Here is a 53626-nt window from a genome sequence, read left to right as displayed (position 1 = left end):
CCGCTTGCCGTACATCAGGTGGTAGACGACCAGGTCGCGCCCGGGCCCGGTGAACAGCTCGCCCAGGCGCACGGTCCGCGCCGGCGCGTCGCCGGCCTCCAGATCGGCGGGGCCCTCCTCGAACGCGTAGTCGTCGACGACCGGGCCCGGCGGCAGCCGGCGGCGCAGGTCGGCGACGCGCTCACGATGGCGCATCAGCTCGATCTCGGCCTGTCGCAGCTCCTCGCGGGCGCCGAGGTACTCGGCCGACTCCCCGGTGAGTTGGGTGAGGCGCATCGCTACTCCCGGTCTGGCCGCTGTCCGGTGGTCATGGTCGCCATCCGCTCCGGCCGACCACCGTATGCCCGCGCAGCAGGGCTCGTCGGGGAGCGAACCGACCGGCACGTGATCAGTGCACTCCGATGGATCAGCCGGGAGCCACCGTTGCCGTCCCGGGGGCGGGTATGCGGCCACCGAGGTGGCAGGCGTGGCGCGGTCGCGTGATCGCGAACGTTGATGACGGTCGGTCAGGGAATCGCCACTTAGTGTGCACTTGGCGGTGATCGCCCCTCATGTGATCGGCCGCCCCTCCGGGCTCCGCCGGGAGCCACCATGTTCAGAAGGGATGACGCATGATCACCGATGCGCTGCGCACGGAGTACGAGCACCGTTTCTCCCTGTACGACACCGACGGCGACGGCTACCTGACCGCGCAGGACTTCACCGAGCGGGCGCGCCGTATGGCCGACGCCGCGGGCGAGTCGCCGGAGTCCCCCAAGGCGCAGGCGGTGCACGCCGGGATGCGCAACATCTTCGAGCGGCTCGCCGCCCTGACGAACGTCGACGCCGAGGGGCGACTGGACCGGGAGCAGTTCATCGCCGCGTTCGTCCGCGCCGGCGAGTCGGGGGAGATCGGCCGGATGGTGTGGCCGTCGATCGCCGCGACGGTCGCACTGGCCGACACCGACGACGACGGCGTGGTGAGCCGTGCGGAGTTCACCGCCCTGCAGCGGGCGACCGGCTTCTCGGACGCCCAGGCGGAGCAGGCCTTCGCGGCGCTGGACCGGGACGGCGACGGCCAGTTGAAGGTCGCGGAGTACCAGGCCGCCCTGCACGACGCTATGTGAAAATAGATCCCATTACCAAGTTCGCGATATGCCCTGCCGTCCCCTCTGGGGTGCCCCCTCACATCGCCACGATCACCGCATAGGCGATGAAGAACACCGCGCAGAGCACGACGAGGATGGCGAGGATGATGACCGGGCCCTTGGCCCAGCCCTTCGTCTGTATGTCGCGGGGGCCGGTTTCCGCTCCCGTGCTGCCCTCGCCCGGCGGGGTCTCCCCGGGTGGTACCCCGCCGACAGGGCCGAGGCCGGAAGTGCGGTCCGGGTCCGAATTCTGAATGCCCATACCTCAAGACTGCCCGATATCGGAGGAAACGGCCGCTCCAGTCGTGTGGCGGGTCGCCCGGGAGCCATGCTGATGCTTCCGGGCGACCGTATGATGGGATTCTGCGCTGGATACGAGCTTTCCAGACGGGATCCGAAGGCGGATCCCGGTCCTCTCGGAGCTCTGCTGCCACCATCCGAATGACCCTCTAGGAGTACGGCATGGGCATCGGAAAGAAAGCCAGGAGCATCGGCCAAATTGCCGAGGGAAAGGCCAAGGAAACGGTCGGCAAGGCAGTGGGCAACGCAAGCCTGGCGAGAAAAGGCAAGGCCGAAAGGGTCAAGGGGAGAGTGAATTACGCGATGGAGCGGGGCAAGGACAAATTCCGGCACTGAGCAACCCGCTCACGCGCCGACGATCACGGCCCGCCGGCGCACCCCGCGCCACGGCGGGCCGACCGCCCGCCCCGCGCCGCTCCCGGAGCCGCGGCCGCACTCCACGGCCGCGGCCCGTCCCATGCCCCCGCTCCCCGCTCCCTGCTCCCCGACTATGGCCGCGGCCCGACGACGTCCTCCCCGTGCCGGACGGTGATCGCCATGGCCGGGCACACGTCGGCGGCGTCCAGCGCGCGCTCGTCCTCCTCGATCCGGTCGTTCACCGGCCGGGCATGGGCACCGTCGAGGACGAAGAGGTCCGGTGCGATGGCGGCGCAGGAGCCCGACGCCAGGCACTGGTGCGGGTCGATGTCCACTTTCCATGTCATCGGCGCACTCACCACCCCACCGGCATGACCCGCGGGCCGCGTACCAGCATCTGGCTCTTCCACTCCGGATCGCCGGCCAGATGCAGTTTCGGGAACCGGGTGATCAGGGCGCTGAGCGCCTCCTGGAGTTCCAGGCGGGCCAGCGGGGCGCCCAGGCAGTGATGGGCGCCATGGCCGAAGCCGAGGTGCTGGTTCCCCGCCCGCGAGATGTCCAGCGTGCCGGGCGCGTCGAAGCGCAGCGCATCGCGGTTGGCCGCGCCCACCGCCACCAGTACGGGGGTGCCGGCCCGCACCAGGGTGCCGCCGACCTCGATGTCCTCCTTGGCGTAGCGGGCCTGGCCCGCACCGCTGCCCAGCGGGACGAAGCGGAGCAGCTCCTCCACCGCGCCGCCGATCAGACCGGGCTGCTCGCGCAGGAGGGCGAGCTGGTCCGGGTGGTCGAGCAGGGCGAGGACGAAGTTGGGGATCTGGGTGGCGGTGGTCTCGTGCCCGGCGACGAGGATGCCGACGCACAGGTCGACGAGTTCGAGCTCGGACAGGCGGTCGTCGACGTCCCGGGCCTCGATGAGCGCGGTCATCAGGTCGTCCTGCGGGGCCCGCCGGTGCTCCTCGATCAACCTGCCCATATAGCCGCGGAGTTCTTCGAGGTTGGCGTCGAACTCCTCGGCGGTCAGCGAGCTGGTCGACAGGGCGGCGTCGCTCCACACCCGGAACCGCGGCCGGTCCTCGGTCGGGACGCCGAGCAGCCGGCAGATCACGGCGACGGGGATGGGCAGCGCGTAGCGGTCCACCAGATCGGCCGGCGGTCCGGCGTTCTCCAGCTCGTCGAGGAGTTCGTTCGTCAGCCGCTTCACCTGCGGCCTGAGCTTTTCGACCTGGCGGACGGTGAATGCCTTGGCCACCAGCGCCCGCAGCCGGGTGTGGTCGGGCGGGTCCATGCCCAGGATGCCGCTGTCGCGACGGCCCTCGGACTGCCGGGGCTCGTCGTGCCGCGCGCCCTCGGCGCGGCTGAAGCGCTGATCGCCGAGCACGAAGCGGGCCTCGGCGTAACGGGTGACGAGCCAGGCCGGCTCGCCGTAGGGCATCCGTACCTTCAGCAGTCCCGGACGATTGCGCGCGCGCTCGTACTCGTCGGACAACTCAAGGCTCTCGGCGATATTGAAGGGGTAGGAGAGGGGTGCTGTGTCTGCTGTGGTCACGGCGACCTCCCTTGTGTAAGCACCTGCTTACAAAGGTAGGCCGCTCCCTCGGGGCGGTCAACGACGTGATGTGGCCGTCATGCTGACGGTCCGACAGAGAGGAGTGTGACGAGACGATGGGGGAGACCCCGCAGCACGGCACGGCCGGCGCACACCGCAGGGATGCGCAGGGCACCCGGCTGCGTCTGCTCGAAGCGGCGTCGGAACTGTTCGCGGAGCGCGGCTACGAACGGGCGACGGTACGGGACATCGCGGACCGGGCCGGGGCCAACCAGGCCCTGCTGTTCCGCTACTTCGGCTCGAAGAAGGCCCTGTTCGGAGAGGTAATGGCACGCGGCGGGCAGGAGCAGCTGCGGACCACCCCGGCCGACCGGCTGTTCGAGACCGCACTGCGCGGCATGCTGGCCGGCGGCGCGGAATCCGATCGTTCGCTGGAGGTCTGCCTGCGCTCGATCGGCGGCAGCGACGAGATCGGGGACGCGCTGCGGGGGCTGGGGGAGGAGTACGCGGACGTGCTCGCCACGCTCTCCCGCTCCGAAAACGGCGGACTTCGCGCCGATCTGGCGCTGTCCTGGCTGCTGGGAATTGGCTTGATGCGTGTGGTGGTCGCCAAGGAACCGCTGGCGAGCGCCGACCCCGACACGGTCTGCGCGCTCGTCACGGGCGCGCTGGGAAGCCTGCTGGAAAACCTGCCGGATGGCGGGGAGGAGGCGGACGTGCTGCGTTCCAGTGACTCCGCGGCGGGGCACCACCGTCGGGGTGAAACCCCACCCTAACGTCGCGTTTGCAGAGGATATTCCTTTTCTGCAGATTCGAGTGAAGGTGGGAACATGCTCCGTTCGATCCCTCGTGGCCTCGCAGTGGCCGGGTTGACCGCGGCCGTCCTGGTCGTGCCGGCAGCGGGCGCCGCCACCGCGTCCCCCAGCGGCATGCAGCGCGCCATGTGCGATATGCACTGCGGCAAGGACCACACCGCCGGCAAGGGCCACAGCAAGAGCAAGGACCACAAGGGCAAGAAGGGCAAGGGGAACAAGAGGGAGGGCGAAGAGTACGGACGCCAGCTCTTCCACCCGCACGGCTTCCCCTACGGCCTGGGCAGAGACGGCCTGCTCGGCCTCGGGCTGCTCGGGGTCATCTGACACCCACCAGGTAGTCCACCCAGTGGGCCCGGGAACTCCCCTCCCGGGCCCACTGCCGCGTGGCCAGGGCGTGTCGGAGCCGACCGCCGGGGCACATCGGATGCGACGCGGCGTCCTCTCCCGCCCTGATGTCCCGCCCCTCGTTCCCGCATCCGGCGACCACCCCCGGCGGCCGCCGGCCGGCGGGGGCGTCGCGCGCGATCCGTCCTCGTGGAGTCCCTATGTCACCATCCGTCGCGTGCAGGAGGAACCGCCGGCGCACCGTGCGCGCCCTGGCCCTCCTGGTGGCCGTCGGCGCCGTCCTCACCGGCCTCGTCCAGGCGGCCCCGCCCACCCCCACGGACCACGAGACCCTCGATCCGCGCATCACCGCGGTCCTGCGCAAGCCCGCCTACCGGCACGCCGAGTGGGGCCTGTTCCAGCAGAACCAGCAGACCGGAAAGGTGACCCGGTCCCGCAACGCCGATCAGTTCTTCCTCCCCGGGTCCACGGCCAAACTGTTCGGCGTCAGCGGCACCTGGCACACCCTGGGCGGCGGCCACCGCTTCGTCACGCCGGTCCACGCCGTCGGCAAGCGCCGCAACGCGACGCTCCGGGGCGATCTCGACCTGGTCGCGCAGGGGGATCTGACGCTCGGCGGCCGGACGCGCAAGAACGGCACCGTCGCCTTCACCACCATCGACCACACCTACGCCAACGACATCCCCGGCGCCACCCTCACCCCGCAGAACCCGCTGGCCGGCGTCGACCAGCTCGCCCGGCAGGTGCGGGCCGCGGGCATCCGCCGGGTCGAGGGCGATGTGGTCATCGACGCGAGGCTGTTCCGCCCGGACCCGACGCTCGATCCGACGCCCACCCCACTGATCATCAACGACAACGTCATCGATCTGCTGACCTCCCCCGGCAGCGGAGCGGGCGCACCGGCCGGCCTGGAGGTGCGCCCGAAGGTCGCGCCGTACCGGGTCACGTCCTCGGTCCGCACCGTCGCCGCCGGCCAGCCGACCGATATCACCGTCAGGGCCTCCGCCGACGGCACCCGGATCCAGCTGTCCGGCACCATCGCCGCCGGCTCCGCCCCCGTCCTGCGGGTGTCCCCCGTCAAGGACCCGAACGCCTTCGGCCGGACGGCGATGATCGAGGCGCTGAAGCGCGCCGGGGTCGAGGTCACCGCCCCCGCCGTCGGCCCCAACCCCGCCACCCGGTTGCCGCGCTCCTACCAGGGCGCGCCCACCGTGGCCCGGTACACCTCCCCGCCGTACGCCGAGTACGCCGAGCTGATCTTCAAGGTGAGCCACAACCTCGGCGCGAACCTGGGGATCTGCCTGATGGCCGTGAGCCGGGGGAAGGCCGACTGCCAGGACGGATTCCCCGTGCTCGCCGCCTTCCTGGACGGTGCGAAGGTGGACCGCCGGGCCGTCCAGCTCGCGGACGGCCGGGGCGGCAACCCGGTCGACCGGACCACGCCACGGGCCGTGGCCCAGCTCCTGACGTACTGGCAGCGCACCGCCGACGCGGAGCGCTTCCGCACCGCGCTGCCGATCCTGGGCGTCGACGGGACCCTGGCCGACTCCTGCCGTGACTGCCCGTCACGCGGCAAGGTCTTCGCCAAGACCGGTACTGTGGCGGGCGGGGACGCGCTCAACGGCCGGCTGGCCGTGGGCGCCGAGACCACGGCCGGCTATCTGGAGACGGGCCCGGACCGCTTCGACGTGTTCTTCGCCGGCGTCAACGGCGCCTCGACCGCGGGCGCGAACATCGGCGGCGTCCTGGCGATCGGGAACGATGTGGCCGATGTCGCGGCCTATTTGCAGCAGACGAGCGGAGCCGACACGCCCTGAGGGCTCACCCCGCCTGGCCGCTGTCCTTCAGGCTGCCCCAGCCGTGCCAGCGGTCGATCTCGATCCAGGCACTGACCCGGCGGCGGTCGCGCTGCGGGTACGGCCGCCGGAGGTACTGCCGGGCCAGCCGGTCGATGTCGGCCAGCTCCTGGTCGTCCCGGAGTTCCCCGACCCGGCCGATGAGGCTGAGGTGGGTGTACCAGTTGCCCTCGTCCAGCACCGTGAGCGTGACCCGGGGATCGCGGCGGACATGCGCCAGCCGCTTGCGGCCCTCGTCCATGTTGACCAGCACCCGGCCGTCGTCCCAGAGGTACCAGGTGGCGGTGGAGACCGGCTGGCCGTCCGGCCGCAGTGTGGTGATGACGGCGGGATTGGGCTTGGCCAGCATGGCGACGGCGGCTTCGGGGAGCGGTGGTCTCGACATCTCGGGCACTTTCGGTTCGCTGCGGTAGGGGGACGGTGGCTGCGTTCGGGTACGTCGCCGCGTCCGAGCACGTCGCCGCACTCGGTGCGCCGCTGTGGGCATCTTCGCGCCTGCGGCCCCTCACCTTCTGGGAGGCGCGACCGGCTGCGGGAGGGAACCGTCCCCGTCGGCCATCGGGGGAGTGCCGGCGGACGGGGCGGCGGCGGGCGCCGCGGCGGGCCCCTGCTTCAGGGTGTCGAGGATGGCCAGGCCCTGGCCGACGACGGCGGAGGCGATCTCGTTGATGCCGTCGGTGCCGTTGAGGACGGTCAGCCGGGAGCCGGCGATGCCCTCGGCGGCGGCCTGGGCCAGCGCCGGGAGGTTCTCGACGGTGCGGTTGGCGGCGATCAGCTCCTGGTTGCCGTCCCGGAGCGAGCCGGCGAGCGCGGTGTTGGCGTCGGCGCGTGCCTGGGCGAGGGTGCGTTCGGTGTAGGCACGGGCGTCCGCCTCGAAGCGGACCTGGTCGCGCCGTGCCTCCGCCAGGGTGCGCAGCCGGTAGGCCTCGGCGTCCGCGGGGCGGCGCACCTCGGCCTCCAGGCGCTGGGCGGCCAGCGCGGCCTGCCGCTCGGCCAGGGCGGTCTGCTCCTCGATGACCTGCTGCGAGGCCCTGGCCTGGGACAGCGGGCCGGACTGGGCGGCACTGGCGTTGTACTGCTCGGTCTCGGCGAGGAACCCGGCCCGCTTGATCGCGGTGTCCCGTTCGTACTTCGCCTTGAGCGCCGCCGCCTCCTGCTCCCGCTCGGTCGCCTCCTGGTCGGCCTTCGCCTCCGCGATCCGCGCGGCGCTGGCGACCGCCGCGGCGTGCGGGGCGGCCAGGTTCGTGATGTAGCCGGAGGTGTCGCCGATCTCCTGGATCTGCAGGGCGTCGACGACGATGCCGAGCTTCTCCATCTCGGAGTGGCTGCCGTCCTTGACCTCCTGGGCGACCCGGTCCCGCTCCCGGATGATCTGCTCGACGGTCAGCCCGCCGACGATCGAGCGCAGATGGCCGGCGAAGATCCGCCCCACCAGCTCCTCCATGGTGTCCTGCTCGCTCAGGAAGCGCCGTGCAGCGTTGGCGATCGACGTGGAGTCGTCGCCGACCTTGAAGACCGCGACCGCCCGGACGGCGAGCCGGATGCCCTGCTGGGTGACGCAGTCCTCGGAGATCTCCGCCTCCCGCAGCGACAGCGACAGCACGCTCGCCTTCTGCTTGACGGGCATGACCCAGCAGCCATGGCCCGTGACGATACGGAATTGCGCGTCCCCCGCACGGCGCTTCGAGCCGGAGATCAACAGCGCCTCGTTCGGCGCGGGAACATGCCAGAACAACATCACAAGGCTCCTGGTCCGGTGCGGCCGGCCTCGGGCGCTCCGGGCGGTGACGGTGCGGCGCGCGGCAGGCACCCCTCGGCTCGGCCGTAGGCTCCGGTCCGGGTCAGGCGGCCGGCAGCGGCGCGACGATCACCGACCGCGCCGAGGTGTGGTCCACCACGACGACCTGCGTATGGCGGGCGATGGGCTCTCGGGACCAGGCGGCGAATGCCTCGGTCCCGCCGCGTACGGGCAGCAGCACCTCGCCCGGTCCGTCGCTCGGAATCGAGACGGTCACCCGCCCGATCGCGCCGATCGGGTCGAAGTCCGTGTCATCCCTCGCGCTCACCCGGGCTCCGTCGCTGGTCAAAGCCGCTGTCGGCCCGGAAGCCGGACAGCGGGAAATCTCGACAACTCAACGGTACTCCGGGCGATCCGGCCGGTTCAGGAGTCGAGCCGGGCGGGCCGGGCGGCCGGGACCGGGCGGCGCGCGGGCAGCACGTCGGGGGCGCGGTGCGGCCGGAGGGCGGCCAGTGCGTTCTCGGTCTCCTCCATGAAACAGCGGTACGAGACCAGCCGCTGCCATTCGGGGTCGGCGACCCCGGGTACCGTGGCGGCGCGCTCCGTCCACGTCCGCACCAGAGTGGCGTACAGGGGCGTCTGCCGGGCGATCTCGGCGGTGATCCACCGGGGCATGGAGCCGGGCCGGGGGAGGGAAGTCTGTCCGTGACCTGCGACGGTGCCGGAGGTAGGAGCGCTCATGGCCGTTGAAACGATCCTGGGGGCCTGTGGTCACTGCGTATTTTTGCGGCTCCCCGCACATGCGTCCTTCCGTGGGGGGCGAAACGCCCTCGAATATCACCCCATGCAGTGATCTATTGCCGGGAAGCAGTCCAATCCGGACGGAGGAACGTTGTCGCAGTCATGGAACCGAGGGAGTTGTGGGAGCGCCACGCGGTACTCGCACAGGCGTTTTGCAGCAGCGATGACGAGGTCCGCCGGACGCAGGGACTCCTCGACGAGGCCGAGGTCCGCCGGTCCCGGACGCTGGCCGCCTTCGCCGTGACCGTGGGCAGCGACGCGGTGGTGGCGGACCTGCTCGGCCTGGACGAGCGCGAAGTGCGCCTGGCCCGCCGCACGGTGGGCAAGGACGACGCCCGCGCGGTCGCCAAGAGCCTGCTCGCCCAGCCCGCCCACCCCGCCACCGAGCAGCCGCCCGCGGGCGAGCACACCGCCGCCCGGGAGCAGGCCCCCGCCCAGCCGGCCGCCGCTCACCAGCCGGGGCAGACCGGCGTCCACCCCGCCGCGCACCCCGCGGGCCAGGCCGCCGCCCCCGGCCAGGCCCCGGCGGGCCACATCGGAGCACCGGCGACCGGCCCGCTCCAGGCCGCAGCGCCCCAGCCCGCTCCACCCCAAGCCGCCCCGCCGCAGGCGCCCCCGGCCCAGGCCCCCGCCGCCCAGGCCACCCCGCCCCAGTCCACCGAGTCGGCCTGGGCGCCGGCCCTGGACGCGATCCTGATGAGCAGCTGGCACACCGGAGTCGACCTCACGGCCCTGGCCACCGAACTCGGTCTCGACGTCCGCTTCCTCGTGGCCCGCGCCCAGCAGCTGTCCGCCGACAACCGCCAGACCCCGCAGACCGCACCGCAGGACCGCATCGGCCGCCACCGCCGGATGGCCACCCTCCAGTCCTCCCCGCAGTCCGAGACCCCTCATCTGACCTGGCGCGAGCGACCATCGCAGCCCGCACGGGAGACGTACGAGCACGAACCCTGGAAACAGCAGCAGTACGCGGGCTACCAGAACAACGCGGAGTACCGGGGCTACCAGGAGTACCAGGGCTATCAGAACTACCAGGGCAACCAGAGCTACCAGGACTATCAGGTGTACCAAGGTCAACAGCCCTCTCCGGCCGCCTGGGACCCCAGCGCCATCACCACCGCCCAGCACGACTGGGACGGCATCCTCAGCCAATGGGAAGCCACCACGCCCCCCACGCCCACCCCGGCCCCGGGCGGCCACGGGGGAACCTGACGCCGGCTCCCCGGAGCGCTCCGCCGTCGATTACAGTGGTCGGCGGGCCGTGACTGGCGCTTGGGTGGAGTACCACCGGGGAGCGGCCCGGCCTCATCCGGCCACTGCCGCGCGCCTGGGCGATCCCTCACCACGCTCAGGAGCACCCGATGACCCAGACCGCCCGCCTCATGGACGGCAGCGCACTGGCCCGCAGCATCGTCGAGCAGGCCGCGCAGCGCGCGACGGCCCTCACCCGGCAGACCGGCCAGGCCCCCTGCCTGGCGACCGTGCTCGTCGGTGACGACCCCGCCTCCGCGACGTACGTACGGATGAAGCGCGCCCGCTGCGAGAAGGCCGGGATCCGGTCGCGGCATATCGCACTGCCCGCCGGGACCACGACCGCGGAGCTGGTCGGCACCCTCACCGAGCTCTCCGACGACCCCACCGTCCACGGCATCCTCCTCCAGCACCCGGTCGGCCCGCATATCGACGAGCGCGCCGCGTTCGAGGCCATCGCCCCCGAGAAGGACGTCGACGGCGTCACCTTCCACTCCTTCGCCACGATGAGCTTCGGCGTCGACGGCTTCGCCTCCTGCACACCGGCCGGCATCCTCCGCCTCCTCGACCACTACGACGTCGAGCTGGCCGGCAAGCACGCCGTCGTGGTCGGCCGCAGCGCGATCCTCGGCAAGCCCGTCGGGATGCTGCTGCTCGGCCGCAACGCCACCGTCACCTACTGCCACTCCCGCACCACCGACCTCGCGTCGATCACCCGGCAGGCCGACGTCCTGATCGCCGCGGTCGGCCGGCCCCGTCTGCTCACCGGCGAGCACATCAAGCCCGGTGCCGTCGTCGTCGACGCCGGCTACAACCCCGGCAACGTCGGCGATGTGGACTTCGACTCCGCGAGCGGCCGCGCCTCCCTGATCACCCCGGTCCCCGGCGGCGTCGGCCCCATGACCATCGCGACCCTGCTCACCCAGACCGTCGACGCCGCGACCCGTCAGCTGACGGCGGCCTGACGGCGCGGCACCGAGGTCCGGTGCGGTGCGGGGCGGGCGGGGCCGGAAGTGTGCGGCGGCCGGGCGGGCGTCCTCCGTATGATCGCCAGGGCGGTAAGCGATCATCAAGCGGAGGGCGAACGACCATGGCGGAACAGCGCGTTGTCATCGTGACGGGCGGCGGTACGGGCATCGGTGCCGCCACCGCCCGGCTGCTGCGGGCGGCCGGCCACCAGGTGGTGATCTCCGGCCGCCGGCCCGAACCGCTGCACCGCCTCGCCGAGGAGACCGGCGCCCTGGCCCACCCCTCCGACACCGCCGACCCCGAGGCCGTCCAGGGTCTGGTCGATGCCGCGGTCTCGGCGTACGGGCGGCTCGACGGTCTGGTCCTCAACGCCGGTATCGCCCGCGGCGGTTCCGTCGGCGATCTGTCGATCGAGGACTGGGAGGCCGTGATGACCACCAACGTCACCGGCCCCTTCCTCCTCCAACGTGCCGCCCTGCCACACCTGTTGGCGGCACGCGGCGCCGTCGTCGCGGTCGCCTCGGTCTCCGCCCTGCGCAACGGCGACGGCAATGCCGCCTATGCGACCTCCAAGGCGGCCCTGCTCCAGCTCTGCCGCTCCCTCGCCGTGGACTACGGACGCGACGGGCTGCGCGCCAACATCGTCTGCCCCAGCTGGGTGCGTACCGAGATGGCCGACCGGCGGATGGCGCGGTTCGCCGACGAGTCCGGTCTCGCCGGCGGCGTCGACGCCGCGTACGAGGAGGCCACCCGGCTGCTGCCCGTCGGCCGCCCCGGCGAGCCACGCGAGGTCGCCGAGGCCATCGACTGGCTCCTGTCGCCGGCCGCGTCCTTCGTCAACGGCGCGGTCCTCACCGTCGACGGCGGCGCCACGGCCGTCGACACCGGCGGCGCCGCGTTCCGCTTCCGCCTGGAGCCGCGCGGCGGCGCCGAGGGCTGAGGGCCCCTACGGCCGACGTTCGGCATTCGACGGCACCTCTTCAGCGGTCGGGGCGTACCCGGTGTGCGCAGTCACGGCGCGGGCGAGCTCGGCGGCAAGGGGAGGAGCTTGGACGGTGGTTGACGAGGAGGGTGGCGAGGGCGGCGGAGAGAGCGAGGAGGCCGGCCGCCCACCAGATGGCGGCGGAGTAGCCGTGGACCATGGCCCGCAGCCGCAGGCTGCCGGCCGCTGCGGGGCCCGCAGCATGGTGGTGATGCAGGTAGGTGGTGGTGGCGATGGTGGCGATGGTGTTGAGCAGGGCGGTGCCGATGGCGCCGCCGATCTGCTGAGAGGTGTTGACCAAGGCGGAAGCGACGCCGGAGTCCCGCGGTGCGACGCCGTGAGTGGCCAGGCTCATGGCGGGCATCAGGGCCGTGCCCATGCCCAGTCCCGTGACGACCATGCCGGGCAGGACGACGGCGGGGTAGGAGCTGTCGGGCGTGATCTGGGCGAGGATGACCAGGCCGGCGGCGGCAACGAGGTAGCCGGGGGCCATCAGTGTGCGGGCGGGTAGGCGCGGGGCCAGGCGGGTGCCGATCTGGGTGGCGCCGGTCATCATGCCGGCTGTCAACGGCAGGAACGCCAGGCCGCACTGCAGGGGGCTGAAGCCAAGGACGACCTGGAGGTAGAAGGTCAGGAACAGCAGCAACCCGAACATGCCGATGATGGCGAGGGCCAGGCAGAGGAAGGCGCCGCCGCGGTTGCGGTCGAGGATCACCCGCAGCGGCAGTAGCGGGGCGTCCACGCGGCGCTCCAGGAGCACGAATACGGCCAGTAGGAACAGTCCGGTGCCGATCGGGCCGAGGGTGCCGGCGGCGTTCCACCCGCCGGTTTCGGCCCGGGTGAAGCCGTAGACAAGACAGCCCAGTCCGCCGGAGGCGAGCAGCACGCCGGGGATGTCCAGGCGGTGCCCGCGGGGGTGGCCGGTGCGGGGATCGTGGACGAACGCGAGGGCGCCGAGGGCTGCGGCGGCGGCGAAGAAGATGTTGACCAGCAGCGTCCAGCGCCAGGTGAGGTACTCGGTGAGTACGCCGCCCAGGATGAGGCCCAGGGCGGCGCCGCTGGCAGCGATGGCCCCGTAGATCCCGAACGCCTTGGCACGTTCCCTGGCCTCGGTGAAGGTCACGGCCAACAGGGACAGCGCGGCAGGGGCGAGCAGGGCGCCGAAGACGCCCTGCAGGGCGCGGGCCCCCATGAGCATGGCGGTGTCGGCGGCGGCGCCGCCCAGGGCGGAGGCTGCGGCGAAGCCGACAGCGCCGGTGACGAAGGCGCGTTTGCGGCCCCACAGGTCGGCGATGCGACCGCCGAACAGCAGCAGGCTGCCGAAGGCCAGGGCGTAGGCGGTGACCACCCATTGCCGGTTGGCGTCGGAAAAGCCCAGGTCGTGCGCGGCGGAGGGGAGGGCGATGTTCACGATCGTGACATCGAGCACGACCATCAGCTGGGCAAGGCAGATGAAGGCCAGGGCCTTCCAGCGCCCGGGGTCATGGGACGGGGAGGTGGATATGGGCATGGGGGGATTTCACCTCGTCTCAGACTGCGGGCGCGGGTGCACCGAGGCGGGTCCGCTGGAGGAGGGCGTGCACCTCGCGCGAGCCGGCCTGGCCCGTGACCGTCTGCCCCTCCCGATAGGGGGCGGGCTCCGCGGGGCCGAGGATCTCCTGCTGCAGCCGGCGCAGGTCGGGGGAGGGTTCGAGGCCGAGTTCGTCGGCCATGGAGCGGCGGAGCCGGTCAAACGCCTCCAGGGCCTGGGGGCGGCGCCCAGAGCGCTGCAGGGCGAGCATGTAGTACGCGTGCAGGTGCTCGTCGAAGGGCAGCTGGAGCACCAATCCGGCCAGTTCGCCGAGGACTTCGTCGTGGCAGCCGATGCGGAGCGCGGTCTCGATACGTAAGCCGCGTGCCGACTGCCGTGACTGTTCGAGGCGCGACACCTCCGCCTGGAGCGGCAGTCCCTGATCAACGTCGACGAGCGCCGAGCCGTGCCAGAGGTCGTCGGCGAGCTGCAACTGCCGCACCGCGCCGATCTGGTCGCCGACGCGCAGCGCAGCCCGCCCGGCCGCCGTGAGCTTGCGGAATTCAGCCAGGTCGAAGGTGCAAGCCTCGGTGTTGAAGACGTAGCCCATACTCTTGGTCTGCAGGAGTTCACCGCTCACCACGGCCGGCGGCAGCGCCATCTTGGCCGAGATGCTGCGGCGGATGTTGCGGATATAGGTCTGCAGGGCGGTGACTGCGGTCTTGGGCGGACTGTCGTGCCACAGCTCCTCCACGAGCTGCGAGACCGGCACGACATGTGAGTGGTTCATCAGCAGGAGCGCCAGAACCTTGCGCTCCTTGGGAGCAGTCGGGGTCGCCTGTATCTCGTCCGTGTGCAGCGAGAGCGAGCCGAGTACATCGATGCCTATGTGGACTCCCATGGTCCCCCTCCATGACGGAGCGCTCGTCAGCCAAAATCAACCGTCAGTTGATAGAGGCCATACGAAGACAACTGTCAGTTGTTTGCATTCTGCATATACGGCCCGTTCGTTGTCAACTACAGGTTGTTTGTGGACAATTGGAATCCACAGCGTCCGGAATGGCGCAGAGAGTGAGAACATGGCGGACAACGACGGTCAAGTGGTGCTCGCGGAAAGGCTCAACCACCTGTTCCGCACAAGCCGACCACAGGGCAGGAACTGGACCAACCGGGAGGTGGCCGAGGAAGTCAAGTGCATCAACCCCGGGTTGAAAGTGAGCGGTGCGTATCTGTCGGCACTGCGCACGGGCAAGCGGACCAATCCCTCCACCGACCTGCTGAGCGCCCTGGCGAAGTTCTTCGGTGTCTCGCCGGCCTACTTCGTCGATCCCGATCACGCTGACCGCGTCGACTCCCAGCTGGCGGCGCTGAACGAGCTGGGCCAGGCCGGTGTGCGCGGCGTCGCCCTGCGCGTGGTGGGACTGCCGCCGGAGAGCCTCGCCGCCATCACCGCCGTTATCGACCAAGTCCGCAAACTGCAGGGACTGCCGCCCGTTGAGGAGTAGATCCACGTAGTGTCCGCTCTGCTGAGACCGCGCCGGGCCTGGATCCGGAGGAACGCCGACCTGCGTCGCGCCTGTCAACGGCGCCTCGCCTCGCTCGGCTCCCCCGGCCCCCGGAGCATTACCGAACTGCGCAGCCACATCAGTGCGTTACGGGGCCGTCCGGTGGTGACCGTCCCCATGAGACTCAAGCCCCCGGAGCCCTGCGGGATGTGGATCGCTTGGCAGGATGTGGATGTCGTCGTGTACGCGGCCGATGCGAGCGACGCGTACCAGGACCACATCATCGTCCACGAACTGGCCCACATCCTCTGCGGCCACCGCACCGGCGACGATCCGATCACCCAAGGCGCCGACCCGCTCTTCCCTGATCTCGACCCTCAGCTGGTGCGGGACGTCCTCTACCGGTCCACATACACCGATCCGCAGGAGCGCGAGGCCGAGATGATCGCGTCGCTCTTCCTCAAGCAGGCCGCCTCGGACCCCCCGGAGGCTGCCGGCGAGGTCCCCTACGCGGACGCGGAGATCATCGCGCGCATCGAGGCGACCATCGGCCCGCACCTGCGTCGATCGCATGGTCCGACCGAACCCGGACGTCTTGACTGATCCCCCGACCACCCGCGCCAACTTCCTTCGAGGAACGTTGTTCGACAGCCTTCCCAGCCAGGCCATCGGCTGGATCTGCGCCGCCGCGGCCCTCGCCGCGTTCCTCTACAACCTCCCCGTGCTGCTGCGCAGCCGCAGGGACCCGGCCGTGCTCGCCCTGTGCGGGTATTTCCTGTGCTCCTCCGTCAGCTTCCTGGAACAGCTCAACCGGGTGACTCCGACCACGACGCTGCTGCCCGGTCACCAGCATCTGGCGCCGCTGGTGACCGAGGTCGCCGTCGTCGGCTTCACCGGCGCGCAGACGGTGTTCCTGACCTACTGGTCCCACCCTCGCGACGCCGCACGGCCCCGGGCGCGCCGACTGGTCGCCGCCTGGGTGGGCATGGCGGCTCTGCTCGTCACCCTGCACCTCGCGCTCGGGCTCGACAACCGAAGGCTCGTGGCGGACCGGCTCAGCACCGCGGACATGCGCGACCCCGGATATGCGGCATACCTCTACCTCTTCTTCGGGGTATGCGCGCTGGGGCAGTTGGAGACGGCGCGCCTGTCCCGGAGGTACATGAAGATCGCCAAGCGGTCCTGGCTGCGCTGGGGCATGGGGGCTGCGATGCTGGGCGCCGTGCTCTCCTTCAGCCACTGCGGGGTCCGCTGCTGGGAGATCACGGGCGAGCTGTCCGGGGGCGATGTACGTCTGCTGCACGTCCCGGACTGGTTCACCGGTGACATCGGCACCATCCTCAAGGTGTTCGGATGGACCGTGCCCGCCTGGGGGCCGAGTCTGGGCAGGGCCGCGCGGTGGTGCGCGAAGTACCGTGCCTACCTGCGGCTGCGGCCCCTGTGGCTGGCCCTCTACCAGGCCGTTCCGGACATTGTCCTCGATCCCCCGCTCCTCCACCGCCTCGAACACCTGCTGCCGCTCCGGGACCTGGACTACCGGCTCTACCGGCGCGTCATCGAGATCCGGGACGGCCAGCGCGCCCTGCGCCCCTATCTGCCCCCCGGCCTCGACCGGCGCACCAGCGCGCCGCTCTCCGGCGCCGACGCCGAGGCGTACGCCCTGTCCGTGGCGATCCGGGAGAAGCGCGCGGGCAGGGCACCCGAGGTCTCGGCCACCGTCGATGCGAGGGCGGACAGCCGCAGCCGGTCGTCCGGGCTGCAGGACGACATCGCGTGGCTGGTCCGGGTCGCCGACGCCTTCGTCCGGCTGCGCTGACGGGCCGGGGCGTACGGCGTGCGCCCGAGGGGTCGCTCAACCGGCCTGGGCAACCGCGTCGTTGACCGCGGCCATCAGGGAGCGCGGGGTGTCGAGGTCCCCCACCACGTGCTCGGACAGCGAGACACCGTAGTCGTCCTGGATACGGGCCGTCGTCTCCAGGAGGGCGAGCGAGTCACAGCCGAGCGCGTCGAAGGTGAGGTCGAGGGCGTCCTCCGGGCTCCCGGTGAACTCCAGTTCCCCCGCGCTCTGGGCGAGCAGGCGGATGATGTCCTGGGCTGCGATCTGTGCCATGGGGAGCTTCTCCTAGGTGTCGGTACGGGGCACTGCGAAGAATCGGTACGCAGGCCAGGGCGAGCATGCGGTACGGGGGCGGGCGTGCGGGTCAGCGCGGGGTGTCCGCGGCGTCCACCCGCCGCACCACGACCGCCGAGTTGAAGCCGCCCTTGCCGCGGGCGAGGACCAGGGCGGCGTCGAAGTCGTAGCGGCGGGGTTCCCCGAGGACCAGGTCGATGCCGTACGACCGGGGCACGGTGGTGGTGTGCGCGGTGGCCGGCAGGACCCGGTCGCGCAGCGCGAGGGAGGCCGCGGCCAGGTCGAGCGGCCCGCCGCCCGCGAACAGCCGGCCCGTCTGCGCCTTCGGGACGGACACGGGCACGGCCCCGGGCCCGAACACCTCCCGGATGACGGCCGCTTCCGTGGCGTCCTCGGCCCGTAGCCCGGCCCCGTCGGCGAATACGGCGCCGACGTCCGCGGGCCGCAACCCGGCGTCGGCGAGGGCGAGTTCGGCGGCCCGGCGCAGGCCCGGCGGGCGTCCGCGGCCGGGGGCCGGGTCGAACGTGGCGGCATAGCCCGCGATCTCGCTGTACACCGTGCGGCCGCGCGACCGGGCCGCGTCCGCGTTCTCTACGATGAGGATCGCGCCGCCCTCGCCCGGCACATAGCCGTCCGCGTGGACGTCGAACGGTGTGTAGGCGCGGGCGGGGTCGGCGGTGGTGCTGACCCGGCCGCCGGAAAGGTGGGACGCCCAGCCCCAGGGGTCGAAGGCGGAGTCGAGGCCGCCGCAGACCACGAGCGGGGTGCCGAGACGGACGGCGCGGCGCGCGTTGCCGACCGCGTCGAGCCCGCCGGCCTGCTCGCTGACCACCACGCTGCCGGGGCCGCGCATGCCGTGCCGGATGGAGATCTGGCCGGTGTTGACGGCGTAGAACCAGGCGAAGGACTCGTAGACGCTCACCTTCGACGGACCTTGCGACCACAGCTTGTTGAACTCCCGGTGTGTGAACTCGAAGCCACCGGTGGCGTTCGAGGTCATCACGCCCATGTCGAACTCCGGGAGCTCGGCCGGGTCCACTCCGGCGTCCTCCAGGGCGCTCGCCGCGGCCGCAAGCGCGTACCGCGTGGAGACGTCCGTCTGGGGCAGGAGCCGCTTCGGGATGTGCTCCTCGGCGTCGAAGTCCCGTATCAGACCGGCCAGCCGGGACGGGTACCGCGCGGTGTCGAACCGCTCGATCTCGCCGATGCCGCTCGTGCCCGAGAGCGTCGCTGCCCAGAAGTCCTCGGTGTTGCGCCCGTTGGGGGCGAGGACGCCGATGCCGGTCACCACGACCTTGTCCGTCACGCGCGCTCCCCACCCGTGCGGCGCAGCACCATGGCGCTCTGGAAGCCGCCGAAGCCGCTGCCCACGCTCAGCACCGTGTCCACCTCCATGTCGCGTGCCGTGAGCGGCACATAGTCCAAGTCGCATTCGGGGTCGGGCTCGTGCAGATTGGCGGTCGGCGGCACCACGCCCTGGTCGATGGCGAGGGCGCAGGCCGCGACCTCGATGGAGCCGATGGCGCCGAGCGAGTGGCCCACCATCGACTTGATGGAGCTGACCGGGACCCGGTAGGCGTGGTCGCCGAGGCTCCGCTTGAACGCGGCGGTCTCGTGCCGGTCGTTCTGCTTGGTGCCCGAGCCGTGCGCGTTGACGTAGTCCACCGTGTCCGGGGCGATCCGCGACTCGTCCAGGGCCGCCCTGATCGCCTCGGCCATCTCGCGGCCGTCGGACTTGAGACCGGTCATGTGGTACGCGTTGAGCCGGGTCGCGTAGCCGGTGATCTCCGCGTAGATGTGCGCGCCGCGCCGCCGGGCGTGCTGGTACTCCTCCAGGACGAACATGGCCGCGCCCTCCGCGAGGACGAATCCGCTGCGCGTGCGGTCGAAGGGGCGCGAGGCCCGCTCGGGCTCGTCGTTGTGCGGGGTTGTCGCCTTGATCGCGTCGAAGCAGGCCACGACGATCGGCGTGACGGGGGTGTCCGCCGCCCCGGCGACCATCATGTCGGCGCTGCCCTCCTGGATCAGGCGGCAGGCGTGGCCGAGCGCGTCGAGGCCCGAGGTGCAGCCGTCGGAGACCATCGCCACCGGGCCCTCGGCCCCAACCGCCCACGCCACCTCGGCGACCGCGGCGCCGGGCGTGAGGTAGTCGAACATGTGCGGCGACAGATACGCCGGGTCGACCTCCCACTGCCGGCCGCCGTCGGAGAGCACGAGGTACTCGCGCTCCAGGCTGGTCGCCGCCGCGACGGCGCTGCCCAGGGTGACGCCGGTGCGGTGCGGGTCCAGCTCGGCGAACTCGGCGCCGCTGTCGGCCATCGCCTCGCGGGCGCAGGCCACCGCGAACTGCGCCGAACGGTCCATCCGCCGGATCTGGCGCGGCGTCAACCCTTCCCGGACGGGGTCGAAGTCGCACTCGCCGGCGACCTGAGACCGGTACGGGCTCGGGTCGAAGAAGGAGATCCGGCGGGTCGCCGTGCGGCCGGAGGTCAGCAGATCCCAGAACTGCTTCGTCCCCGCGCCGCCGGGTGCTCGTACCCCGATCCCCGTGATCGCCACACGGCGTGTCGGTCGTGTCATCGGTCGGTCCTCATTCCTCGCACCTGAGAGACGATTGACGTGTCGTACTTCCCGTTCTGGAAGGCGGGCTCGTCCATGACGCACCGCAGGAACCCGAGAGTGGTGTGCACCCCGGGGCCCGCGACGCGGAACTCGCCGACCGCCCGGTCCATGCGCCGCAGCGCCTCGTCGCGCGTCGGCGCCCACACCACGACCTTGGCGAGCAGCGAGTCGTAGGAGACGGGCACCCGGTAGGGCGCCGCGCACCGCGGCCTCACCCATGCGTGCGCGCAGGGCGGCGGGCAGGTGCGGCGCGGGTGCCTCCTCGATGAGCTTCTGGTGCCTGCGCTGCACGGAGCACTCGCGGTCGCCGACGTACACGGCGTTGCCGTACGCGTCCGCGAGGACCTGGACCTCCACGTGTCGTGCGGTGGGCAGACAGCGCTCGACGAAGACGGCGGGGTCGCCGAAGAGGGCGCGGGCGCGGACGACGGTGTGGCGGTATGCGGCGGCGAAGTCGGCGCGGTCGTGGACGACGGTCATGCCGCGAGCCGCCTTGATGATGACCGGGCGGCTCGCGGCGGGCGGGCCGATGTGCACCGACGGGGCCCGGTAGAAGGCGCCGACCAGGTCCGCGCAGAGCTGGGCCGCGTGCGGCTCGGGCGCCCGGTCGTCCTCGGGGGCCGGGGCGTCGGGCGCCGGCTGTTCGTCCCACTCGGCTTCGAGGGCCAGCTCGCCCGCCCGCAGCCGCAGGGACTTCGGTGGCCGGGGGAACTCCTGGACGAGCCGCACCGCGTGGCGGCGCAGCTCGTCGAGGGCGCCTTCGGTGCCCTCCGTGGTCGTGGTCACGATTGCATCGCCTCCTTGGTGGCGGTGATGAAGGACTCCACGGCCCCGAAGGCCCGGAAGCGCGCGTGCCGTTCGGCGACGAGCTCCGCCGCAGGCAGCGCGCGCAACTCGGCGAGAACCGAGGTCAGCGCCGCGTGCACGCGATCGGCGGCGAGCGCCGGATCGCTGTGCGCGCCCTGTGCGGGCTCGGGTACGACGGCGTCGGCGATGCCGAGGCGCAGCAGTGCGCCCGCGTTGATGCGCAGGGCCTCCGCCGCCTCCGGGGCCATCGTGGGGTCGTTCCAGAGGATCGCCGCGCAGCCCTCGGGGCTGATGACGGAATAGATGGAGTGGGCACAGACGAGGACGCGGTCGGCGACGGCCAGGGCCAGGGCGCCGCCGCTCCCCCCTTCGCCGGTGACGAGGGTGATCACGGGCACCGGAAGTGCGGCCATCAGGCGGATGTTCTCGGCGATGACGACCGCCTGGCCCTGCTCCTCGGCCTCCACGCCGGGGTACGCGCCCGGGGTGTCGACGAACGTGATCACCGGCAGGCCGAGCTTGCCCGCGAGCCGCAGCAGCCGGGCGGACTTGCGGTATCCCGCTGGGGTCGCCATGCCGAAGTTGCGCTCGCGCAGCTCCTTGGTGGTGTGGCCCTTCTGCGTACCGATGACCATCACCGGCAGCCCGTCCAGGCACGCGGGCCCTCCGACGATCGAGGGGCACTCGCCGCCGACGCGGTCGCCGTGCAGTTCCTCGAAACCGGTGAAGAGGCGCCCGATGTAGTCGAGGGTGGTGGGCCTGCCGAGGTGCCGGGCGCGCTGCACGGTGTCCCACACGTCCGCGTCGGGGAGCTGGGCGGGGTCCCGGATCAGCGTGCACTTCGCGGGCGGCGGGGTGCCGTCCGGCCGGGTCGGCTGCGACCCTGCGGCAAGCAGCCGGGTCAGGGCTTCGCGCAGTTCGGCCCGGGGCCGGATGGTGTCCACCAGGCCGTGCTCCAGGAGATGTTCCGCGGTTTGGAAACCCTCGGGGAGGTCCTGCCGGATGGTCTGCGCGATGACCCGGGGACCGGCGAAGCCCATCCGGGCGCCCGGTTCGGCGACGATGACGTCGCAGAGGGTGGCGAAGGAGGCGGCGACCCCACCGTACGTGGGGTCGGTGATCAGCGAGACCGTGAGGATCCCGGCCCGGTCGAGGTCGCCGAGGGTCTGCGCGGTCTTCGCCATCTGCATCAGGGACAGGGCACCCTCCTGCATGCGGGCGCCGCCCGACGCGGTGACGATCAGGAGCGGGACGCGCTCACTGAGGGCCCGTTCGGCGGCGAGAGTGATCAGCTCGCCCACCGCCGATCCCAGGCTGCCGCCGAGGAACCGGAAGTCCGTCACCGCCGCGAGCACGGGGTGCGCGCCGAGGGTGCCGCGCGCCAGGACGACGGCCTCGTCGAGCCCGGTGGCGATGCGCGCCGCCTCCAGGCGCTCCGTGTACTTGGTGTCGGTGAATCGGAGGGGGTCACCGCTCCACACGGGCAAGGGCAGCAGCTCCGTACTGCCCTCGTCGAAGAGCTGGGCGATGCGCTCGGGGGCGGTGAGTCGGTGGTGGTACCCGCAGCCGGGGCACACCCGCAGATTCCGTGTGAGCCGCGGACCGTAGACCAGCTCTCGGCACCGCGGGCACACGGCCCAGTCACCGGCCTGCTGGGGTCGGGGCTCTCCTGTTTGTCTCATGGTGGCCTTATGGGGTCAGGCGGTGGTGACGACGTCGTGAAAGGGGAGCCGGGGCAGCCGGGGGTGCCCGGGCTCCTGGGTGGGACGGCCGATGTTGACGACGGTGACGATCTCCCGGGTGCGGTCGCCGAAGAACGTCCTGTTGATCCCGTCGGCGTCGTAGCCCACGATCGGCCCCGCGGCCAGGCCCGCGGCCCGTACGCCGATGATGAAGTACGCGACCTGGAGGGCGGTGTTGAACAGCGCCGACTCGCGGCGTACCGCGGGATCGGCGAACAGGTCCTTCGCGTGCGGGAGATGGGGGAAGACCTCGGGCAGCGTCTCGTGGAAGCGGAGGTCGGCCGCGAGCAGCGCGACCAGCGGCGCCGACGCGGCCTTCGGCCGGTTGCCCGGGTCAAGGCGGGAGATCAGCTCTTGGCGGGCCGCGTCGGAGCGCAGCAGGACGATGCGCAGGGGCTGCTGGTTCATCGACGTCGGCGCGTACTTCACCAGCTCGTAGACGGCCCGCACCTGGTCGTCGCCGACGGCTTCGGAGGTGAAGGCCGTGGCGGTGCGTGCCTCGCGGAACAGCAGGTCCTGTGCCGTGTGGTCGAGCGCCAATTGCCGAAGGGCTGCCGTGGGGCGCATGTTCCTCCTCGGTGCGGTCAGGGCTCAGCGACGAGGGCGACGACCCGGGTCCAGCCGGCGCCCGCGCCCGCCACGGCCACTGGGAAGCACGACACGGTGAACCCCGTGGCCGCGGGCAGGGCGTCGAGCCGGGCGAGTTTCTCCAGCTGCAGGTAGGGGGCGGTGCGGCCGTAGATGTGCGAGGGCCACAGGTAGCCGTTGTCGCCGGTGCGCCGGTAGTCCTCGATCATGCGGTGCATGGGACGGTCCAGGCCCCAGGCGTCGATGCCGATGACGCGCACCCCGCGCTCGACCAGGTGGGCCGTTGCGGCGCCGGTGAGCCCTGGGTACTCGCGCAGGTAGTCCGCGGAGCCCCACAGCCGGTCGGCCCCCGTCCACAGCAACGCGATGTCGCCGGGGGCCAGTTCATGGCCGGCCTCCTTCAGCGAGGCCACCACGTGGTCGGTGGTGATGCCCTCGCCCGGCGGCACGTGGCGCACGTCCAGGCGGACGCCCGGGCCGTGGCACCACTCCAGCGGCACCTGGTCGATGCTCTGAGCCGGTGCGCCGCCGCTGACCGGGCCGTAGTGCAGCGGGGCGTCCATGTGGGTGCCGGTGTGCGTGGTCAGCGTGACCGTCTCGTTGGAGATGGCCATGCCGTCCGGGAAGTCCTCGGGTGCCAGGCCGAGCACCGTGGCCCCGGTCCGGTGGTCGAGCAGCTCGACGGTGACCGGTGTGGCCTCGCTCGGCGTGGACCGCGTGGCCACACTCAGGTCGATGAACCGCGTCATGCCGCCCCGCTCGTCCGGCGCTCGGCCTCGGACTTGACCGCGCCGAGGTCGTCGACGCTGTTGCGCTCGACGCCGCCCTGGAGCAGCTCGTCGGCCTCCTCGTAGGTGAACTTGCCCGCCACCTTGCCGTCCACGGGGTCCTTGGGCTTGAAGTCGTGCGTGAGGACGAGCTGGGTACGGCTCTCGGTCAGCGGATAGGCACGCCACTCGCCGGCCATGTGTCCGATGAGCGGCGCGAGTTCAAGCTGGCGGTAGGCGATGACATGGCGCTCGTGGTCGATGTCGCGGCGCGACACCCACGACTGCATCTGGCCGTTGACATCGACGACGAGGCGGACGATCTGGTGCGTCTCGGAGTCCTCGATGATCTTCGCCTCCCGCGTGGGCGGGAAGATCCGGGCGTACCCCTCGACGTCGACGAGGACGTCCCAGACCACGTCGACGGGGGCATCGACGGTCACGGTGTGCTCGGTGTGCCGCAGGGCTCGCCGTCCGGCGATGGTGATCTCGGAGTGATTGGCGTAGGCGGCTTCGTACGAGATCTTCGACCGCCAGGCGGTCAGGAACTCGTGCACGTGCGGCTGTTCGGAGAACTTCCGCAGCGCGTCCAGGTCCTTGGCCGCGTACTGCGCGATCACCTGGCCCGTCATGCCACGCGAGTTCTCGTCCACGGGCAGCCATTGGTGGGGCTCATAGCCGAAGCCCTCGATGTATGCGGAGTCGAGCACCAGCTCCCGCAGGCCGTCGAAGAACTGAAGCCGCTGGGCTTCGGTGACCTTGTCGTCGAACCGGTAGATCAGGGTGTGCAGAATCATGGGTGCCTTCCCGGTGCGGGCAGCTCACGGACGGATACGGGATTCATGGGCCCCCGGTGAGGGCGGGGGCCCACGTGGGATCAAGTCTGGAAAGCGGGCCTCAAGCGCTCCTCAAGTCGGACTCACGGACAACTGCTTGAGTGCGGCTTGAGTGGGCCCGCTTACGGTGTGGGGGCATTCCACGAGGGAGTGTCGGTGAGAGGGGGTTCGATGCTCGACATCCGGGTGCTCGGTCCGCTCCGGTTACGTTCCGGAAATGCACTGCCCACACCGACCGCACCCAAGGAAAGGAAGCTCCTCGCGCTGCTCCTCATGAATTCCGGGAGCACCGTTCCGATCAGCACCATCACCGAAGAGCTCTGGTCCGACCGGCCACCCAGGACCGCCGTCACGGCGATCCAGGCGTATGTCCTCAACATCCGCCGCAACCTGGCGGTCGCGCTCGGCCTACGCGGCGTCGATGTGCGGGCCGACCTGCTGCGGACCAGGAACAAGGGGTACTCCTTCCACACCGAGAACTGCCACTTCGACCTGCCCCGCTACCAGACCCTGGAGAACTCCGGACGGCAGGCGCTGCGCGCGGGCGACCGGGACCGGGGCGTACGGCTCCTTCGGCAGGCGGAGGGCATGTGGCGCGGGCCGCTGCTGGCCGGCGTCGACCGGGGATTTCCGCTGCGGGCGGTCACGGCACGCGTCGAGCAGTCACGCCTGACGGCGCGTACGTTGCGCATCCAGGCCGAAATCGGCTTGGGGCGTCATCAGTGTGTGCGGCCCGAACTGGCGGAACTTGTGGCCCAGTTCCCTTTCGACGAACTGCTGCACCGTTACTACATGCTGGTGCTCCAGCGCAGTGGATACCGCACGGAAGCTCTTGACGTATTCCGTCGGCTGCGCCGGGCCATGGCCGAGGAGACGGGATTGGAACCCTCGGGGGAATTGCAGTTGCTGTACCAGGAAATCCATGGCCAAACCCATGGGGCAAGCGACAGAGAGACGAGAGAAAGGACTGTGCCGTGCGGGTTTCCAGTCTCCTCCACTACGGCCTGCAAGTGCCCGATGTGAGCCGGGGCGGCCGGTTCTACGAGGACATGGGGCTGTCGGTGACCGAGCGCGGCGAGGCGCTGGCCGTGCGATGCGACGGCCAGGACCTTGACCGGACGCTGCTCCTCGACGGGCCGGACAAGCGGCTGCATCACGTGGCGTTCGGCGTCGCCCCCGGCGCCCAGTCCACGATGCAGAGGCACCTGGAGGGCCTCGGTGTCCGCCTTGAGGACGCGCCGTCGGCCGAGGTGGAGGGCGGCCTGTGGCTGCGCGACCCGGACGGCAATCGCATCACCTTGCGGGAGGAGAGCCCGTCGCTGCCGGGTCCGGCCGCGGCGCCGCCCATGAACGTGCCAGGTGACTACCGGCGCCTGGGCGAGGCGCGGTGGCCGACCGCCGGCGCACCCGCCCGCCCGCGCCGTCTCGGCCATGTGCTGATCTTCTCCTCGGACGTGGCCAGGTCGGAGCGGTTCTACGCCCGCGTCCTGGGGCTCGGCGTCTCCGACCGCGTGCCGGGTATGGTCACGTTCATGAACTGCGGCCCCGGGGACCATCATGTCTTCGGTCTCGTCCAGAGCACGCACCCCGGCCTGCACCACTCCAGCTGGGAGGTCGGCAGCGTCGACGAAATGGTGCTCGGCGCCCGCAACCTGGCCGAGCGGGGCAGCGAGCTGAGCTGGGGCCTCGGCCGGCACACCTTCGGCTCCAACCTCTTCCACTACATCCGTGACCCCTGGGGAAGCTGGGCCGAGTACTTCCTCGACATGGACCAGATCACGGCGGACTGGGAGCCGCGCGACTGGCAGGACGTCCCCTCTGCGGTCTGGTGCCCGCTGCGCCCGGCCGAGTTCACCGAGAACCTCGAACCCGCCCCGTGACACCTGTGAACCTCCGTGATCCCCGTGACACCGTGAAGGAGACACCGGTAGTGCCCCGCGAACCCTGGTCCCTCGTCAGCTATGCCTCTGCCGCCCACCGCGGCCCCCGCACCGGCATCCGCACCACCGACGGAACCGTCCACGCCGTCTCAGGCGCCCTGGCGGACACGCCACTGCTCGACCTCCTCGGGCGGTGGGCGCGGGTGGAGGAGACGTTGCGTTCATGGCGGCCGGACCCCGCCACCGCCGTGCCGGACGCGGCGCTGCTCGCGCCCCTGAGGTACCCCTCCAAGGTCCTGTGCTCGGGCGCCAACTACTCCAGCCATCTCCAGGAGATGGGCGTCGAGGAGCGGCAGCCGCCCGCCGAGCCCTACTTCTTCCCCAAGATCCCGCGGACCACTGTGATCGGTCCCGACGAGGCGATCACCTTCCCGAGCGGTCCAGGACGGCGGCTCGACTGGGAGGCCGAGCTGGCCGTCGTCATCGGCAAGGAGGGCAAGGGCTTCACCCCCGCCGAGGCCCTCGATCACGTCGCCGGGTACACCATCGCCAACGACGTCTCGGCTCGCGACGCGCTGTGCCGCGAGGACCCGGTGGGTCCGCCGTTCGCGTACGACTGGCTGCGCACCAAGTCCCTCGACGGCTTCTGCCCCCTGGGCCCCGGCATCGTGCCGAGTTGGTTCGTCGACGACCCTCAGGACCTGGGCATCCGGCTGTGGGTCAACGGCGAGCTGAAGCAGGACGCGCGGACCGGCGACATGATCCGGCCGGTGGCCCAGCTGCTGTCCGCCGCCGCCCAGGACATCACGCTGATGCCGGGCGACGTCGTCCTGACCGGCTCCCCGGCCGGGGTCGGGATGGCACGCGGCGAGTGTCTGGAGCCCGGCGACGAGATCGTCATCGAGATCGAGCGGCTCGGCCGGCTGCGCAACACCGTTGGTCCCGCCGGAAGGTGACCCCCGGGGCTTGATGCGGGCCTGTTGCCGGCATCGAGCCCGCGTACGGGGCTCAGGCCCGCATCGGCACGGAGGGGATGTCGGGAAGGCGCACGTCCCGTTGGTCTCGCATCACCTTGCCGGGGTCGATGCCCAGGTCGTCAAGGAGCACCCGGGCGGCGTTGCGCCCGGGCCAGCCGCTCACTCCGCCCCCGGGGTGGGTACAGGCCCCGGTCTGGTAGAGGCGCGGCACCGGCATGCGGTACGAACTCCAGCCCGGCACGGGCCGGTTGGTCCCCAGCTGGTTCGGGACCATCTCGCCGCCCATGTAGCCGCCCTCGACGAAGTGCCGGTTGGCGGCGGCGAGGTCGACGGGGGAGTGGACGGAGCGGGCCAGCTCGTCGCCCGGCTCATAGCCGGTGACGCGGCGCGCGTAGGTGTCGACGAGTCGCTGCGCGTACCTGTCCTTCTCGCCCTCCCAGCGCGCCGGGTCCCCGTGAAGGCGGTAGGGCGCGTAGGTGAACAGGCGTACCGACGCACGACCTTCTGGGAGGCGGATCGGGTCGATGACCGACGGGGCGAGCGCCACCAGCATCCGGTCGTCGCCGGACAGGGTGCCCGCGGCGATGTCCGCCCACTGCGCGGCGAGCCCGCGCAGGGTGCCGAAGGTGGTGGTCACGGGCCTCAACGGGCCGTCAGCAGTAGGGAGTTGAGGAGCCTCGCGCAGGGCGAGGTGGACCTGGAGCACCGACGCGCCGTTGCGCCAGCGGCGCAGCGTGTCGAATTCGGGCGGCAGCTGGACGTCCGGGCCCAGCAGATCGGGCAGCTGGGTCACGTGGGCCGCGGACAGGACGGCCCGGCCGGCCGTGACGTGCTCTCCTCCGGCGGTGACCACCCCGGTGGCGCGCCCGTGCTCCACGACGATGCGCTCGGCCCGCCGTCCGCACAGAACGTGGCCGCCGTGCGCCCGGACGCAGGCCACGAGGGCACGGGGCAGCGCGGCGGAACCGCCGACCGGGATGGCGCCCGAAACGCGGGTGAGGAGCAGCGCGAACTCCGCCGGTACGAAGCCGGTCCCCGGCCGGCTCAGGTTGCCGATCGCCGCCGCGAAACCGAGCAGCAGGACCCGGGTGCGGTCGTCCTCGAAGCGCTCGTGGACCAGGCCGTAGCCGTCGCGGGCCGCGAGCGCGTCCAGGCGCCGGGCCGCGTCCTCGTCCACCGGCCCACCCGTGCCGGGCGGTGCCGAGGAGCGCCGTACGCGCTCGGGAAGCAGTGGCTCGTACTCGGCGAGCAGCTCCAGGAATGCGTGCGCGTCCGCGCGCGAGTAGCGACCGATGGCGTCGGCCGTGGCCTCGGCGCTGCGCTCGACGGCGACCGGCTCGGTGCCGCCGTGGCAGGAGACCAGGGCCGGGGACGGGGCGACATAGCGCAGGCCGTGCTCGGCGACCAGGCCCAGCTCGTCCTCGCCCACGGCCGGGTTGAGCTGGGCATACATGTGGAACGTGGACGCCAGGTCGTCCGCGAAGCCGGGGAGCGTCAGCTCGCCGGTGGAGGTGCCGCCGCCCGGCTCGGCCCGCTCTTCGAGCACCGTGACGGAGAGGCCCGCACGGGCCAGGTAGGCGGCGGCGATCAGGGCGTTATGGCCGGCGCCGATCACCACGACGTCGCTGTGTCCGGTCATGGGGAATCTCCTTCGCTCAGCTGCAGTCGGTCGTCCAGCCCCACACGTCACGTACGTACTGCGCGCTACTGCGATCGAGGTCGAGGGCGCCGTGCGAGACCGCGGTGCGCACGTCCCGCCAGGCGCGCTGCAGCGGGTCGGCCTCGGACAGCATCGCGGACCCGGAGATCTCGACCACCCGGTCGACGGCATCGCGGACGAGGCGGGCGGCGGTCGCTGCGTCCCGCATGGTGCGCGCCACGGTCTCGCGGGTCATGGGCGGCGCGTCGGCGGCCGCCACCGCGCGGTCCAGGAGCAGTTGGGCGATGTCGAGTCCGGCGGCGCCGCGGGTCAGGGCCAGGCGGGCGGTGGCATCGCGCTGGGTGCGCCGCTCGGCCCAGCCGGTCAGGGCCGCTGTGGCCGCTCCCAGGGCGGGCGCGGCGAACAGCGGCGGGCCGCTGCCCGGCAGGGGCACGCGGTAGCAGGCGGCCGCCTCGGGGTCGTCGCTGCCGTCGAGCAGGCTTTCGTGCGGGAAGGCGCGTGCGTCGGGTACGCGGACGTGGTCGACCTGCACCGAGTCGCTCGCCGTGGCCCGCATGCCCGTGGGGCACCAGGTCCCCTCGATCGTGTACTGGCCGCGCGGGACGGCGAAGTACCGTACGCCCCGTGGTCGTTCACCCGCGACGCACAGCAGCGACCAATCGGCGTGCCGCACGCCGCTGAGGAAGTCCCACCGCCCGGTGAGCACCCAGTCGCCGCCGGAACGGGTCGCGCTCCCGGAGGGGCGCAGCGCGCTCGACACGGCCACGTCGGGGCTGTCGGCCCACACCTCGTCCTGCCCGGCGCGCGGCAGGAACGCCGCCATGCGGCCCGACGAGGCGTAGATCAGGCCCACCCACGCGGCGGATACACAGCCGCCGCCGACGATCCGCAGCGCCTGGGCGAGGTCCGTGAACGTGCCCTCGGTGCCGCCGTGGCGGGTCGGAACGAAGTGTCGGGCGAAACCGGCGGACAGGAGCTTCGCGACCACATCAGGCGCCAGCCGCCGCTCCCTGTCGGCGGCGGCCGCGTGGTGGGCCAGGGTGTCGGTCATGCGGTCCGCGGCGGCCGCGAGACCGCCCGGCGCCGTCTGCGGGGTGGCGGCGGTCACGGTCATCGGCGCTCCCCGCTCCGGCGCCACTCCAGGACGCGCCGCACCTCCCGGCCCTCGAACGACACCGTGCCGCAGAGGCTCATCAGTTCGTCGTCCAGGCGGAGTTCACGGATCTGGTCGTGGTCCTTCAGACGCGGCGTATGCGTGATGGTCACCCTGTGGATCACCCGGTCCCCGTCGAGCCGCCACGTCCCCGCGTACCCCATGAAGTCGAGGCGGGTGGGGGTCGTCGGGCGGCGCGTGGAGTCGGCGGTCCGCATGAGGCTCACGGACATATGGCCGTCGTCGCAGTAGATCAGGAGGCCGCGCGGGTCCGGCCCCAGGGGGCCTTCGAGCCGCTCGTCGCCGGGTCCCACCTCGTCGAACGCGGTCAGTTTCCACACACCCGAAAGATCACTTCGCTGCATGGCCATACCGTAGGAAGCGCCCCTCAAGGAAGTGTCAAGCACACGTGGATTAGCCGGCCTTGAGTGTCATCTGAGCACGCCGGCCGAGGGTCGAGGCGATCGGCGGCCACCGGGTCGTCGGTGTCGTTCCGACCGCGGAGGGGTGGATGAAGATCATCAGGACCGAGCCGACCACGACGACGAACGGGGCCGACAGGGGCGTTCCGGTGCCCATGACCGTACTGCGCGAGCTCTCCCTCAGCTCCGCCGGTGCGGCCGCGCTGCGTGTGGCCGCCCGCATCGGCATCGCTGACGTGCTGGGCGAAGCACCGGCCCCCACTGGTGTGTTGGCCGCCGCGCTCAAGGTCGACCCGGAGATCCTGGAGCGGCTGCTGCGCACGCTGAAGTGCTACGGCATCTTCACCGAGACCGCAGAGGGGCACTCGCACACGCCCGCGTCGCGGTTGCTGCGCGAGGACCACCCGGAGAGCCTGAAGTTCTGGGTGCTGTGGGTGACCGAGCCATGGACCTGGGAGCTGTGGCCGCACTTGGAGGAGGCGGTGCGCACCGGCAAGGGGCACTTCGAGGAGCGGTACGGGACGGACTTCTTCACGCATCTGCACCGTGAGTGGCCCGAGTCGACCGAGGTGTTCAACAAGTCCCAGACGGAGCTGAGCCGCCTTGCCTCGGACGCGGTCGCCGAGCGGCTCGACCTGCGGGGCGTAGGAACCCTGGCGGACATCGGCGGCGGCCGCGGCTACACCCTGGCGACGCTCCTGGAGAACAACCCGGACCTGAAGGGCACGCTCGTCGATCTGCCCGCCGCCGTGGCCGAGCCCGATCCGCGGCTGCGCCCCGGGGGTTCGCTGGCATCGCGCGCGCAGGTCATGGCGGGCGACTGCCTCAAGGAGATCCCGGTGGAGGCCGATGTCTACCTCTTCAAGAGCATCCTCGAATGGGGCGACGACAAGACAGTGACCGCGCTGCGCAATGCCGCGCGCGCCGGGCGGCCCGGCAGCCGGATCGTGGTGATCACGAACCTCGTGGACGACAGCCCGGAGATCAAGTACGCCACCGGCATCGACCTGCTGTTCCTGCTCAACACGGACGGCAGGCGGCACACGAAGAAGGGCGTGACCGCGCTCGTCGAGCGGGCCGGACTGCGGCTCGAAGGCGTGGGACCCATCAACTCGCACCTGCACGCGATCGAGGCGTCGATCCCGTCAGGGAGCTGAGCGCTCCTTCTCCTCCAGTACTCGGCGTACTCCCTGTGCACCTCGTGAGCACTCCGTCCTCTTGAGTGCTCCTTGAGTGCGCCACGGAACGATGCATGGCGCAAGGCGTGCGGCCGCCGGGCGACAGCCGCCGGCGGGCCGGCACGCACTGATCTCACCCCAAGTTCCAGAGGCGAAAATGATCATCCATACCTTGGTCTTCTCTTTCTCCGACTCGATGCCCGAGGCGGAGCGGAACCAGTTCTTTTCCGAAATGGACGAGGTCATCCTCGGATCCGGCCTGGCCGAGAAGATCGACCACAAGCCGCACCTGCGGCTGCCGGACGACGACTACGCTCCCGTCTTCGTCTCCAGCGCGATCTCGGAAATCAGCTGCAAGGACCTTCCCACCCTGCAGAAGCTCACGGAGTACGGCAAGCTCGGCGAGTTTCGCGAGAAGTGGCAGCAGAAGTACCCGTACAAGGTGGTCTGGGTGAACCACGAGAGGCTGACGGTCTGAGTTCGTAGGTTCGCCGGTCGTCCGGTTCGAAACGGAGGCGCTTCCGCCACGGCGGAGGCGCCTCGGTCTGTGCTCCGCACGGGCGAAGTCGAGGTGGTGGTGCAGGATCCGGGCGGGAGGTCAGGCGGTGGCCGGCTGGGCGGCGCGGGCGAGTTCGCGGCGGTGGCGCATGAAGGGGCGGGGCCGGTTGAGCGCGAGGACGGCGGTGCGGCGTCCGTCGGGGCGTTCGTAGCAGGCCAGGAAGCTGCGGTCGTCGGGGGAGCCTTCGAGGACGCGCGGGGTGTCGGTGGGGCCCGGCCGGCCGGCGAACTGGATGCGTACGCCGTACTGGTCGGACCAGAAGTAGGGCAGCGCGCGGTGGGTGGCGACGGTGCTGCCGGCCAGCAGGTTCCGGGCGGCCACCGCGGCCTGCTCGGTCGCGCTGGTCCAGTGTTCGGCGCGGGTGCCGGCCACCCTGGCGACATCGCCGACGGCCACGACGTTGGGGAGCGGGGTGGCACAGCCGGCGTCGCAGCGCACGCCGTCGTCGAGCGGCAGCCCGGAGCCGGCGAGCCAGTCGGTGTTCGGGCGTACGCCGATGCCGGTGACCACGACCTCGGCGGGCAGCAGCCGGCCGTCGGAGAGCTCGACCGCGGTGACCCGCCGGTCGGTGCCGCCGCCGTGCAGGCGGGCGACGCCGGTGCCGGTGAGGAGGGTGACGCCGTGGTCGGCGTGCAGGGCGGAGCAGATCCGGGCCATCTCGTCGCCGAGTGGGCCGCGGAGGGGGAGCGGCGCGGCCTCGACGACGGTGACGTGGTGGCCGAGGGCGGCGCAGGAGGAGGCGACCTCGGCGCCGATGAAGCCGGCGCCGATCACCACGACCCTGACCGGGCCCCGGAGTAGGTCCGCGCGCAGCGCCTGGGCGTCGTCGAGGGTGCGCAGGGTGTGGGCCCCGCCGGGCGCGGGCCCGGCGAGGCGGCGGGGGGCGGCGCCGGTGGCGATGACCACGCCGTCGGCGCTCAGGGTCCGGTCGCCGTCGAGCAGCACCGCGCCCGCGGCGGTGTCGAGCCCGACGGCCCGGGTGCCCAGCAGCCATTCGGCGTCGAGTTCGGCGATCTCCTCGGCGTCGGCCAGGGCCAGTTGCTCCGGTCCGGCCGAGCCGGTCAGGAAGTCCTTGGACAGCGGCGGCCGGTCGTAGGGGCGGTGCCGCTCGTCCCCGACGATCACCAGGCGGCCCTCGAACCCCTGGGCGCGCAGGGCCCGCGCGGTGTACAGCCCCGCCAGCGAGGCCCCGATGACAGCGACCGAGTTCATGCGGCGGTGCCCTCCTCGGCGGCGTGGTGGACGTAGATCATGCCGTGCTCGACGGTGACGGGGTGGGTGCGGACCGCCCGGCGTGCGGGCAGGCAGGTGGGCGCTCCGGTGCGGAGATCGAATGAAGCGGCGTGCAGCGGGCATTCGACCAGACACCCCTCCAGCCAGCCGTCCGCGAGCGAGGCGTCCTGGTGGGTGCAGGTGTCGTCGATGGCGTACAGCTGCCCGTCGGCGTTGAAGACGGCGATCGGAGGTGCGGTGTCGATGCGTACGGACTCGCCTGCGGGCAGGTCGGCGAGGTGGCAGACAGGAATCACAGGACCCCCCTGTTACTGTTCGGTATCATCGAGTTTCGCGTTGCGCACGATGAAGCGCTATGCGCAACAGAATCCAGACGGGGAGCGGATGCGTCAAGCGATCCCCGGAAACACCGAGCGCACAGAATCGGACCCGCGAGCGGGTTGCCAGGTGGTGAGATCCGACAGATGACGGACAACGTGGAGGGACGGGCGGAGGGCAGGCCGCCGAAGGGGCCCGCGAGCGCCGTGCAGTCCGTGGACCGGGCGGTGAGCGTCCTGGAGATCCTCGCGCGGCTGGGCGAGGCCGGGGTGACCGAGGTCGCCGACGAGCTGGGTGTGCACAAGTCGACCGCGTTCCGGCTGCTCGGCGTGCTGGAGAACCGCGGGCTGGTGGGGCAGGAGCAGGAGCGCGGCAAGTACTACCTCGGCTCCGGTGTGCTGCGGCTGGCCGGTGCGGCGGCCGTACGGCTGGACATCTCCCAGGAGGGTGCGGCGGTCTGCAAGCAGCTGGCCGACGAGCTGGGGGAGACGGTCAACATCGCGGTGCTGGAGAGCGATGCCGCGGTCAACATCATGCAGGCACGCGGCCCGGCCTCGGTCACCGCGCAGAACTGGCTCGGCCGGCGTACGCCGCTGCACGCCACCTCCAGCGGCAAGGCGCTGCTGGCGTACCAGCCCGCGCCGGTCCAGGAGGCCGTCCTGGGGCGGAAGTTGCCGCGGCTCACGGAGCGGACGGTCACCTCGGCCGCCGAGCTGCGCCGGCAGCTCGGGGAGGTCGTCGAGCGGGGGTTCGCGGTGGCGGTCGAGGAGCTGGAGCTCGGGCTGCGCGCGGTCGCGGCGCCGGTGCGGGCGCACGACGGCTCGGTGATCGGGGCGATCAGCGTCTCGGTGCCCGCCTACCGGCTGGACGAGGAGCGGCTGCCCCAGGTCGTCAAGGGCACCGTCTCCGCGGCCGAGGAGCTCTCCCGGCGGATGGGGTACGCCTGTTGAGCGGCTGACGGGTACGGGTGCGTGGGCGGGGCCGGAGCGGTTGCTCCGGCCCCGCGGCCGTGTCCGGACGCGTCACAGGTCTTTTGCCGACAGCTGGCCCGCACCCCTTGACGGTGCCGAGGCGGCGTTCCCACTATGTCTCTCATCGCGCAACCAGTCGTGCAGTGCGCAACACTGAGGGGTAGGCATGCCACACGAAGTCCATGCCGTCGTCGCGGCGAAACACGGCGCACCGGTCGAGCTGCAGACGATCCTGGTGCCGGATCCCGGCCCGGGCGAGGTGCTCGTCGCCGTACAGGCATGCGGTGTCTGCCACACCGATCTGCACTACCGGGACGGCGCGATCAACGACGCGTTCCCCTTCCTGCTCGGCCATGAGGCGGCCGGCGTCATCGAGTCGGTCGGCCCCGGCGTCACCGAACTCTCCCCGGGCGACTACGTCGTACTCGCCTGGCGGGCCCCCTGCGGCAGCTGCCGGTCCTGCCGCCGCGGCCGGCCCTGGTACTGCTTCGACTCCCGCAACGCCGCCCAGTCGATGACCCTGCTGGACGGCACCCCGCTCAGCCCCGCGCTCGGCATCGGCGCGTTCGCCGAGAAGACGCTGGTCGCGGCCGGGCAGGCGGTGAAGGTCGATCCGTCGGCGCGCCCCGAGGCGGCCGGGCTGATCGGCTGCGGGGTGATGGCGGGGTACGGCGCGGCCGTGCACACCGGGGCCGTCGGCAGCGGTGACACCGTCGCCGTCATCGGCTGCGGCGGGGTCGGCAACGCCGCGATCGCCGGCGCCTCGATCGCCGGGGCGCGCCGGGTCATCGCGATCGACATCGACGAGCGGAAGCTCGACGGCGCCACCCGCTTCGGGGCCACCCACACCGTCAACTCCCGTGGTACGGACGCCATCGAGGCGGTACGGCAGCTCACCGGCGGCAACGGCGCCGATGTCGTCATCGACGCGGTCGGCCGCCCCGAGACCTTCACCCAGGGCTTCTACCTGCGCGATCTGGCCGGGACCCTGGTCCTGGTCGGCGTCCCCGACCCCGACATGCGCATCGAGCTGCCGCTCATCGACCTCTTCTCGCGCGGTGGCGCGCTGAAGTCCTCCTGGTACGGCGACTGCCTGCCCAGCCGGGACTTCCCCCTCCTGATCGACCGCTACCTCAGCGGACGGCTCGACCTCGAAGGGTTCGTCACCGAGACGATCGGCCTGGACGAGGTGGAGTCCGCCTTCGACAAGATGCGCGACGGCCAGGTGCTGCGCTCCGTCGTGGTCCTGTAGCGGCGCGGCACCCCACCGATCCGGTAACGGCACAGCACCCCCGTCGACCACCCCGACCAGCAGGAGGAGGGGCATGTCCCGTACGCCCGCCAACAGTTCCCGTGTGGTTGTCATCGGCGCCGGCATCGTCGGCTGCTCCCTCGCCGATGAGCTGACCGCCCGCGGCTGGACCGACGTCACCGTCCTCGAACAGGGCCCGCTGCCGGCCCCCGGCGGCTCCACCTCGCACGCCCCGGGGCTGGTCTTCCAGACCAGCCCCTCCAAGACCATGACCGAGTTCGCCGCCTACACCGTGCAGAAGTTCGGCTCCCTGGAAGTCGACGGACTGCCCTGCTTCCACCCCGTCGGCGGCCTGGAGGTCGCCACCACCGAAGCCCGCTGGGCCGATCTGCACCGCAAGGCCGGACTCGCCGCCTCCTGGGGCGTGCGCGGGGAACTGCTCACGCCGCGGCAGTGCAAGCAGCTCTGGCCGATGCTCGACGAGACCAGGCTCCACGGCGGCTTCCACACCCCCGACGACGGGCTGGCCCGCGCGCTTCCCGCCTGCCGCGCCCAGATGGAGCGGGCCGCGCGGCACGGCGCCCGCTTCCTGGCACGGCACACCGTCACCGGCATCGAGCGGGAAGACGGCCGGGTCACCGGCGTGCGCACCGACCGGGGCACCTTCCCCGCCGACCATGTCGTCTCGGCCGCCGGTTTCTGGGGCCCGGTGATCGGCGCGATGGCCGGGGTGGACGTGCCCCTGCTCCCGCTCGCCCACCAGTACGCCAGGACCGCACCGCTCCCCGAACTCGCGGGCGCCAACGACCCCCGCACCGAGGCGAGCCGGCCGATCCTGCGCTTCCAGGACCGCGATCTGTACTTCCGCGAGCACACCGACCGCCTCGGCATCGGCTCCTACGCCCACCGCCCGATGCCCGTCGACCCCTTCACCGTCCCCGCCTTCGACGAGGCCGACGTCATGCCGTCGTCGCTGCCCTTCACCGAGGACGACTTCGCGCCGAGCTGGCAGGACAGCGTCACCCTGTTGCCCGCGCTGGGCGCCTCCCGGGTGGCCGAGGGCTTCAACGGGGTCTTCTCCTTCACCCCCGACGGCATGCCGGTCCTCGGCGAATCCCGCGAACTGCGCGGATTCTGGCTCGCCGAGGCGGTCTGGGTCACCCACTCCGCGGGCGTCGCCAAGGCCGTCGCCGAATGGATGACGGACGGCCGCCCCGCCACCGACATCCACGAGTGCGACCTCTCCCGCTTCGAGGACGCCCAGCGCTCACCCGCGTACATCGCCGAGCGCGGCGCACAGAACTTCGTCGAGGTGTACGACGTCATCCACCCGCTCCAGCCGATGGAGCGGCCCAGGCCGCTGCGCACCAGCCCCTTCCACGCCCGCCAGCAGCAGCTCGGCGCGTACTTCCTCGAAAGCGGCGGCTGGGAGCGCCCCCACTGGTACGAGGCCAACGCCCCGCTCGCCGAGGGGCTCCGGCTCCCCGAGCGCGACGCCTGGTCCGCCCGCTACTGGTCGCCGATCGCCGCCGCCGAGGCGCAGACGACCCGCGAGAAGGTCGCGCTGTACGACATGACCCCGCTGCGCAGGCTGGAGGTCACCGGCCCGGGCGCGCTGGACTTCCTGCACCGTATGACCACCAACAACCTCCGCAAGAAGCCCGGCGCGGTCACCTACACCCTGCTCCTGGACGAGACCGGCGGCATCCGCTCCGACCTCACCGTCGCCCGCCTGGCCCCCGACCGCTTCCAGGTCGGCGCCAACTCCCCGGCCGACCTGGACTGGCTGCTGCGGCACGCGCCGGACGGAGTCCAGATCCGCGACATCACCTCCGGCACCTGCTGCATCGGCGTGTGGGGTCCGCTCGCCCGCGACCTCGTCCGGCCGCTGACCCGCGACGACTTCTCCCACGAGGGCTTCGGCTACTTCCGCGCCAAGCACACCCACCTCGGCCATGTCCCGGTGACGGCGATGCGCCTGTCGTACGTCGGTGAGCTGGGCTGGGAGCTGTACACCACCGCCGACCTGGGACTGCGGCTCTGGGACACGCTGTGGGAGGCGGGCCGGGACCTCGGCGTGATCGCGGCCGGCCGCTCGGCCTTCAACAGCCTGCGCCTGGAGAAGGGCTACCGCGCCTGGGGCGCCGATATGACCGCCGAGCACGATCCGTACGAGGCGGGGGTCGGCTTCGCGGTCCGGGCGGACAAGGAGTTCGTGGGCCGGGCCGCCCTCGACGCGAACCGGCCCCTCACCCGCAAGCTGACCGCGCTGCTGCTCGACGACCCGGCCGCCAACGTCCTGGGCAAGGAGCCGGTGTACCTCGACGGTGCGCCCGCGGGCTATGTGACCAGCGCCTCGTACGGCTACACGCTGGGCCGCTGCGTCGCCTACGCCTGGCTGCCGCCGCTCGCCACCGGCACCGGTGTGCACATCGAGTACTTCGGCGAGAAGGTCCCGGCGACCGTCGCCGAGGAGCCGCTCTTCGACCCGGAGATGACCCGAATCCGCCGCTAAGGGCCAGCCCTTAGGGCCCGTCCGGTGCACCGGACGGGCCCGCACACCTCAGACACGCCAGACACGCAGGAGGCCACTGTGTCCCCCACGTACGACGTCATCGTCCTCGGGCTCGGCGGCATGGGCAGCGCCGCGGCCCACCACCTCGCCGCCCGCGGGGCACGGGTCCTGGGCCTGGAGAAGTTCGGACCGGTGCACCACCGCGGCTCCAGCCACGGAGGTTCGCGCATCACCCGCCAGTCCTACTTCGAGGACCCGGCCTACGTACCGCTGCTGCTGCGCTCGTACGAGCTGTACGACAAGCTGGAGCGGGACACCGGCCGCGAGATCGCCACCCTCTGCGGCGGGGTGATGGTCGGCCGCCCCGACAGCCGCACCGTCAGCGGCAGTCTGCAGTCCGCCCGGCAGTGGGACCTGCCGCACGAGATGCTCGACGCCAAGGAGATCCGCCGCCGCTTCCCCACCCTCACCCCCGCCGACGACGAGGTCGCGCTGTACGAGGCGCGGGCCGGGCTCGTCCGGCCGGAGTACACCGTCGCCGCCCATGTCCAACTCGCCACGCAGGACGGCGCCGAGCTGCACTTCGAGGAGCCGGCCACCCGCTGGGAGGAGCTTCCGGGCGGCGCCGGTGTCCGCGTCCACACTCCCGAAGACACCTACACCGCAGGGCAGTTGGTGATCTGCCCGGGCGCCTGGGCGCCCGCGCTCCTCGCGGACCTGGGCGTGCCGTTCACCATCGAACGGCAGATCATGTACTGGTTCGCACCCGACGGCGGCACCGCGCCGTTCGTCCCCGAGCGGCATCCGATCTACATCTGGGAGGACGCGCGGGGCGTCCAGATCTACGGCTTCCCGTCGATCGACGGCCCCGACGGCGGCGCCAAGGTCGCCTTCTTCCGCAAGGGCACCGTCTGCACCCCCGAGACCATCGAACGCACCGTGCACGACCACGAGGTACGCGCCATGGCCGACCAGCTCGCCCCGCGGATCCCGGCCCTGCCCGGCCGCTTCCTCAAGGCCGCCACCTGCATGTACTCCAACACCCCCGACGAGCACTTCGTGATCACCCGGCATCCCGCGCACCCGGATACGGTGACCGTCGCCTGCGGCTTCTCCGGGCACGGCTTCAAGTTCGTACCGGTGGTCGGTGAGATCGTCGCCGATCTCGCGCTGACCGGCGCCACCGCGCACCCCATCGAGCTGTTCGACCCTGCCCGCCGCTTCGCCGGGGAGACCCCCGGCCGACCCGCCGCCGCGGCCGTTTGAGGAGAGCACCCATGACGACCACACCCACCGAGTCCGTGCCGGCGGCGCCCGCCGGGCCCGCGACCGGCGTCGCCCCGAGCCTGATCACCACCCTCGCCGGCCACTACTACACCGACCCCGAGATCTTCCGCCAGGAGCAGGAGAAGATCTTCGAACGCCTGTGGTTCTGCGCGGTACGCAGCGCCGACCTGGGCAGGCCCGGCGCCTTCCGCACGGTGCGGGTCGGCCGGGAGAGCGTACTGATCACCCGCAACCGCGCCGGCGAGCTGCGCGCCTTCCTCAACGTCTGCCGCCACCGCGGCGCGCAGCTGTGCACCGAGGAGTCCGGCGAGGTCCGCCGCAACCTCCAGTGCCCCTACCACGCCTGGACCTACGACCTCGACGGGCGCCTGATCGCGGCCCCCAACCTGCAGAAGATGCCGGACATCGACCGCACCGAGCGCGGCCTGGTCACCGTCCCGCTCCGCGAGTGGCTCGGCTACGCCTGGGTGTGCCTGGCCGACGACCCGCCGTCCTTCGAGGACACCGTGATCGGTGCGGCCGTCGAGCGGCTGGGGGACCCGGCCGCCATCGACCGCTACCGCACCGAGGGTCTCGCCCTCGGCCGGCGCATCGGCTACGACGTGCGCGCCAACTGGAAGCTGATCATCGAGAACTTCATGGAGTGCTACCACTGCGCCACCATCCACCCCGAACTCACCGACGTCCTCCCGGAGTTCGCCGACGGCTTCGCCGCCCAGTACTACGTCGGCCACGGCGCGGAGTTCGCCGACGAGGCCGCGGGGTTCACCGTCGACGGCAGCGCGGGCTTCGACCGGCTGCCCGGTATCGAGGACGTCCAGGACCGCCGCTACTACGCGATCACCGTCCGGCCGCAGGTGTTCGTCAACCTCGTCCCCGACCACGTCATCGTCCACCGGATGTTCCCCACGGCCCCCGACCGCACCCTCGTCGAGTGCGACTGGCTGTATCTGCCCGAGGTCGTCGACTCCGGCGCGGACGTCTCCCGGTCCGTCGAGCTCTTCCACCGGGTCAACACCCAGGACTTCGACGCCTGCGAGCGCACCCAGCCCGCCATGCACTCCCGGGCCTACCGCGCCGGCGGGGTGCTGGTGCCCAGTGAGCACCACATCGGCGCCTTCCACCGCTGGGTCACCGACCGCCTGGAGGGGGAGCATGGCTGAGCTGTCCATCGACGGCCGCCGACCGCCCGCGCTCAGAGCCCTCATTGCCGAACTCGTGCCAGGACGCATCGGACAGGTCCTAAAACGCCGGGCCGTGTCAGAGGCACCGGATACGGTGCGTATGTGCAGATCAACGGGGCTGGGGACGAAAGGCCGGGGACCGCGCTGCTTCTGGCGGCCGCCCCCGCAGGCAAGGGCGCGCTCGTGGATACGAGCAGGGTGGTTCCCGCGCTGGCGGCCATAGCACCGGCCACCTGGACCGGCATCGCGGCGACCACTCTCATCGAGCTGGCCGACCCCGCTGACCCGCAGGCCGTACTGACCCGCATCCGGGGCGCCGCCGCCACCGAGGGCCCGCTGACGGTTGCGCTCGTCGGCCAGCTGCAACTCGACCGCCGGCAACAGCAGATCCATTTCGCGCTCGCCCGGACCATGCCCGCGACGGTCCGCTACACCGCCCTGCCATGGGCCTGGCTCGTCCGGACGCTGCAGCAGCGCCGCCCCGACACCACCACTGTCTACGCCGACCTGGTGGCCGACGCCGAAGTCTGGCACCTGCTCAAGGACCAGCCGCTGCCCTTCGGCGGCGCACGCGCGTACGGCGTCATCTCCCCGCCACCGAGCCGCCGCCGGACCATCCAGCCCCGCTACGCGCAGGCCCTGGCCCAGATCATGCGCAGCGGCCACCGCCCCCGCGACGAGCAGCTGCACCACGAGGTCCTCCGCCGCGTCGACATCACCGAGGGCGCCCTCGTCGTCGGCCCCGAGCCCCCCGCAGCACCCCCGCCTCCCTCTCCGCCTCCCTCCCCGCCGCAGCAGGCGCAGAGGGCCGTCTCGCCGGTCGATGTACCCCACGAAGCCGTGGCGCCCGTGGAGGCCGACCCGCACGAAAGGATCGTCGCCGCCTCAAAAGCGGGCCGTCATGACGAGGCGGCCGAGCTGGCGGCCGCCGCTGAACGACACGCGGTGCAGACGTACGGGGCGAACACCTTCGCCGGCGTCCATTGGGTCGAGGTCCGGGCCTTCCTCGCCACGGTTGCCCAGGACCCCGGCACCAGCTGCCAGTTGTGGCTGCAGGCCGCCGAGACCCGTCTCGACGTCCTGCAACAGGCCCCCGAAGCCCACGATGTCGAGACCGCCGTCGACAGAGCACACCACCAGTGGACGCAGCTGCGCGACGCCTCCGCAGCACGCGCGTTCGCGCCCCGGCTCCTCGCCCTGCGCCACCGAGTACCGGGCCGTCAACCCGGCGCGCTCGACTCCATCCAAAGGGCGCTGGAGCGGCTCAACAGCATGCCGGGACAGTGACCGAGGGGCTTGAGCGGCGCCGCGGCCGACATCGCCGGGGCGCGGCAGCGGGCATCGCAGATCGATCCTTCACGGGGGAGGGGCAACCAGCGGCTCCAGGGCCGTACGGGAATGGATGAAGGGGTGTTCATCATTCGTCGCTAGGATGGCTCCATGGGCCACGGAATGGACAACCGCAGCACCACCCGCGAACGCCTGGACGCCGTCGGGGCCGCCGATGTCGCCGCGACACTCCAGGCCCTGTCCACGCCCTCCCGGCTGCGTATCCTCGCCCGCCTCCAGGAGAGTCCCTGTGCGGTCGGCGATCTCGCCGCCGCCGTCGGCATGGAGCAGTCCGCCTGCTCCCACCAGCTCCGGCTGCTGCGCAACCTCGGTCTGGTCACCGGCGAGCGCAACGGTCGTTCGATCGTCTACGCGCTTTACGACCACCATGTCGCCGAGCTGCTCGACCAGGCGCTCTTCCATGTGGAGCATCTGCGCCTGGGGCTGCGTGACGCTCCATCAGAAGCACCCGACGCGGTGCGCCGCTGACGGGCACCCGCCGTGTAGCCTGCACATACCACGCGCATTTCCCATACAGCTCGTATGCCGTGCCGTCGATGTGCGTGGATCTTCACGAGTGGGGGAGCGGGCGATGCAGTCGGGGCGCGAGAAGGCCTACGCGTATCTCAAGGACAGCGTGCTGAGCGACCCGGAGATGCAGGACCGCTTCCTGTCCGAGCAGGAGATCGCCGACCGGATCGGCGTCTCGCGCACCCCCATCCGCGAGGCCCTGCTGCTGCTCGCCGCCGAGGATCTGGTGCGGCTGGTCCCCAAGCGCGGGGCGCATATCGCCCCGCTGTCCGGCCGGGAGATCGCCGAACTGATCGAGATGCGCGGCCTGATCGAGCGCTTCGCCGCCGAGCGTACGACGGCCGAGGGCACCGTGCCCGTCGAGGAGTTGACCGGCATCCTCGCCCGGCAGGACGCCCTGTGCGGCGCCGGCAGCGTCCAGGAGTTCCTCGCCGCCGAACTGCGCTTCCACGCCGCCCTGGTCGCCGCCGCCGGCAACGCGCTGATGAGCCGTCAGTACACCGCCCTGCGCAGCCGCCAGGCCAGGGCCGGCGCGATCCCGCTCTACCGCTCCGACCAGCGCCGGCACGAGGTCCTCGCCGAACACCGGGGGATCCTCGACGGGCTGGCCGCCGGCGACGCCGCGGCCGCCTGCGCGGCCATCGACCGCCACCTCCAGGCGACCCAGCGCATCCTGCTGGCCGCCTGACCGGCCGCCGCCGCACGGGGCGCTGGAGCGGCGGGCGCTACAGCCGGCGGTTGTCCAGCACGGCCACGGCCCGCCGCACCCGCTCGGTCTCCTCGATGTCCGCGTCGGCGACCAGCAGTTCCGGCGCGCTGCCCGCCTGGGCGCGTACCGTCCCGTCGGGGCCGACCAGCACGCTGTGCCCGACGCCGGTCGGCGCCTTGGTGTGCTCCTCCGGATCGGCCGCCGGGTCCGGGGCGGCCTGGCCGACGGCCGCCAGCCACACCGTCGCGTCCAGGGCGCGGGCCCGCACCAGCAGGTCCCACTGCGCGCGCTTGCCCGGTCCCGCGCCCCAGGCGGCGGGCAGCACCGACACCGTCGCCCCGGCGTCGGCGTGGGCCCGGAAGAGCTCCGGGAACCGCAGGTCGTAGCAGGTCGCCAGGCCCACCCGGACCCCGTCGACGTCGATGGTGACCACGCGGTCGCCCGCGGCGACCGTGTCGGACTCCCGGAACCCGAAGGCGTCATAGAGGTGGATCTTGTCGTAGGACTCCTCGACATCGGGCCCGGTGGCCAGCAGGGTGTTGGCGACCCGCCCGTCGGGCGCCGGGGTGAACATGCCGACCACCACCGTCACCCCCGTCTCACGGGCGACCGAGCGCACGCCCTCCGCCCACGGTCCGTCCAGCGGCTCGGCCACCGGCCCGAGCGGCACCCCGAACCGCGCCATGGAGGCTTCGGGGAGTACCGCCAGCCGCGCCCCCTCGCGGGCCGCCCGGCGCACCTGGTCCGCCACGGCCGCGAGATTCTCCTTCGGGTCAATCGATGCCGTCATCTGGCACAGCGCGATACGCATGCGGTCCCTCTTCCCTCGTGCTTCCCTCGTGCTTCCCTTGTGCCCATCCTGCCTGAGCCGCGTACGGAAACGGCCCGGCCCCGCGAGTGCGGGCCGGGCCGTCGGGGCACCGGAGGGGTTACCGGGTCCCCGTACCGGCGACCTCCTCGGGACGCAGCAGGGCCGCGAGCCGCTCCGCCGGGAGCAGCCCCTGCTCCAGGACCAGTTCGGCGACCCCGCGCCCGGTGGCGAGGGCTTCCTTGGCGATCGCGGTGGCGGCGGTGTAGCCGATGTGCGGGTTGAGGGCGGTGACCAGCCCGATGGAGTTCTCCACGCTCGCGCGCAGCGTCTCGGTGTTGGCGGTGATGCCCACCACGCAGCGCTCGGCGAGGGTGCGGCAGGCGGCGCCGAGGTGGGTGATGCTCTCCGAGAGGGAGTGCAGGATGATCGGCTCGAACGCGTTGAGCTGGAGCTGGCCCGCCTCGGCGGCCATGGTGATGGTGACGTCGTTGCCGATGACCTCGAAGGCGACCTGGTTGACGACCTCCGGAATCACCGGGTTGACCTTGCCGGGCATGATGCTCGAACCGGCCTGCACCGGCGGGAGGTTGATCTCCGCGAGGCCGGCACGCGGGCCGGAGGACAGCAGCCGCAGATCGTTGCAGCTCTTGGAGAGCTTGACCGCGATGCGCTTGAGGACGCCGGAGAGGTGGACGAACGCCCCGCAGTCCTGCGTCGCCTCGACGAGGTTGGCGGCGGTGACCAGCGGCAGGCCGGTCAGCGCGGCCAGGTGGTCGCGGGCCGCCGCGGCGTAGCCCTTGGGCGCGTTGAGCCCGGTGCCGATGGCGGTGGCCCCGAGATTGATCTCGTGGACGAGCAGTACGGCCTCGGCCAGCCGGCTCTGGTCCTCCTCCAGCATCACCGCGTACGCCGAGAACTCCTGGCCCAGCGTCATCGGCACCGCGTCCTGGAGCTGGGTGCGGCCCATCTTCAGGACGTCGCGGAACTCCTCGGCCTTGGCGGCGAATGCCTCGCGCAGCACGGTCATCGCGTCGAGCAGCTCCCGTACGGCGCTGATCGTGGCGACGTTCACCGCGGTCGGGTAGACGTCGTTGGTCGACTGGCTGAGGTTGACGTGCTCGTTGGGGTGCAGATGGCGGTAGTCGCCCTTGTCGTGGCCCAGGATCTCCAGGGCCCGGTTGGCGATCACCTCGTTGGCGTTCATGTTCGTCGAGGTGCCGGCGCCGCCCTGGATGACGTCGACGATGAACTGGTCGTGCAGCCGGCCGTCGGCCCGGATCTCGCGGCAGGCGGCGGTGATGGCGTCGGCCCGCTCCGCGTCGAGCAGTCCGAGGTCCTGGTTGGCGCGGGCGGCGGCCTCCTTGACGGCGGCGAGCGCGTTGATCAGGTGCGGGTAGGCGGAGATCGGCGTACCGGTGATGGGGAAGTTCTCCACGGCGCGCAGGGTGTGCACGCCCCAGTACGCGTCGGCGGGTATCTCGCGGTCGCCGAGCAGATCGTGTTCGCGGCGGTGGGCGGCGGCGGTCATGGTGCGGGTGGTCCTTTGCGAGGTGGGTCGGCGACGGGCGCCGTGCGGGGTGAGTGGGCGCGGCCCAGGGAGAGGTGACGTGGCGTCAGGGGCGGGTGGGGTGGATGTCGGCGGCCGGCGGGGCGAGCGCGCCCGCCGCCCGGAGCGCCCCGACCGGGGCGCCGCCACCGATGACCGGTGTGGTGGCGAAGGCGGCGAGGACCTCGGGATCGACCCCGCAGCGGGCCAGGGCCGCGGCGGTCACCGGCATCCGGGCGCGGTCGGCGCCGTCGGCGATCTTCACACCGACGGCCCGGCCGTCCGGCAGCGCCGCGATCTGCACGCCCTCGAAGCCGTCCTTGGCGAGCAGCCCCGGAACGGCCCGCACCAGCCGGGCGACGTCCCGTGTGCTGCCGGAGACCATCTCGGGGTGCTCGCGCATGGCGTGCGCGACCCGCCCCTCGTCGGTGCCGGCAGCGGCGGTCGCGAGCCGGGCGGCGGCCCGGGTCAGCCCGTGCAGCGAGACGGCGAACAGCGGCGCGCCGCAGCCGTCGACGGTGACGCGGGCGATGCCCTGGCCGGTGAGGTCCTCGACGGTCGCGGCGATCTCCGCCTGCAGCGGGTGCCCCGGGTCGAGGTAGTCCGCCGGCGGCCAGCCCCGGGTTCGGGCCGTCAGCAGCATGGCGGCGTGCTTGCCCGAGCAGTTCTGGGCGAGCCGGGTGGGGCCAAGGCCCCGCCCGATCCACTCGTCCCGTACGGCGCTCCCGTACGGCAGGTCGGGGACGTTGCGCAGATCGTCCTCGGTCAGCCCGGCGGTGGTGAGGATGCGCCGGGCGGTGGCCAGGTGCCGCTCCTCGCCGGAGTGGCTGGCCGCGACCAGCGCCAGCGCCTCGTCGTCCAGGGGTGGCAGCCCCGCGCGCAGCAGGCCGACCGCCTGGACCGGCTTGAGCGCCGAGCGCGGGTAGAAGGCGGCCTCGATGTCGCCCGCCTGGAACACCACGCTCCCGTCGGCCGCCAGGACCACCACCGATCCGTGGTGGACGCCCTCGACGATGCCGCCGCGCACCACATGGGCGACGGGAGCGTGGGCCGGTTCGCGGACCTCGGGCGGTGCCTGGGGAACGCGGCGCGGCAGGGTGGTGCTCTGCATCATGATCTTTCTCGGTGCTTTCGGTGCTCTAGGTGTTGTCGGTGGGGTGGCCGCCCGCGGCGTTCTCCCGCTCGGCCGCAGCCCGTACGGCCCCGACCCGGCCCCGTACCAGGAACCAGCCGCCGACCAGCGCGGCCACGATCAGGGGGAGGGAGAGGATGGTGGTCCGGCCGGCGCCGCCGTCGGCCCACATCAGGACCAGGACCAGGGCGAGGAAGACCAGGGTGACGCTCTCGGTCCACGGGGAGCCGGGGAGCCGGTAGCCGGGGCGGACGAGCTGCCCGGCCTGCGCCTTCCGCCAGAAGAGCAGATGGCAGAGCATGATCATGGCCCAGGTGCTGAGGATGCCGATCGCCGCGAAGTTCAGCACGATCTCGAACGCCTCGCTGGGCACGACGTAGTTCAGCCCCACGCCCAGCACGCAGACCCCCGACGTGAGCAGGATGCCGCCGTAGGGGACATGGCTGCGGCTCATCACGCCGGTGAACCGCGGCGCGGATCCGGACATCGCCATCGAGCGCAGAATGCGACCGGTGGAGTAGAGGCCGGAGTTGAGGCTGGACATCGCGGCGGTGAGCACCACCAGGTTCATCACACCGCCGGCCGCGGGCACCCCCACGTGGGACAGCACGGTCACGAAGGGGGACTCGTCGGCCGAGTACGCGTTCCAGGGCAGCAGCATCGTCAGCAGGACCACCGAGCCGACGTAGAACAGGCCCACCCGCCACATGATGGAGTTGATCGCCTTGGGCATGACCTTCTCCGGCTCCGCCGTCTCACCCGCCGTGACACCGACCAGCTCGACCGAGGCGTAGGCGAAGACGACGCCCTGGACGACCAGCAGCATCGCCAGCGTCCCGGTGGGGAAGACCCCGCCGTTGTCGGTGATCAGGGAGGGGCCGGGGGAGTGGCCCGCGACCGGGTGCTGGGTGACCAGCAGGAAGATGCCGATCAGCATGAAGACGACCAGCGCGCCGACCTTGACGATCGCGAACCAGAACTCCAGCTCACCGAAGATCTTCACGGAGATCAGGTTCACGGCCAGGACGACCGCGAGCGCGATCAGGGCGATCACCCACTGCGGGATGTCGGAGAACATGCCCCAGTAGTGGGTGTAGGTCGCCACCGCCGTGATGTCGGCGATGCCGGTGGTGGCCCAGTTCAGGAAGTACATCCAGCCCGCGACGAACGCCCCCTTCTCGCCGAGGAACTCCCGGGCGTAGGAGACGAAGGCGCCCGAGGACGGCCGGTGCAGCACCAGCTCTCCCAGTGCGCGGACCACGAGGAAGGCGAAGACGCCGCAGACCGCGTACGCCACGGCCAGCGAGGGCCCGGCGCCGGCCAGTCGGCCGCCCGCGCCGAGGAACAGCCCGGTGCCGATCGCGCCGCCGATGGCGATCATGTTGACGTGCCGGGACTTCAGCGCCTTGCTGTAGCCGGCGTCTCCCGCGTCGACGTGCTGCGGCGCGGGCCGCTGCTCGGGCTGCCGGTCCGCCGTCCGGAGGTGCTGCTCGCTCATGCCGGGACCTCGCTTCGCTCGGCCTCGGCTGCGCACGGCGCGCACCTTGGCATGGTGATCTCGCTGCGATGGCTCACGCGTGATCCTCATTTCCTGTGGAGGGGCTCGTACGGTCGGGCGGCCGCACGATGGTGGTCAGCGTCGACTCGACGCGTGCGAGGTGGTGCTCCATGGCCTCGGCCGCATCGTGCTCGGACTGGTCGATCAGGGCCTCGACGATCGCCCGGTGCTCCCGGTTCGCCTGCTCGCGCCGACCGCCGAGCTCGTTGAGGAAGGCCGACTGCCGGGCCAGCGCGTCGCGGATCTCCTCGATCACCCGCCGGAAGACCGGGTTGCGGGCCGCCTGGGCGATGGCGAGGTGGAAGAGGGTGTCCATGGCGACCCAGGCGGTGGTGTCGGTCTCCCGCTCCATCCGCTCCAGCAGGTGACCGAGCTGGTCGAGGTCCTCCGGGGTGCGGCGCACCGCCGCGTACCCGGCCACGGGGATCTCCACATGCCGCCGCACTTCGAGGAGGTCGCTGGCCGCGTAGTCGCCGAAGGTGGGGTCGGCGACCGCGCCGTCGGAGACGACGAAGGTGCCCTTGCCGGTACGCGACACGGTCAGCCCCATCGTCTGGAGCGCCCGCAGGGCCTCGCGGAGCACGGGTCTGCTCACTTCCAGGCGACGGCAGAGCTCTGCTTCCGAGGGGAGCTTGTCCCCGACCGCGTAGTCGCCCCGTTCGATGGCGCCGCGCAGATGGTTCAGTACCGCTTCCATCGCACTGACCCGCCGGGGCAGATCGCCAGCTGTCTGGCTGTCTGACAGGTTCACCCCGGGATCGTCGATTCCGGTGGGGGGCGCTGTCAAGAGGTGTGACGGTCCTCGTGGAATTTCGGCCCGGCAGGTACGTCGCCCCTGGTCACAGTCGGCGACCCGGCGGTGTCACTGCGCGTCCGCCCACTGGTAGCGGTGCTCGGGCCGACCGGTGTCGCCGTACTTGAGCGTGAGGGCGATATGGCCGCTGCGTTCCAGATGCTTGAGGTAGCGCTGGGCGGTGGAGCGGCTGACGCCGGAGCGCTCGGCGACCTCGTGCGCGGACAGCGGGCGCCCGGCCTCGTCCAGGACGCGCCGCACCAGGTCGACGGTGGCCGCCGAGTGGCCTTTGGGCAGCTCGGTGTGCGGGGAGCCGGCGGTCCGGAAGGCACCGAAGATCCGGTCGACCTGCTCCTGGCCGGCCTCGCCGCGGCCGCCCACCCCCTCGACCGTGCGGCGCAGCGCGGCATAGCCGTCGAGCTTGGCCCGCAGTCCGGAGAAGCCGAAGGGCTTGACGAGGTACTGCAGCGCACCGGAGCGCATGGCGTCCTGGATGGTGTGCACATCGCGGGCCGCCGTCACCATGATCACGTCCGCGCGGTGGCCCAGCTGCCGCAGCCGCCGCACCAGGGCCAGGCCCGTCTCGTCCGGGAGGTAGTGATCGAGCAGCACCAGGTCGACCCGGGTGCGCTCCAAGGCGGCCAGCGCCTGGGCGGCGGTGTGGGCGCGGCCGGCCACGCGGAAGCCGGGCACCTGGGAGACGTACGCGGCGTTGATCTCGGCGACATGGAAGTCGTCGTCGACGACCAGGACATCGATCATCGTGCCGCTCCGATCGCCGTGGCGCTGCGCCCGTCGCCGTTCAGCGCCGGGGCGAGCGCGTCGGGCAGGACGACGGTGAACACCGCACCGCCGCCCGCGCGGGCGGTCACCCGGGCCATGCCGCCGTGGCGCTCGGCGAGCCGGCGCACCAGCGCCAGGCCGATGCCCCGGCCGCGGTGGAAGGGCACCGGCCCCCGGGCGGCTCGGTCGCCCCCGGCCGGCACCGCGGCCTTCGTGGACCACCCCTCGGCGAAGATCCGCTCGCGCAGCTCGGGGGGCACCCCCGGCCCGGTGTCCGAGACCCGCAGCACGGCCGTGGTGCCCTCGCAGCGCAGCTCCACCTCGACGAACGGCTGCTCGCGGCGGCGCCCGGCGGTGGCGTCCAGCGCGTTGTCGAGGAGATTGCCCAGTACGGTCACCAGGTCGCGGGGGTCGACGACCGCGTCGGGCAGCAGCGTGGCGGACGACACCCGCAGCGACACCCCGCGCTCGGCCGCGATGGCGGCCTTGCCGACCAGCAGCGCCGACAGCAGCGGGTCGTGCACCCGCTCGGCGATCTGCTCGGCGGAGGCCCGGTGCGCGCCGGTCACTTCGGCGACGAACTCCACCGCCTTGTCGTGCCGGCCCAGTTCCAGCAGTCCGCGGACCGTGTGCAGCTGGTTGGCGTGCTCGTGGTCCTGGGCCCGCAGCGCGTCCAACAGCCCCTGGGTGCTGTCCAGTTCACGGCCCAGCAGCTCCAGCTCGGTGCGGTCCCGCAGCGTCACCACGGCCCCGCCGTCCCGCGTCGGCACCCGGTTCGCGATCAGCACCCGCCCGCCGCACACGGCCAGCAGATCCTTCCCGTCCACGCGTCCGGCCAGCACATCCGCCGTCCGGCCCGGTGGCAGCACCTCTTCCAGCGCCCGTCCCGCGGCCCCCGCACCGATCCCGAGCAGCCGCCCGGCCTCGTCGTTGACCAGCCGGATCCGGCCCCGCCGGTCGAAGGCCACCACGCCCTCGCGGATGCTGTGCAGCATCGCCTCGCGCTCGTCGAGCAGTGCGGAGATATCGGCGAACGCCACCCCGTGCGTACGGCGGCGCAGCCGGCGGGAGAGGGCGACCGCGGCCAGCACGCCGACGGCCAGGGCCGTACCGGCGTACCGCAGCACGGTGGGGATGGTGCCCAGCAGCCGGCCGCGGACGCTGTCGTAGGCGATGCCGACCGAGACCGCGCCGACGATCCGGCCGCGGGAGTCGCGCAGCGGCACCTTGGCGCGGGCCGAACGCCCCAGCGTCCCGGTGTCGATCTGCCGCACCTCCCGACCGGCGAGGGTGCGGCTGGGGTCGGTGGAGACATGCCGGCCGATCTCGGCGGTGCGGGTGTGCGACCAGCGCACCCCGCGGGTGTCCATCACCACGACGTACAGCGCGCCGGTCGCCCTGCGGATCCGCTCCGCCTCCGCCTGCACCGGCCCGCGGGCGTCCGGCTCGGTGGCGACGAGCCGGGCTGCGAGAGCCGGATCGGCGGCCGCGGTCTGGGCGATGGACAGCGCCCGCCGCATCGCCTGGTCGTCCAGCTCGGAGCTGAGCGGGGCGAGGAACAGGCTGGTGGCGAGCACCAGCACGCCGGTGGTGAGGGCCACCTGTGCCGTCAGCACCTGCGCGAAGACGCGCCGGGGCCAGTGGATCCGCATGGCTCTCCCTCGTCTCGGGCCCTCCGCACCCGCGCGGAACCGACGCCCTCTTCTTACGCCGCCGAGTCCGCGACGTAAGCCGTTCGTGAGCAACTGTGCACCCCCTGTATCGCGGTTGTCGTTTCTAGCGTGAGCAAAACGAGCACAACAGGGTTTGCGCGCAGAAAGGCAGCTTGTGCCCACAAGGCGGACTGTGGTCCGGATCACTCCTAGCCTGCCGGGCCATGAGCAGCCACACGAGCCCCGCTATCGAACTGCGGGGAACGAGCAAGACGTTCCGGACTCCGTCGGGGGCGCCGCACACCGCCGTCCGGGATCTGGACCTGGTCGTCGAGCGCGGTGAGTTCGTCGCCGTGGTCGGCCCCACGGGGTGCGGCAAATCCACCACCCTGACCCTGATCAGCGGGCTGGAGGAGCCCACCGAGGGCGAGGTGCTGGTCGCCGGTGAGCCGGTCCGCGGCATCGGCGAGAAGATCGGGTTCGTCTTCCAGCAGGACGCCGTCTTCCCCTGGCGCACCGTGCTGTCGAATGTGATGGCCGGCCCCCGTTTCCGCGGCGTACCCAAGTCCGAGGCCCGGAAGCGGGCGCGCGAATGGCTCGCCCGGGTCGGTCTGGCGGCCTTCGAGGACCGCTATCCGCATCAGCTCTCCGGAGGTCAGCGCAAACGGGTCGCGCTCGCCGCGACCTTCGTCAACGACCCCGAACTCCTGCTCATGGACGAGCCGTTCTCCGCACTCGACGTGCAGACCCGGGCGCTGATGTCGGACGAACTCCTGGAGTTGTGGTCGGGGACCGGCGCCTCCGTCGTGTTCGTCACCCACGACCTGGAGGAGTCGATCGCGCTGGCCGACAAGGTCGTGGTGATGACCGCCGGCCCGGCGACCGTCAAGGAGGTCTTCGAGGTGGATCTGCCGCGCCCCCGCCAGGTCGAGTCGGTGCGGCTGGAGCCGCGGTTCATCGAGATCTACCGGGAGATCTGGTCCTCGCTCGGCGAAGAGGTCCGGATCACCCGCGAGAGGGGTGCCGCCGATGCCGCCTGAGACCGTCCCCGCGCGACGCGTCGGGGTGACCACGTCCCGTGCGGGAGCGGACCGTTCGCGGGAGCGGGCGCGCACCGCACGCAACCACCGGCTGCTGGTCCACGGCGCGCGGGTGCTGCTGCTCGTCGGGCTGATCGCACTGTGGGAGTGGCTGGCCCGGGCCGCCGTGATCGATCCCTTCAACTTCTCGATGCCGTCGAAGATCTGGGACCAGATGACCCAGTGGGCGCTGCACGGCACCCCGCAGGGCTCGTTGTGGGAGCAGGTCTGGTACACGCTCTACGAAGCGCTGCTCGGCTGGGTCATCGGGGTGGCGGGCGGGGTGGTGCTGGGCATCGCGCTCGGCCGGATCCGCTTCCTCGCCGATGTCCTCGGGCCCTACATCAAGGTGCTCAACGCGCTGCCGCGGATCGTGCTCGCCCCCATCTTCCTCATCTGGTTCGGTCTGGGACCGGCCTCCAAGGTCGCCTCCGCCGTGGTCCTGGTCTTCTTCCCGGTCTTCTTCAACGCCTTCCAGGGCGCCCGGGAGGTGGACCGCAACCTCGTCGCCAACGCCCG

General features: G+C 71.9%; 56 protein-coding genes, 1 pseudogene and 1 riboswitch (2 of these 58 cut by a window edge). Of the genes and pseudogenes, 26 read left to right on the top strand and 31 right to left on the bottom strand.

Annotated elements, in window-relative coordinates:
* On the bottom strand, positions 1 to 276 hold the 5' portion of the coding sequence (locus ACZ4NB_RS01030; RefSeq protein WP_467657453.1) for a DUF899 family protein. Its footprint begins 405 nt before the window's first position; only the first 276 of its 681 coding nucleotides appear in the window; the start codon lies at positions 274 to 276; its stop codon lies off the left edge, out of view.
* A 335-nt stretch (positions 277 to 611) separates the two neighbouring features.
* Here ACZ4NB_RS01030 and ACZ4NB_RS01025 point away from each other — a divergent pair, with 335 nt between their 5' ends.
* Positions 612 to 1106 (top strand): EF-hand domain-containing protein, encoded by a 495-nt coding sequence (locus ACZ4NB_RS01025; protein ID WP_467657451.1) that lies wholly within the window; start codon positions 612 to 614, stop codon positions 1104 to 1106.
* Positions 1107 to 1164: 58 nt separating this feature from the next.
* Here the strand turns inward: ACZ4NB_RS01025 and ACZ4NB_RS01020 are convergent, their stop codons facing one another.
* Positions 1165 to 1389 carry a DUF6480 family protein gene (locus ACZ4NB_RS01020; RefSeq protein ID WP_467657450.1) on the bottom strand — a complete coding sequence of 75 codons (225 nt, stop codon included), beginning with the start codon at positions 1387 to 1389 and terminating at the stop codon, positions 1165 to 1167.
* Between the two features lie 200 nt (positions 1390 to 1589).
* Here ACZ4NB_RS01020 and ACZ4NB_RS01015 point away from each other — a divergent pair, with 200 nt between their 5' ends.
* Entirely contained in the window at positions 1590 to 1763 is a 174-nt protein-coding gene (locus tag ACZ4NB_RS01015) for a CsbD family protein (protein WP_467657449.1), read from the top strand.
* Positions 1764 to 1915: 152 nt separating this feature from the next.
* Here the strand turns inward: ACZ4NB_RS01015 and ACZ4NB_RS01010 are convergent, their stop codons facing one another.
* Both ACZ4NB_RS01010 and ACZ4NB_RS01005 read right to left on the bottom strand, forming a co-directional pair.
* On the bottom strand, positions 1916 to 2131 hold the full coding sequence (locus ACZ4NB_RS01010) for a ferredoxin (RefSeq protein ID WP_467657447.1): 216 nt from the start codon (positions 2129 to 2131) through the stop codon (positions 1916 to 1918).
* An 8-nt stretch (positions 2132 to 2139) separates the two neighbouring features.
* Entirely contained in the window at positions 2140 to 3330 is a 1191-nt protein-coding gene (locus ACZ4NB_RS01005; protein ID WP_467657446.1) for a cytochrome P450, read from the bottom strand.
* A gap of 116 nt (positions 3331 to 3446) precedes the next feature.
* Between ACZ4NB_RS01005 and ACZ4NB_RS01000 the strand changes: the two genes are divergently transcribed.
* The 3 genes from ACZ4NB_RS01000 to dacB all read left to right on the top strand — a co-directional run bounded on the left by ACZ4NB_RS01000 (position 3447) and on the right by dacB (position 6307).
* On the top strand, positions 3447 to 4106 hold the full coding sequence (locus tag ACZ4NB_RS01000; protein WP_467657445.1) for a TetR/AcrR family transcriptional regulator: 660 nt from the start codon (positions 3447 to 3449) through the stop codon (positions 4104 to 4106).
* 54 nt (positions 4107 to 4160) lie between these two features.
* Entirely contained in the window at positions 4161 to 4469 is a 309-nt protein-coding gene (locus ACZ4NB_RS00995; protein ID WP_467657444.1) for a hypothetical protein, read from the top strand.
* 263 nt (positions 4470 to 4732) lie between these two features.
* The gene (gene dacB / locus ACZ4NB_RS00990) at positions 4733 to 6307 is read left to right on the top strand and encodes a D-alanyl-D-alanine carboxypeptidase/D-alanyl-D-alanine endopeptidase (protein WP_467657443.1); all 1575 of its coding nucleotides are present in this window, start codon (positions 4733 to 4735) and stop codon (positions 6305 to 6307) included.
* Positions 6308 to 6311: 4 nt separating this feature from the next.
* Here dacB and ACZ4NB_RS00985 read toward each other — a convergent pair whose 3' ends face one another.
* The 4 genes from ACZ4NB_RS00985 to ACZ4NB_RS00970 form a co-directional block, all read right to left on the bottom strand.
* The gene (locus ACZ4NB_RS00985) at positions 6312 to 6731 is read right to left on the bottom strand and encodes a PPOX class F420-dependent oxidoreductase (protein ID WP_467657442.1); all 420 of its coding nucleotides are present in this window, start codon (positions 6729 to 6731) and stop codon (positions 6312 to 6314) included.
* Between the two features lie 120 nt (positions 6732 to 6851).
* Complete coding sequence (locus tag ACZ4NB_RS00980) at positions 6852 to 8084, bottom strand: SPFH domain-containing protein (RefSeq protein ID WP_467657440.1); 1233 nt, start codon at positions 8082 to 8084, stop codon at positions 6852 to 6854.
* Between the two features lie 103 nt (positions 8085 to 8187).
* Positions 8188 to 8412, bottom strand: coding sequence for a hypothetical protein (locus ACZ4NB_RS00975; RefSeq protein WP_384439282.1), 225 nt, complete (start codon positions 8410 to 8412; stop codon positions 8188 to 8190).
* 95 nt (positions 8413 to 8507) lie between these two features.
* Positions 8508 to 8825 carry a hypothetical protein gene (locus ACZ4NB_RS00970; protein ID WP_467657439.1) on the bottom strand — a complete coding sequence of 106 codons (318 nt, stop codon included), beginning with the start codon at positions 8823 to 8825 and terminating at the stop codon, positions 8508 to 8510.
* Between the two features lie 162 nt (positions 8826 to 8987).
* Between ACZ4NB_RS00970 and ACZ4NB_RS00965 the strand changes: the two genes are divergently transcribed.
* The 3 genes from ACZ4NB_RS00965 (at position 8988) to ACZ4NB_RS00955 (ending at position 12045) form a co-directional block, all read left to right on the top strand.
* Complete coding sequence (locus ACZ4NB_RS00965) at positions 8988 to 10097, top strand: hypothetical protein (protein WP_467657437.1); 1110 nt, start codon at positions 8988 to 8990, stop codon at positions 10095 to 10097.
* Positions 10098 to 10136: 39 nt separating this feature from the next.
* Positions 10137 to 10225: riboswitch (ZMP/ZTP riboswitch) on the top strand.
* A gap of 21 nt (positions 10226 to 10246) precedes the next feature.
* Complete coding sequence (locus ACZ4NB_RS00960; protein ID WP_467657436.1) at positions 10247 to 11101, top strand: bifunctional 5,10-methylenetetrahydrofolate dehydrogenase/5,10-methenyltetrahydrofolate cyclohydrolase; 855 nt, start codon at positions 10247 to 10249, stop codon at positions 11099 to 11101.
* Positions 11102 to 11226: 125 nt separating this feature from the next.
* Positions 11227 to 12045 (top strand): SDR family NAD(P)-dependent oxidoreductase, encoded by an 819-nt coding sequence (locus tag ACZ4NB_RS00955; protein WP_467657435.1) that lies wholly within the window; start codon positions 11227 to 11229, stop codon positions 12043 to 12045.
* 40 nt (positions 12046 to 12085) lie between these two features.
* Here ACZ4NB_RS00955 and ACZ4NB_RS00950 read toward each other — a convergent pair whose 3' ends face one another.
* Together ACZ4NB_RS00950 and ACZ4NB_RS00945 are read right to left on the bottom strand one after the other, a co-directional pair.
* Positions 12086 to 13597, bottom strand: coding sequence for an MFS transporter (locus ACZ4NB_RS00950; RefSeq protein WP_467657433.1), 1512 nt, complete (start codon positions 13595 to 13597; stop codon positions 12086 to 12088).
* Positions 13598 to 13616: 19 nt separating this feature from the next.
* Complete coding sequence (locus tag ACZ4NB_RS00945) at positions 13617 to 14498, bottom strand: AfsR/SARP family transcriptional regulator (RefSeq protein WP_467657432.1); 882 nt, start codon at positions 14496 to 14498, stop codon at positions 13617 to 13619.
* Between the two features lie 178 nt (positions 14499 to 14676).
* Here ACZ4NB_RS00945 and ACZ4NB_RS00940 point away from each other — a divergent pair, with 178 nt between their 5' ends.
* From ACZ4NB_RS00940 to ACZ4NB_RS00930, 3 genes are all read left to right on the top strand, one after another.
* Positions 14677 to 15102, top strand: coding sequence for a helix-turn-helix domain-containing protein (locus ACZ4NB_RS00940; protein WP_467657431.1), 426 nt, complete (start codon positions 14677 to 14679; stop codon positions 15100 to 15102).
* A 177-nt stretch (positions 15103 to 15279) separates the two neighbouring features.
* Positions 15280 to 15705, top strand: a complete 426-nt coding sequence (locus ACZ4NB_RS00935; RefSeq protein WP_467657430.1) for a toxin — start codon at positions 15280 to 15282, stop codon at positions 15703 to 15705.
* Complete coding sequence (locus ACZ4NB_RS00930; RefSeq protein ID WP_467657428.1) at positions 15698 to 16918, top strand: MAB_1171c family putative transporter; 1221 nt, start codon at positions 15698 to 15700, stop codon at positions 16916 to 16918. The genes ACZ4NB_RS00935 and ACZ4NB_RS00930 overlap by 8 nt, the downstream gene beginning before the upstream one ends.
* 36 nt (positions 16919 to 16954) lie before the next feature.
* Here the strand turns inward: ACZ4NB_RS00930 and ACZ4NB_RS00925 are convergent, their stop codons facing one another.
* The 9 genes and pseudogenes from ACZ4NB_RS00925 to ACZ4NB_RS00885 form a co-directional block, all read right to left on the bottom strand.
* The gene (locus tag ACZ4NB_RS00925) at positions 16955 to 17212 is read right to left on the bottom strand and encodes an acyl carrier protein (protein WP_467657427.1); all 258 of its coding nucleotides are present in this window, start codon (positions 17210 to 17212) and stop codon (positions 16955 to 16957) included.
* Between the two features lie 91 nt (positions 17213 to 17303).
* Positions 17304 to 18539, bottom strand: a complete 1236-nt coding sequence (locus ACZ4NB_RS00920) for a ketosynthase chain-length factor (protein ID WP_467657425.1) — start codon at positions 18537 to 18539, stop codon at positions 17304 to 17306.
* A complete protein-coding gene (locus ACZ4NB_RS00915) occupies positions 18536 to 19813 on the bottom strand; it encodes a beta-ketoacyl-[acyl-carrier-protein] synthase family protein (protein ID WP_467657745.1) in 1278 nt (425 codons plus the stop codon). The genes ACZ4NB_RS00920 and ACZ4NB_RS00915 overlap by 4 nt, the downstream gene beginning before the upstream one ends.
* A complete protein-coding gene (locus ACZ4NB_RS00910; protein WP_467657744.1) occupies positions 19810 to 20040 on the bottom strand; it encodes a hypothetical protein in 231 nt (76 codons plus the stop codon). Before ACZ4NB_RS00910 ends, ACZ4NB_RS00915 begins: the two co-directional genes overlap by 4 nt.
* 73 nt (positions 20041 to 20113) lie before the next feature.
* Positions 20114 to 20335 (bottom strand): annotated as a pseudogene (locus ACZ4NB_RS00905) (ATP-binding protein); the annotation flags it as partial.
* A 302-nt stretch (positions 20336 to 20637) separates the two neighbouring features.
* Entirely contained in the window at positions 20638 to 22344 is a 1707-nt protein-coding gene (locus ACZ4NB_RS00900) for an acetyl-CoA carboxylase carboxyltransferase subunit alpha (RefSeq protein ID WP_467657424.1), read from the bottom strand.
* A gap of 15 nt (positions 22345 to 22359) precedes the next feature.
* Positions 22360 to 22971, bottom strand: a complete 612-nt coding sequence (locus ACZ4NB_RS00895; RefSeq protein WP_467657423.1) for a malonic semialdehyde reductase — start codon at positions 22969 to 22971, stop codon at positions 22360 to 22362.
* A gap of 17 nt (positions 22972 to 22988) precedes the next feature.
* The gene (locus tag ACZ4NB_RS00890) at positions 22989 to 23741 is read right to left on the bottom strand and encodes a cyclase family protein (RefSeq protein WP_467657422.1); all 753 of its coding nucleotides are present in this window, start codon (positions 23739 to 23741) and stop codon (positions 22989 to 22991) included.
* Positions 23738 to 24556 carry an aromatase/cyclase gene (locus ACZ4NB_RS00885; RefSeq protein WP_467657420.1) on the bottom strand — a complete coding sequence of 273 codons (819 nt, stop codon included), beginning with the start codon at positions 24554 to 24556 and terminating at the stop codon, positions 23738 to 23740. Before ACZ4NB_RS00885 ends, ACZ4NB_RS00890 begins: the two co-directional genes overlap by 4 nt.
* A 210-nt stretch (positions 24557 to 24766) precedes the next feature.
* Between ACZ4NB_RS00885 and ACZ4NB_RS00880 the strand changes: the two genes are divergently transcribed.
* From ACZ4NB_RS00880 to ACZ4NB_RS00870, 3 genes are read left to right on the top strand one after another with little or no spacing between them, the layout of a single operon-like run.
* The gene (locus ACZ4NB_RS00880) at positions 24767 to 25618 is read left to right on the top strand and encodes an AfsR/SARP family transcriptional regulator (RefSeq protein WP_467657419.1); all 852 of its coding nucleotides are present in this window, start codon (positions 24767 to 24769) and stop codon (positions 25616 to 25618) included.
* Positions 25570 to 26475, top strand: a complete 906-nt coding sequence (locus tag ACZ4NB_RS00875; protein WP_467657418.1) for a VOC family protein — start codon at positions 25570 to 25572, stop codon at positions 26473 to 26475. Before ACZ4NB_RS00880 ends, ACZ4NB_RS00875 begins: the two co-directional genes overlap by 49 nt.
* A gap of 50 nt (positions 26476 to 26525) precedes the next feature.
* A complete protein-coding gene (locus tag ACZ4NB_RS00870; protein WP_467657416.1) occupies positions 26526 to 27431 on the top strand; it encodes a fumarylacetoacetate hydrolase family protein in 906 nt (301 codons plus the stop codon).
* 52 nt (positions 27432 to 27483) lie between these two features.
* Here the strand turns inward: ACZ4NB_RS00870 and ACZ4NB_RS00865 are convergent, their stop codons facing one another.
* Genes ACZ4NB_RS00865 through ACZ4NB_RS00855 form a run of 3 tightly spaced genes read right to left on the bottom strand, consistent with a single transcriptional unit; the run spans position 27484 to position 30630 of the window.
* Positions 27484 to 29091, bottom strand: a complete 1608-nt coding sequence (locus ACZ4NB_RS00865) for a phytoene desaturase family protein (protein WP_467657415.1) — start codon at positions 29089 to 29091, stop codon at positions 27484 to 27486.
* Between the two features lie 16 nt (positions 29092 to 29107).
* Positions 29108 to 30226, bottom strand: a complete 1119-nt coding sequence (locus tag ACZ4NB_RS00860; RefSeq protein WP_467657414.1) for an acyl-CoA dehydrogenase family protein — start codon at positions 30224 to 30226, stop codon at positions 29108 to 29110.
* Entirely contained in the window at positions 30223 to 30630 is a 408-nt protein-coding gene (locus tag ACZ4NB_RS00855) for a lipocalin-like domain-containing protein (protein WP_467657412.1), read from the bottom strand. The genes ACZ4NB_RS00860 and ACZ4NB_RS00855 overlap by 4 nt, the downstream gene beginning before the upstream one ends.
* Positions 30631 to 30776: 146 nt before the next feature.
* On the opposite strand from ACZ4NB_RS00855, the gene ACZ4NB_RS00850 reads away from it, so the two are divergent.
* Both ACZ4NB_RS00850 and ACZ4NB_RS00845 read left to right on the top strand, forming a co-directional pair.
* Positions 30777 to 31844 carry a methyltransferase gene (locus tag ACZ4NB_RS00850; protein ID WP_467657411.1) on the top strand — a complete coding sequence of 356 codons (1068 nt, stop codon included), beginning with the start codon at positions 30777 to 30779 and terminating at the stop codon, positions 31842 to 31844.
* A 193-nt stretch (positions 31845 to 32037) separates the two neighbouring features.
* A complete protein-coding gene (locus ACZ4NB_RS00845; protein WP_467657410.1) occupies positions 32038 to 32343 on the top strand; it encodes a hypothetical protein in 306 nt (101 codons plus the stop codon).
* Between the two features lie 120 nt (positions 32344 to 32463).
* Here the strand turns inward: ACZ4NB_RS00845 and ACZ4NB_RS00840 are convergent, their stop codons facing one another.
* Together ACZ4NB_RS00840 and ACZ4NB_RS00835 are read right to left on the bottom strand one after the other, a co-directional pair.
* A complete protein-coding gene (locus ACZ4NB_RS00840) occupies positions 32464 to 33636 on the bottom strand; it encodes an NAD(P)/FAD-dependent oxidoreductase (protein WP_467657408.1) in 1173 nt (390 codons plus the stop codon).
* Positions 33633 to 33953, bottom strand: coding sequence for a bifunctional 3-phenylpropionate/cinnamic acid dioxygenase ferredoxin subunit (locus ACZ4NB_RS00835; protein ID WP_467657407.1), 321 nt, complete (start codon positions 33951 to 33953; stop codon positions 33633 to 33635). Before ACZ4NB_RS00835 ends, ACZ4NB_RS00840 begins: the two co-directional genes overlap by 4 nt.
* 168 nt (positions 33954 to 34121) lie before the next feature.
* On the opposite strand from ACZ4NB_RS00835, the gene ACZ4NB_RS00830 reads away from it, so the two are divergent.
* From ACZ4NB_RS00830 to ACZ4NB_RS00795, 8 genes are all read left to right on the top strand, one after another.
* Complete coding sequence (locus ACZ4NB_RS00830; RefSeq protein ID WP_467657406.1) at positions 34122 to 34925, top strand: IclR family transcriptional regulator; 804 nt, start codon at positions 34122 to 34124, stop codon at positions 34923 to 34925.
* A 187-nt stretch (positions 34926 to 35112) separates the two neighbouring features.
* Complete coding sequence (locus tag ACZ4NB_RS00825; protein ID WP_467657405.1) at positions 35113 to 36198, top strand: S-(hydroxymethyl)mycothiol dehydrogenase; 1086 nt, start codon at positions 35113 to 35115, stop codon at positions 36196 to 36198.
* 73 nt (positions 36199 to 36271) lie between these two features.
* On the top strand, positions 36272 to 38713 hold the full coding sequence (locus ACZ4NB_RS00820; protein ID WP_467657404.1) for a GcvT family protein: 2442 nt from the start codon (positions 36272 to 36274) through the stop codon (positions 38711 to 38713).
* Positions 38714 to 38791: 78 nt separating this feature from the next.
* Positions 38792 to 39979, top strand: coding sequence for an N-methyl-L-tryptophan oxidase (solA, locus tag ACZ4NB_RS00815; protein ID WP_467657403.1), 1188 nt, complete (start codon positions 38792 to 38794; stop codon positions 39977 to 39979).
* An 11-nt stretch (positions 39980 to 39990) separates the two neighbouring features.
* A complete protein-coding gene (locus ACZ4NB_RS00810) occupies positions 39991 to 41163 on the top strand; it encodes an aromatic ring-hydroxylating oxygenase subunit alpha (protein ID WP_467657402.1) in 1173 nt (390 codons plus the stop codon).
* A 123-nt stretch (positions 41164 to 41286) separates the two neighbouring features.
* A complete protein-coding gene (locus tag ACZ4NB_RS00805) occupies positions 41287 to 42471 on the top strand; it encodes a hypothetical protein (RefSeq protein WP_467657400.1) in 1185 nt (394 codons plus the stop codon).
* Positions 42472 to 42624: 153 nt separating this feature from the next.
* Positions 42625 to 43002: an ArsR/SmtB family transcription factor gene (locus tag ACZ4NB_RS00800; protein ID WP_467657399.1), complete on the top strand. Its 378-nt coding sequence runs from the start codon at positions 42625 to 42627 to the stop codon at positions 43000 to 43002.
* Positions 43003 to 43105: 103 nt separating this feature from the next.
* Positions 43106 to 43732, top strand: a complete 627-nt coding sequence (locus ACZ4NB_RS00795) for a GntR family transcriptional regulator (protein ID WP_467657398.1) — start codon at positions 43106 to 43108, stop codon at positions 43730 to 43732.
* Between the two features lie 37 nt (positions 43733 to 43769).
* Here ACZ4NB_RS00795 and ACZ4NB_RS00790 read toward each other — a convergent pair whose 3' ends face one another.
* The 7 genes from ACZ4NB_RS00790 to ACZ4NB_RS00760 all read right to left on the bottom strand — a co-directional run bounded on the left by ACZ4NB_RS00790 (position 43770) and on the right by ACZ4NB_RS00760 (position 52028).
* Positions 43770 to 44564, bottom strand: a complete 795-nt coding sequence (locus tag ACZ4NB_RS00790; protein WP_467657396.1) for a carbon-nitrogen hydrolase family protein — start codon at positions 44562 to 44564, stop codon at positions 43770 to 43772.
* 118 nt (positions 44565 to 44682) lie between these two features.
* Complete coding sequence (aspA, locus tag ACZ4NB_RS00785; RefSeq protein ID WP_467657395.1) at positions 44683 to 46092, bottom strand: aspartate ammonia-lyase; 1410 nt, start codon at positions 46090 to 46092, stop codon at positions 44683 to 44685.
* Positions 46093 to 46177: 85 nt separating this feature from the next.
* Positions 46178 to 47224, bottom strand: a complete 1047-nt coding sequence (locus ACZ4NB_RS00780; protein WP_467657393.1) for an asparaginase — start codon at positions 47222 to 47224, stop codon at positions 46178 to 46180.
* 25 nt (positions 47225 to 47249) lie between these two features.
* Positions 47250 to 48740 carry an amino acid permease gene (locus ACZ4NB_RS00775; RefSeq protein WP_467657392.1) on the bottom strand — a complete coding sequence of 497 codons (1491 nt, stop codon included), beginning with the start codon at positions 48738 to 48740 and terminating at the stop codon, positions 47250 to 47252.
* A gap of 73 nt (positions 48741 to 48813) precedes the next feature.
* Entirely contained in the window at positions 48814 to 49551 is a 738-nt protein-coding gene (locus ACZ4NB_RS00770; protein ID WP_467657391.1) for a FadR/GntR family transcriptional regulator, read from the bottom strand.
* Positions 49552 to 49662: 111 nt separating this feature from the next.
* On the bottom strand, positions 49663 to 50355 hold the full coding sequence (locus tag ACZ4NB_RS00765) for a response regulator (protein ID WP_467657389.1): 693 nt from the start codon (positions 50353 to 50355) through the stop codon (positions 49663 to 49665).
* Entirely contained in the window at positions 50352 to 52028 is a 1677-nt protein-coding gene (locus ACZ4NB_RS00760; protein WP_467657387.1) for a sensor histidine kinase, read from the bottom strand. Before ACZ4NB_RS00760 ends, ACZ4NB_RS00765 begins: the two co-directional genes overlap by 4 nt.
* Before the next feature lie 224 nt (positions 52029 to 52252).
* Here ACZ4NB_RS00760 and ACZ4NB_RS00755 point away from each other — a divergent pair, with 224 nt between their 5' ends.
* On the top strand, positions 52253 to 53068 hold the full coding sequence (locus tag ACZ4NB_RS00755; protein ID WP_467657386.1) for an ABC transporter ATP-binding protein: 816 nt from the start codon (positions 52253 to 52255) through the stop codon (positions 53066 to 53068).
* Positions 53058 to 53626, top strand: the 5' portion of a protein-coding gene (locus ACZ4NB_RS00750) for an ABC transporter permease (RefSeq protein WP_467657385.1). It continues 307 nt past the right edge of the window; 569 of the gene's 876 nt are visible here — the first part of the coding sequence; it begins with the start codon at positions 53058 to 53060; the stop codon falls past the right edge of the window. The genes ACZ4NB_RS00755 and ACZ4NB_RS00750 overlap by 11 nt, the downstream gene beginning before the upstream one ends.

It is taken from the genome of Streptomyces sp. NPDC026575 (genome assembly GCF_055567415.1).
The sequence above is the reverse complement of the archived record's forward strand: the minus strand, read 5'-3'. Positions and strand labels throughout refer to the sequence as shown.

What these genes read in the sequence shown, in the direction of transcription:
- ACZ4NB_RS00895 (WP_467657423.1), bottom strand. Translation starts at nt 22,971, where the DNA reads ATGCGCCCCACGGCAGCCCTTCGGCAATTGGCGCTCGACCACACGGCA.
- ACZ4NB_RS00855 (WP_467657412.1), bottom strand. Translation starts at nt 30,630, where the DNA reads ATGCAGCGAAGTGATCTTTCGGGTGTGTGGAAACTGACCGCGTTCGAC.
- ACZ4NB_RS01015 (WP_467657449.1), top strand. Translation starts at nt 1,590, where the DNA reads ATGGGCATCGGAAAGAAAGCCAGGAGCATCGGCCAAATTGCCGAGGGA.
- ACZ4NB_RS01000 (WP_467657445.1), top strand. Translation starts at nt 3,447, where the DNA reads ATGGGGGAGACCCCGCAGCACGGCACGGCCGGCGCACACCGCAGGGAT.
- ACZ4NB_RS00790 (WP_467657396.1), bottom strand. Translation starts at nt 44,564, where the DNA reads ATGCGTATCGCGCTGTGCCAGATGACGGCATCGATTGACCCGAAGGAG.
- ACZ4NB_RS00880 (WP_467657419.1), top strand. Translation starts at nt 24,767, where the DNA reads ATGCTCGACATCCGGGTGCTCGGTCCGCTCCGGTTACGTTCCGGAAAT.
- ACZ4NB_RS00800 (WP_467657399.1), top strand. Translation starts at nt 42,625, where the DNA reads ATGGGCCACGGAATGGACAACCGCAGCACCACCCGCGAACGCCTGGAC.
- ACZ4NB_RS00960 (WP_467657436.1), top strand. Translation starts at nt 10,247, where the DNA reads ATGACCCAGACCGCCCGCCTCATGGACGGCAGCGCACTGGCCCGCAGC.
- aspA (WP_467657395.1), bottom strand. Translation starts at nt 46,092, where the DNA reads ATGACCGCCGCCGCCCACCGCCGCGAACACGATCTGCTCGGCGACCGC.
- ACZ4NB_RS00900 (WP_467657424.1), bottom strand. Translation starts at nt 22,344, where the DNA reads ATGAGACAAACAGGAGAGCCCCGACCCCAGCAGGCCGGTGACTGGGCC.
- ACZ4NB_RS00810 (WP_467657402.1), top strand. Translation starts at nt 39,991, where the DNA reads ATGACGACCACACCCACCGAGTCCGTGCCGGCGGCGCCCGCCGGGCCC.
- ACZ4NB_RS01020 (WP_467657450.1), bottom strand. Translation starts at nt 1,389, where the DNA reads ATGGGCATTCAGAATTCGGACCCGGACCGCACTTCCGGCCTCGGCCCT.
- ACZ4NB_RS00825 (WP_467657405.1), top strand. Translation starts at nt 35,113, where the DNA reads ATGCCACACGAAGTCCATGCCGTCGTCGCGGCGAAACACGGCGCACCG.
- ACZ4NB_RS00950 (WP_467657433.1), bottom strand. Translation starts at nt 13,597, where the DNA reads ATGCCCATATCCACCTCCCCGTCCCATGACCCCGGGCGCTGGAAGGCC.
- ACZ4NB_RS00765 (WP_467657389.1), bottom strand. Translation starts at nt 50,355, where the DNA reads ATGATCGATGTCCTGGTCGTCGACGACGACTTCCATGTCGCCGAGATC.
- ACZ4NB_RS00890 (WP_467657422.1), bottom strand. Translation starts at nt 23,741, where the DNA reads ATGACGCGGTTCATCGACCTGAGTGTGGCCACGCGGTCCACGCCGAGC.
- ACZ4NB_RS00965 (WP_467657437.1), top strand. Translation starts at nt 8,988, where the DNA reads ATGGAACCGAGGGAGTTGTGGGAGCGCCACGCGGTACTCGCACAGGCG.
- ACZ4NB_RS00830 (WP_467657406.1), top strand. Translation starts at nt 34,122, where the DNA reads ATGACGGACAACGTGGAGGGACGGGCGGAGGGCAGGCCGCCGAAGGGG.
- ACZ4NB_RS00985 (WP_467657442.1), bottom strand. Translation starts at nt 6,731, where the DNA reads ATGTCGAGACCACCGCTCCCCGAAGCCGCCGTCGCCATGCTGGCCAAG.
- ACZ4NB_RS00970 (WP_467657439.1), bottom strand. Translation starts at nt 8,825, where the DNA reads ATGAGCGCTCCTACCTCCGGCACCGTCGCAGGTCACGGACAGACTTCC.
- ACZ4NB_RS00865 (WP_467657415.1), bottom strand. Translation starts at nt 29,091, where the DNA reads ATGACCGGACACAGCGACGTCGTGGTGATCGGCGCCGGCCATAACGCC.
- ACZ4NB_RS00980 (WP_467657440.1), bottom strand. Translation starts at nt 8,084, where the DNA reads ATGTTGTTCTGGCATGTTCCCGCGCCGAACGAGGCGCTGTTGATCTCC.
- ACZ4NB_RS00885 (WP_467657420.1), bottom strand. Translation starts at nt 24,556, where the DNA reads ATGATTCTGCACACCCTGATCTACCGGTTCGACGACAAGGTCACCGAA.
- ACZ4NB_RS00775 (WP_467657392.1), bottom strand. Translation starts at nt 48,740, where the DNA reads ATGAGCGAGCAGCACCTCCGGACGGCGGACCGGCAGCCCGAGCAGCGG.
- ACZ4NB_RS01025 (WP_467657451.1), top strand. Translation starts at nt 612, where the DNA reads ATGATCACCGATGCGCTGCGCACGGAGTACGAGCACCGTTTCTCCCTG.
- ACZ4NB_RS01010 (WP_467657447.1), bottom strand. Translation starts at nt 2,131, where the DNA reads ATGACATGGAAAGTGGACATCGACCCGCACCAGTGCCTGGCGTCGGGC.
- ACZ4NB_RS00955 (WP_467657435.1), top strand. Translation starts at nt 11,227, where the DNA reads ATGGCGGAACAGCGCGTTGTCATCGTGACGGGCGGCGGTACGGGCATC.
- ACZ4NB_RS00945 (WP_467657432.1), bottom strand. Translation starts at nt 14,498, where the DNA reads ATGGGAGTCCACATAGGCATCGATGTACTCGGCTCGCTCTCGCTGCAC.
- ACZ4NB_RS00780 (WP_467657393.1), bottom strand. Translation starts at nt 47,224, where the DNA reads ATGATGCAGAGCACCACCCTGCCGCGCCGCGTTCCCCAGGCACCGCCC.
- ACZ4NB_RS00820 (WP_467657404.1), top strand. Translation starts at nt 36,272, where the DNA reads ATGTCCCGTACGCCCGCCAACAGTTCCCGTGTGGTTGTCATCGGCGCC.
- ACZ4NB_RS00860 (WP_467657414.1), bottom strand. Translation starts at nt 30,226, where the DNA reads ATGACCGTGACCGCCGCCACCCCGCAGACGGCGCCGGGCGGTCTCGCG.
- ACZ4NB_RS00850 (WP_467657411.1), top strand. Translation starts at nt 30,777, where the DNA reads ATGAAGATCATCAGGACCGAGCCGACCACGACGACGAACGGGGCCGAC.
- ACZ4NB_RS00925 (WP_467657427.1), bottom strand. Translation starts at nt 17,212, where the DNA reads ATGGCACAGATCGCAGCCCAGGACATCATCCGCCTGCTCGCCCAGAGC.
- ACZ4NB_RS00995 (WP_467657444.1), top strand. Translation starts at nt 4,161, where the DNA reads ATGCTCCGTTCGATCCCTCGTGGCCTCGCAGTGGCCGGGTTGACCGCG.
- ACZ4NB_RS00760 (WP_467657387.1), bottom strand. Translation starts at nt 52,028, where the DNA reads ATGCGGATCCACTGGCCCCGGCGCGTCTTCGCGCAGGTGCTGACGGCA.
- ACZ4NB_RS00840 (WP_467657408.1), bottom strand. Translation starts at nt 33,636, where the DNA reads ATGAACTCGGTCGCTGTCATCGGGGCCTCGCTGGCGGGGCTGTACACC.
- ACZ4NB_RS00935 (WP_467657430.1), top strand. Translation starts at nt 15,280, where the DNA reads ATGAGACTCAAGCCCCCGGAGCCCTGCGGGATGTGGATCGCTTGGCAG.
- ACZ4NB_RS00795 (WP_467657398.1), top strand. Translation starts at nt 43,106, where the DNA reads ATGCAGTCGGGGCGCGAGAAGGCCTACGCGTATCTCAAGGACAGCGTG.
- ACZ4NB_RS00755 (WP_467657386.1), top strand. Translation starts at nt 52,253, where the DNA reads ATGAGCAGCCACACGAGCCCCGCTATCGAACTGCGGGGAACGAGCAAG.
- ACZ4NB_RS00915 (WP_467657745.1), bottom strand. Translation starts at nt 19,813, where the DNA reads ATGACACGACCGACACGCCGTGTGGCGATCACGGGGATCGGGGTACGA.
- ACZ4NB_RS00940 (WP_467657431.1), top strand. Translation starts at nt 14,677, where the DNA reads ATGGCGGACAACGACGGTCAAGTGGTGCTCGCGGAAAGGCTCAACCAC.